Source organism: Evansella sp. AB-P1 (assembly GCF_029688925.1).
In the GTDB taxonomy this organism is placed as follows: Bacteria; Bacillota; Bacilli; order Bacillales; family Salisediminibacteriaceae; genus Evansella.
On the sequence record NZ_JARUKY010000023.1, the window covers coordinates 1 to 57,671 of the forward strand.

A 57,671-nucleotide genomic window follows, 5' to 3' on the forward strand; every position below is an offset into this window, starting at 1 on the left:
ACAAAAAAATAGTCCCATAATGAATGGAACTATTATAACTTGTATTATTAAACGTCATCTTTCCACTTAATATCGTCTAAAATTTCCTTATTTCAAACTGATCAGCTAGGAGCTGCCAATTTTGGGAGAATGGTAATCCTAATTTCCAGTAGCTGATGCCTCGTAAACCTAGCTCTTTTATTAAATCAAACTTCGCTTGAATACTTCTTGCATCTTCAAACCAAACCACATGCTCAGCACCATCATCATCCACATATTCAAAAAAAGGTGCTTGAGCTTCCATATCATATTGAATAGGAACATTTTCTGTAAAAGCAAGCTGTACAGCACGATTAGGACTTAAAGCGGCAGCATAGTCTCCACCAGGCTCATACGGTAATGTCCAGTCATAACCATATAAATTTTGACCCATCATAATTTTATTGGCAGGCATTTCTGATAACGCATATTCAATCACTTCGCGTACAGGTCCAATAGGTGAAACAGCCATTGGAGGACCTCCACTATAGCCCCATTCATACGTCATCAAAACAACAAAATCAACAATTTCACCGTGGGCACCATAATCATGTGCTTCATACCATTGCCCAGGCTGATCTGCACGAGTTTTTGGTGCTAAAGCTGTAGAAACTAAAAGATCTTCCTGATGTAGACGATTAACAGCCTTTTGTAAAAATTGATTATATCTTTCCCTATCTTCCACACGTAAATATTCAAAATCAAAATGGATGTCACGATAACCGATATTTTTTGCTGCTTCAACAACTTCATTTAACAATCTGTCTTGTGCGCCCTCATTAGTCAGGACTGCTGCTCCAACCTCGTCGCTAAATGCACCTTCTTCTAAGTTAGTAACCACCATCATTAGTCCAGCATTTACTTCTGTAGCTATAGTTGCAAAGTTATCTAATGGTGGTGCAGTCAAGGAGCCGTCTCGATTAAGTTGATAGCTAAATGGGGCGAGATAAGTTAAATAGGGTGCTCTTGATCGTGCAGAATTTATAAGCTGCTCTGTTACTTGACCTCCAATAGGTTCAACATAAGCATTTACTTCTGCTTCCGTTTTCGGTCGAGGAGGTATATATAAACGTAATCCAATATCAAGTGGTGCATCTAATGGTATTCGATTTGTCTCTGCTAGCTGCTGTGGAGGTATTCCAAACCGCTGTCCAATACTAAATAAGCTATCCCCCGGCTGGATCCAATAAAAGGATCCTACAATTGGAATAACAAGACTTTGACCAATAACAAGATTATTTGGATCAGGTATTTCATTTGCTTGAACTAAATCATCTATTGATACAGAATAAGCTTGTGAAATACCATAAGCTGTTTGTCCTGACTGAACAACATGAATTTGCATACATTCACTCCCTCACGATTCACATTTATCATTTAAGCTTACGCTGGTAAAACATGTCCCATGAGCATTTTTTTATAAAAAATCAATAAAGTGGCATGTATTGTCCATCATTGTTCTTTTTTCATTGAGTCTTCTATTGTAAAATAATAAAGTACGCATTGTGAGAAAAGGAGTAAACACCTATGTATCGAAAACTGATTGTTGTTATAACCGCAATTACCATTATTTTGTTATTATATTTTTATCATGAACCTCTCCTTCATTGGATACAGAATAATGAGCAAGATTATGTGGTTTTAACTTCTATAATTGCTACATTCATGTCATTATTTCCAGTAATTCCATATCCAATTGTAGGAGGCGTAATAGGGGCAGCCTATGGACCATGGTTAGGCGCATTCGTTATTTGGATAGGTTCAACGTTAGCATCAATTATTTTCTTTTCTATGATTCGCTACGGGGGGTTTCACAAATGGGGGACAAAAATACTTTTACGCTACACAGTAACAAAAAAAATTACCCTACTTTTTGAACGTAATGCTTTTATGAGTATTACCATCTTACGAATGATACCTGTCATTCCCTCTATTCTTATTAATGCTTATGCAGCGTTAAGTAGAGTATCATTTATTTCCTATTCCATTGCTTCAGGTTTAGGAAAGATCCCTGCCATGATATTATTTGCCCTGGTAGGTCATACAATTGTGACAGATCCATTGGAAATTATATACATGGTTCTAATCTACGTTGTATTTTTATCAATTGTATATAGTATTTATCGTATTTGGACGAGGAGAATTGACCATCAATTAATGCAAAAAAAACATCCTTCAAAAGCATAGAAGGATGTTTTTTTATATTATTCTTATTTTTCTGGATACGCGATACGTAAGGACTCCTATGAAAGCACCAGTTGTATTTAAAATAACATCATCAATATTTGCAACACGATACGTAAAAACAAACTGATTCACTTCTATTATTATGGAAAGACACATAGCTGCTACAGTAACAGGAATAATCTTAACAGGTTTCCGAATAAAATTAAATCTTTCTAAAAACAACGGAAAGAGTAAACCAAATGGAATAAATAAAAGTATGTTTCCAATTAAAATAGTAAAAATCATATACCAATCTCTAAATATAGATATTCTATATATTGTTAAAAATGGATCTAAGTTATAATTTCTTCCACCTGGACCGAGTGGCCCTAAAGAGGCCCCATGATTCCACGCAAAAAATGTAATATATATTAATACAATCATGTAAATAAAAAATAGCATAGATGAAACTGGAAAAGGTGATTTATGTTTTACTTTTTTCCCTTTTACATTCAAGATTGTTTACACCTCAAATCATGTATTAAATTTATCCTTTGTCCAATTTCTATTATCATATGATTACTATAAGAAAACAAGTCTAGATACTTTACATATTTTTATTTTATTGAATCACAGTGTTAGTGTTTAATGTTGATATTTACAATCACCCGAACTTTCGTTCTATAATGGTGGCAAAACACGGAAAAAGAAGGTGTAATCAGTGAAAGTTATAGATATTATTAAAGCCATTCAAGTAAGGGCATGGTTATTTATCAATTCAAATCAGATGGAAAAATCCGTACTAAGGGCATTTAATATTGACTTAGGGTACAACGCAGCTTTATTACATGATATTGGTAGGTACAAAGGTTTTACTAAGTCTGTTATCCATTCATATGATGGTTATGTTTACATGAATGAACAAGGCTTTACTGGTAATGGGATAATATGTGTCACACATTCATTTCCGTGTAAAAACGAGAATATTGAAAATGCTGCTGAGTGGAACCTTGTTTCAAAATATATGTAGGAAAAATTGGTTGCAATCCTTAATGAAAATAAAGATTACGATATTTACAATAAAGTAATTACTCTATGTGATGCTCTTGCTGATGCTGAAGGCTTTACCACACTTGAAAAAAGACTGGTTTCTGTTGGGTTACGTCACGGTACAAATTCACATACCTCGTTACATTGGAAAGGCTTTTACTCCATTAAAAATGAATTGGAAAAGCAATTAAATAAAAGTATTTATAAATTACTTCCAAATGTAGAAGACTCAATTTATACAAATATAGAAGATTAACATTTTATAAATTCAGTAGTTAGTAATTTTTCTTTCGAAGGATATTTTATTGATAAAGGATGAGTTGGTTATTAAAGCGATACTTTTTGATTTTGATGGTACTCTTGCTGATACTTTGCCTGTTTGTTTTTACGCCTTTCAAGCCGTTTTTAAGGAGTACGATAATAGAGAGGTTACATCAGATGAAATAAAAGCTATGTTCGGACCATCTGAAACAGGAATCATCAAAGAAAATTTAAGGAACGAAAATATTGAAGAAGCAATCGAATTATACTATCAAAAATATAGTGAAAAACATACGGAACTAGTTATTGATAACAAGGAAATAAATAACTTACTTTCCTTACTAAAAAGAGAAGGATATAAGTTAGGAATAGTAAATGGTAAAGCAAAACGAAGCTTACTTATATCATTAAAAAGCCTGAATATGAATGATATATTTGATGTTATTATTACTGGTGATGACGTAGAAAATCCTAAACCCCACGCAGAAGGTGTAATCCAGGCATTAGAGAAGTTAGAAATAAAAAATAGTGAGGCAATTTTTCTTGGGGATAGTGATGCTGACATTACAGCAGGTAAGCAGGCAAAAGTCCATACAATAGGAGTACAGTGGTTGCCAAATTATCAAACCATTGAGTTTAGTGTTCAACCAAACCAAATGATAAATAACATAGAAGACTTTATTAAATCAATTTCTTATTGAACTATCGGGATCGATATTGGAACAAGCTGTTGCTGCTGTTGTATCAAACAGGGAGAATAGTTGTAGAAGTTATTGTTACTCTTATTGTAACTTAATTTATCTAGAATACGATGGAGTCCAATATAAAGGTTAAAACCAAGAAACATTCAATTATACAATGTTTCTTGGTTTTATAGTGTAAATTTAAGGTTGAATGTATCTATTTAATCTACTTCTTTTAGTCGATTTTCTATATATTTTAGCCTAGTATTTAACTCTTCCATAGTATTAATTTGTTGTTGTTGGAATGCTCGATTGTCTTTATCTAATTCCAAACGTCGTTCTGAACGTTTTTCCATTCTACGAACAATAAAAATTATATACATAGAAACCACAATTAATATAAAGATAGGTACTATGAGAAAGCCAAATACCATAAGTTGATTTACCATAGGTCCAGTATTTGTAAACATAGAATCTCCTTTCAAATAATTTTAGTCATTAGTCACCTTTTCTTTTTTTGGTTAAGCTACTCGATAACTGAGCGATAATTTGTTCGGTTAATTTAATTTCGAACGAATTTAATTCAAAAAATTTCATAGCTTTACCGTTCTTGGATATTTCATGATGTCCTATTAGCAAATTCGCCTCCTCTAACTTTTGTAAATGTAAGTAAAGTAAAGGTCTGCTAATGCCTAAATGTCTTGCCAGTTGACTTACATACTGTCTTTCTTGATACAAAATCGAAATAATTTGTAGACGGTATGGATTTGATAATGCTTCTAAAACCTTTAACAGTTCGTCACCAGTCATATTATCTTTCATATGTAATAATTTTATTACACGTGTATTAAAAAGTCAAATTAATATAAAAATTGTATTTAAATTGTATGACTAAGTAAAATTTAAATGTGATGTATTACACTTAAACAAGCGGAAGCGTTAGTAAAATTACGAGTTGCAATGTTGCAGCTCTTTTTTTGCCTACTAATTGGAAAATGATGTTAAACTAAGGGGAGAATAGTTTTACAAATTTTCACACTAAATGTAGAAAAGGGGATACGGAAATGGAGCAACTATGGAGAGCCTTTAGTGGTGTGATACCATTATTTCTGCTTATCATTCCTATCGTAATAATAATTGGTTGGTTTTTTTATCGAAGAGCTTTAAAAAAGGGAACTGAGCAGAAAGCTGCATTATTATTTTCAGTATTATATATTCTTTTTGCCCTTTCAATAATTGGAGTAATGATGGTAACTCTCATGCCTAGACCATTTATGGAGGGTAGAGCTCTTCAAATGGTTCCGTTTGGAAGTATTTTAGATGTTTTATTTAACTCTGTTCATTACACAGTGCCCATTAGATTGTTAGGTTTTAATATTATTTTATTCATCCCATTTGGCATACTTTTGGCTTTGATATTAAAATCGACATCCAAGGTAATTTTAAAAACAACCTTGCTAGGAATGGCGTTCTCGATAACGATTGAAATTTTACAGTTCCTACTTAACAGTGGAAGAACATCAAATATAGATGATGTAATTTTAAACACTTCAGGAGCATTCATAGGAGCTGTAATTGGATGTATTATAAGAAATAAAAGCAAAAACTTTTTATAGATTTCTTTTATACATAGGCAATATTAAAGGTTTGTGAAAATATATAGTTAAGCTAACGGGTGCTTAAACTGAATAAGAGGAAAGTTTAGTAATTGATAACTAATGAAAACAACCTCTTTATCAATTATAATTAAAGGAAAAGGAGGAATGCGAAGATGAAGTGGCAAGAAGTCAGAGAGTTATTCCCAAATCAATTTCTTCTAGTTTCAATTTTGGACTATCACGAAGAAGGAGATAAGAAAATTGTTGATGAAGTAGCACCAATACGTCCAATCGAAGACGAAGATGCTAATCAAGAGTTTTTTAAAGCCAAAGAAGGTACAGTTGTGTACCATACATCAAATGAAGAGTTTGTTATTCATATTCGCCGTGACCCCCTGATGAAAGTGAGACGAATTTAATGAAACTTTCATATGATGGACAACTTATAACAACTTCGTTAATTGTCACTTATCGTGGGAAATCTCTTAGAATTGATGATGTCATCGTTGATACTGGCTCATCGCATACTGTTATTTGTCCTGATATTTTAGAAATGATTGGGGTTACTTACGAGAATGGCGATGAAATCTACGAAGCATATGGAATTGGTGGGAGTGTACCATTCTATACAAAGGTAATGGATGAAATCAAAATTGATACGTTTTCTATAAAAGACTTTGAGTTAGATGTAGGAATGTTGCCTAAAGGACATAATGGTTTACTTGGCTTAGATGTATTAAAACAATATAAATTTATTGTAGATATGGATAAGTTAGAGTTATACTCTTCACCTTTGTAGATTAGATTTTTTCTAATCTTTTTTATGGGGAATTTGATTATCCAAAACTGTTCTTTGGAATTTGTGAACACTTTCACTTAAACTATCGGTGCGTTAGTGCAATAAGGAGAAACTACATTTTATCAAAAATCAACAACAACCACTAACTGAGCCTATTGAACATTTAAAAGCGCTTGGAATAATCATCCAAGCGCTTTAAGCTTTATCACCCTTATTTCCCTTTTGTCGGTACGTAATCTGGATGATCATTTCCTTTTGTATTCATCTTTTTACCTTTGTTTGAATCACTTTTACGTGGTTGCGTTCCTAACTTGTTTGGACGAAATTGCTGGAACTTTGTAAAATTTGAAGCCATAAATATCCCCTCCATACCTTTAATATTGCCAGGGGACTTGTAAGTATGACTAGTAAAAACTAGTCGTTCCTAACTTAAGATGGGAGACGATCCATATGTTTTTGATCTAGTCGTTGTTCAATTTTTTCTAGCTCTTTCGGGTTCTTCAATAATTCCTGTTTGTTTTCTTTTATCAATTCTTCAAAGCGCAATTTTCTCTTTGTCATTATTATTCACCTCTAAGCATTTACTTCCATTATTACCCTAGAGTGAACATATCCATACATAACAAGAAAATTTTTAGACTTTTACAAATTTAATCGTTTCTCATTTTTTTCACTTCATAATCAGCAAATGTCTCTAGTTCTGATGCATGATTCTTCTTTCCTTGTTCTTTTTTATTATTATTTCTTTGTGCATTTGCATTACCTTTTTTCTGACGTCCCATCGTTACACCTAGCTCCTTTCAAAAGTAATTTTAAACTATACTTATACCGTTATTATGTGTGTCGTTACTTTATCTATGTATCCTCTTTAATGAACGATATGATCATTTAACGTTTTATTTTTAATTTAAATACATACCCTATATAAAAATGAGAGAACGATGATAAGGAGAGTAAAAAGATGGGTATTATTAAACAAGTTAAAAACATATTTAATAAAGACTCTGAAAAAATGCACAAGCTCCATATTCGTGATTTAGTCATGTATATAACGGAGTATCAACAGAATAAGAAGAAAACGAAAACATTATTAGGTCTCACCTTTAACTTTTATGAAATAAACATTGGTTCAATCACACTCGAACTTGAAACAAAGGGAAGAAATGACGATTACGTGTTAGAATTATTAGTTCTTGAAAATGAAGAAGAAATTTTTTCTTATCGTTCCTATGAGGAAGGACAGTCACTTAAGGACAAATATGCAATACCTTATACGGTATACAATCAATTAATACAATAGGATCTGATAAGTGATAAGCTTCATTATTAATGTTTTGTTCCTCGATGGTTCAATTACTGTTGCTTTTCCGCAGGCAAATTTTATACTTTATCTTTTAAAAAAAGACCATCAAAAGCGATTCTTTTGATGGTCTTTTTGTTATATTATGCTTTAGCTTTGTTAAGGGCGTTACGAAGTACCATTTGAAGGATACCACCATGACGGTAGTAATCAATTTCAACTTCACTATCAAAACGTGCTAATACTTCAAATGTTGTTTCTTTTCCTGATTCTAAGTCTTTTGCAACTACTGTTACGTGATCTCGTGGCTGAATATCATTTGTTACTTTTACTTCAAATGACTCTTTACCAGTTAGACCTAGTGAATCAGCACTATCTCCATCTTTAAACTGAAGTGGAAGAACACCCATTAGCACAAGGTTACTTCTGTGAATTCTTTCGAAGCTTTGTGCAATAACTGTTTTAATACCAAGTAAGTTTGTTCCTTTTGCTGCCCAGTCACGGGAACTTCCCATACCGTAGTCATTACCAGCAAGAACCACTAGACCTGTTCCTTCTTCTTTATACTTCATACATGCATCATAAATTGCCATTGTTTCACCAGTTGGCCAGTAAGTAGTGTAGCCACCTTCTGTTCCTGGTGCTAATTGGTTTTTAATACGGATGTTAGCGAAAGTACCACGCATCATTACTTCATGGTTACCACGACGGGATCCGTAAGAGTTGAATTGAGCTGGCTTTAAGCCTTTCTCTATTAAATACTTACCTGCAGGACTGTCTTTTGCAATAGAACCTGCTGGAGAAATGTGGTCCGTCGTAACGGAATCACCGAATTTACCAACGGCACGTAATCCTGTTAGTTCTTTAACCTCTTCTGGTTGAGGAGAAAGGTTTTCAAAGAACGGTGGATTTTGAATATATGTGGAGTCTTCATCAAAATTATAAAGATCTCCATCAGGACTTTCTAAGTTGTTCCACTCTTCATTGTCATCAAATACTTTTTCATACTGCTTTTTAAATAATTCAGGAGCAACAGCTTTTTCCATTGATGCTTGAATTTCAGCATGTGATGGCCAGATATCCTTAAAGAATACATCGTTTCCATCTTTATCTTTCGCAATTGGATCATTGTTGAAATCAACATCCACAGATCCTGCTAATGCGTAAGCTACAACTAGTGGTGGTGAAGCTAAGTAGTTCGCCTTTACTAGTGGATGAATACGTCCTTCAAAGTTACGGTTACCACTTAATACAGATGTAACAGTTAAATCGTTTTCAGCAATTCCAGCTTCAATTTCTTCTGGAAGAGGCCCACTGTTACCAATACATGTTGTACATCCGTATCCTACTAGGTTAAATCCTAATTGATCTAAATATGGCATAAGTCCAGCAGCTTCTAAATACCCTGTAACAACCTTAGATCCTGGCGCTAAACTAGTTTTCACATATCCAGGAACCTCTAATCCCTTCTCAACAGCTTTCTTCGCTAATAGACCGGCACCGATCATAACGTAAGGGTTAGATGTATTTGTACAGCTCGTAATTGCAGCAATAACAACAGAGCCTGTTTCTAGTTTGGATTCTTTACCATTTGGATGTTTAACAGTCGCTTCCTTATCTACTTCTTCAGGAGATAAACCAAAACCTTGGTTTCCAACTGGCGCAGTTAATGCCTTTCTCCACTCATCCTTCATGTTAGAAAGAGGAATTAAATCTTGTGGACGCTTTGGACCAGAAAGGTTCGGTTCAATTATAGAAAGGTCAATTTCTACAACATCTGTAAATGTAGGATCTTCTTGTCCCGGTGTGTAGAACATACCGTTTGCTTTACTATATTCTTCAACTAAGTTTACAAGCTCTTCACTACGTCCTGTGAAGCGTAAGTAGTTTAACGTTTCATCATCGACTGGGAAGAAACCACAAGTTGCACCATATTCAGGAGCCATGTTTGATAGTGTTGCACGATCAGCTAATGTCATATCAGCAAGACCTGGCCCGAAGTACTCTACAAATTTCCCGACAACTTTCTTTTCACGCAAAATTTGCGTTACTTTTAAAGCTAAGTCAGTTGCTGTTGCACCTTCAGGTAAAGAACCTTTAAGTTTTACACCAATAACTTCTGGTACTGGGAAATAAGAAGGTTGTTGAAGCATTCCAGCTTCCGCTTCGATACCACCAACACCCCATCCAAGAACACCAAGACCGTTGATCATAGTAGTGTGAGAATCTGTACCTACTAATGAATCTGGGAAAGCGACAATTTCACCATCTTGTTCATTTTGTTGGACAACGTTTGCTAAGTATTCTAAGTTTACTTGGTGAACGATACCAGTTGCAGGTGGTACAGCTCTATAATTATCAAAAGATTTTTGTGCCCAGCTTAAAAATTTATAACGTTCTTCATTTCTTTCGAATTCTAATTCCATGTTTCGAAGAAGAGAGTCAGCTCCACCGAACTCATCTACTTGTACGGAGTGGTCAATAACTAAATCAACAGGAATCGCTGGGTTAACCTCATTAGCATCCCCACCTAAATCGGCCATTGCCTTTCTTAGAGAGGCAAGGTCTACTACAGCAGGAACACCTGTAAAGTCTTGTAAGATAACACGGGATGGTTTAAATGGAACATCAATATTTTTAACGTCTTTCGTGCCCCATTTAGCTAAATTCTCAACATGTTCTTCTTTAATTACTTTTCCGTCATATTGACGTAGGACTGATTCTAAAAGCACCTTAATAGAGAAAGGTAATTTGGCTACGTTACCAACACCCTTCTCCTCAATTGCTTTTAAATCATAGTAGCTGTAAGTTTTTCCATTTGCATTAAACGTACGTTTTGAATTATACAAAGATTCTTTTGACATATATGTATTCCCTCCTTCAATTACTATCATATACTAGATATTCGAAATTGTCTAAAACCTTTATTCGGAAATTTGTCACATTTCCTCACTTTTGTTAGACCACATTTATGTTAAAACAATTTCAAAAAAATATCTACTAATTTTACTCGATTTTTTAAATTGAATATTAAGTTTATTTTCGGTTATTTTGTTTTTCTCCTTCGCTTATAAAATCAATTTGACTGAACACACTAGTTACTGGAGGTGTTAGTATGACTAAAAAAAGAGCCAATCATATTCGACCAGGAATGAATGATGCTAAAGCCCAAGGACGAGGTGTAGGCTACGAAGAAGGTCAAGAAAATGATCCTTTAACTGCTGAAGAAAGACAATTCAATAAAAAAACGAAAAAACGTCAGTAAAATGCTTTAATTATGCGATAAATGTTAAAGAAGAAGAAAACCAAAATCAACAACTGATTTTGGTTTTTTCAATAAAAGCTAATTTTTGTGAAGATAGATAGACTTATTCCAAAAGCTGTTGTCTATACTTCGTTATTTCTTGAGAATATAAATCCAGCTGTCTTTTTTGATGTTCAGATGCAGTTACTTGTGCTTTTTGAATAACCTGTATTGCCTCATCTAATTCTTGTTCTGCTACTTTATGTTGATGGCCATAATCAGCATCTTCTTCATGAAGATTTTCAATTGCTTCCTGAAGCTGTACATATGCTTGTTGGGCTGCTTCAAATGATTGACGTTTATTCTTATGGTATGGCATTTTTCTCCCCCTAAAAATTTTATTCTCATAAATATCATTTATAGTTTTCATTTTTATATGAGGTTTATACATACCATTGTTTAAAATATTTAAATCATTTTATTAAAGAATGATTTCATCTGTGGTTGTAAAAAGTAAAGGAGAACGGTTTTTGTAAAGAAAAATATAATTTGGAAGGTGAAATAGAATATGACTGAAAAAAATACGTATAAAGATCAACGAAGAAATGCTCCTAAAGGGAAAAAGAGTGGACAACCTGAACCATTATCCGGATCCCACAAAGTTAAAAAGCGTAATCACGTCCCACAAACGGACGGAGAAGGATAAATTTTAAGGATGCTTAGAGTTAGTAAGTCGTAGTTGACCTGCTTTTGTTTAAACCAGGTCAACTACCCAGAACTTCTATCTTCCCGGAAAGCAGCTTCTATCCTATTTACGGGACAATAGGACCCTACTAGACGACTGCAAAGTTACAAAATCATAAGATGTTATTGCTGTGAAAGAGTATTTTCATTCCTCATAGTACAAATATCTACTGGCATGGGAAGTCTACCCTGAAAATAAGAACGGTTCAGTAGTGAAGGGTGACGACTCCAGTGGGATCAGCGCGAGTCGAAAATCCCCTAAAAGCTTACTGTGTAAGTTTTAGGAAGTTGAGGCCGTGCCCCACGGAAAGCTGTCGCCAGCAACGAATGAATACCCTTGTAATAATATTTTCATCCTCCATGGTGCAAGTATTCACTTGCATAGGCGGTCTCCCCTGAAAATAGAAACGGTTCAGTAGAGCAGGGCGACGACTCCAGTGGGAAAGCTCCACACTTCAGCACGTTAGTGCGAAGTATGGAGCTTTTTTGCCTGTTCATCTACTTCCAGAAAACTTGTGTGCAATAACGGTATTTCGTCAATAGCAATTGTGCGGAAATCAATAAAGACACTGTCCTCCACGACCCTTGTGATTACCGGTATAGATATCTTTCTGAACATTTTTTCTAGTTTCGATGTAGAAATCCCTTCATAGGTTATTTTTACACCAACAGAATCTTGTTCCACCGTTGGCATTGTTCCTCCCCCTACTTGAGAAGTTGCTTCTGTTACTTCTACCTTCCACAATGATGACAAATCAGGTAGCTTATCTAAAAATACATGCACCTTATTTTTTATTTCATCTTTTGTTTGTAATATATCCCTTATGGTTGGAATGTCACGGACATTTTCACCGTAAACATAAGATTGTAAAGTAGCTTCTAATGCTGCTAGTGTCATTTTATCCACACGGAGAACTCTTGCAAGAGGATGCTTTTTAAGCTTATCAATAATGGATTTTTTTCCAGCAATGATTCCTGCTTGAGGGCCCCCAAGAAGCTTATCCCCACTGAAGGATACAATATCTGCTCCATGCTTCAAAGCTTCTTTTACGACAGGTTCATCTCCTATTCCATCATGTTTAAATGGATAAAGAGAGCCACTACCTAAATCTTCATAAATAATGATAGAATTGGTACTAGTTTCATTTGACTCCATTACAGAGGATGCAATTTCTTTTAATTCTGCTGTGGAAACATCTTTTGTAAAACCAACAGTTTTAAAATTACTCGTATGCACTTTCATTAACATCCCTGTCTCAGGAGTAATAGCTTGTTCATAGTCATATGGATGTGTTTTATTAGTCGTCCCTACTTCAACAAGTGTTGCACCACTTTCTTCCATAATGGTAGACACTCGAAAAGAACCTCCAATTTCTACAAGTTCTCCTCTAGATACAATGACTTCTTTCCCTTTCCCTAAACATTTCAGTACAAGATATACTGCAGCTGCATTATTATTTACTACCATAGCAGCTTCACTGTTTGTTGCTTTCGCTAATAAATCTTGAATAATATCATGACGTGAACCACGTTTCCCTTCCGCTACATTGTACTCTAACGTACTGTAGTAACTAGAAGTTTCTACTACTCGCTTAATGGCCGCTTCGCTTAATCTAGCCCTGCCTAAATTAGTATGAAGGATCGTCCCTGTGCCATTTAAAACAGTTCGTAAGTTATATTCATAATAAGAATCTGATTTTTTTAGTAAATGATCGCAAACAAGTAAAATAAAATCATTTCGAGAATAATCGTTATATTTTTCGTTATCGTCAAGAATGTCTTTTCTTAATGTTGATAAACATTCCTTTATCCATCCCTTTACGATCAAATCAGGAATGTGTTTATTATGTAAAAGCTCTACATACACTTCTGTCTGCTGTATTTCATGTACTGCAGGTATATTTCGAATAAGTACCATCATCACTTCACTCCAAATCCATAAAATTCCATGCATGTTTTATCATTTTCTGTCCATCATAATAAGTGAAGAGGGGGTCAAGAGACTTCTTCTTCAAAAGAGAAGATACAGGATTTTGAAGGGTTTTCGTAAGTATCAACCTTGAGGGGTGGTTCGCTTGTACTCGTAACAGGCAACAAACACAGTCAAGGAAATGAAACAATACGAAATAATAAATGAGGTGTTTACAAAAGACAAACATCGACTTTACCCCATAGAAGGCCAGTATCTACTCTAAAGGGAAAGGTGGTCATTGCGACCACCTTTTTCTTTATATAGGCAATCAATTACTTCTAATAATTATATATTACACATAAATCAAATAGGAATAAACATCCAAAAAGAAAAGACTTTAGCATTTGCTAAAGTCTTATGTTAACGATTCCATTTTTTTAATAAACATATCTGGGTCTGGAAATTCACCAGTTTCCTTTTTGGAGTAAAGTTTTTCTCCATTCACAGTTACTTCAAAAACTCCACCTGAGCTCGGAATAAGATCCATGTTTGTTATTTCTCCACGGAAATGACTGAATAATTGTTCTGCGAAACTCGCAGCCTTTGGAGCATAGTTTCACTTCATGCAAAATTCTACTGTCATTTTATAGCTCATTTACAAAACCCCTTTATAGTGTAGTTAAAAAAGAAAATTGCTAATTTTATTCTAAGATAGGATTTGTTTTTTTTCAAAAAAAATGCTTATACTTAAAGGCAGAAGGTTTTTTACTTAGGCTGTTTTTGAATTAAGGTTAGTTTATTAAACAACGACGCCCCGCAGGAGTCTCGCCACCTTCAACTATCAACATTCTATTCAAGAAGCAGCACTTTGTTTATTAAGCCAAGCCTAAATAAAAAAGTTCCATTTACTTATCAGTTTGAACTATAAAAGATTCTAAAAATTAATTTTATTAATTGTTCTCAATCTTTATAATCTATTTTTTAGACAAATATAATTTCATTTTGTAATGTATTACTATAAGGAGGTATGTAGGATGGAAAATAACATGGAAAAGATTAAACTTACAGCCCTTTCAACAAAAGCTGGTTGAGGCTGCAAAATTGGTCCAAGTGACCTAGCGCAGGTACTGCGTTATTTACCTAAATCTAATAAAGACGAACGGCTTCTCGTTGGTCACGACACATCTGATGATGGTGGCGTTTATAAATTAACAGAAGACATTGCTCTCATTCAAACAGTCGATTACTTTACACCAATCGTTGATGACCCTTATATGTTTGGACAAATTGCTGCAGCAAATGCTCTTAGTGATGTTTACGCCATGGGCGGTGTTCCAAAAACAGTATTAAATATTGTGGGATTCCCTATTAAAAAGCTTCCACACGAAGTTTTAGCACAAATATTAAAGGGAGCTTCTGATAAGGTTGCAGAATCTGGTGCTGTCATTGCAGGGGGGCATTCCATTGATGACCAAGAACCAAAATTTGGATTAAGCGTAACAGGAATTGTACATCCTGATCGTATTTTAAAAAATGTAGGGGCACAGCCTGGTGATGTTCTTGTTCTAACGAAGCCAATTGGTGTCGGCATATTAACGACAGGAATAAAGAGAGACAAAACGTCAGCTGAGCAAGAGGAAGCTGTAACAAAAACAATGGCGGAATTAAATAATCTTGCTGGTGAAGCACTGGATGCTTTTCATCCGAATGCTGTAACAGATGTTACAGGCTTTGGATTAATGGGACATGCTCATGAAATGGCAAGTGGAAGCAATGTGACATTTGAAATTCAATATAATCACGTACCCCTTCTTGAAGGAACGAGGGAATTAGCCGTACAAGGTATAGTTCCAGGTGGAAGTAAAGCAAACCACCAATGGTTAATGGATAATGTAGAATATAGCGAAGCATTAGAGGAAGTAGATGAGCTAATTTTATGTGATGCCATTACATCTGGAGGATTACTCATAAGCTTACCAGAAGAAGAAGCACATGAATACGTGAATGAATTCAATAAAAAAGGGGAATTCAAAGCGTCTATTATCGGAAAAGTAACGGATAAAAAAGAAAAATCTATTTACGTATATTAATATCCATACCCTATCTAATTCGTTTAGGAAAAAATGAGCCAGAGACAATACTCTGAGCTCATTTTTTCTTATTCAACTATCTATTCAACAGGATTCTTTAACCATATTCGATCGTTCCCATCCCTCTTTGTTAACCCTATTACATCTAACCGTTCCATGAATGGAACTAAATATTTTCGTGTTAGATTTAACACGCCTTTTGCATCTTGAAGATTAAACCGTTCATCCGTTTTTTCATAGAGCCTTTTTACCCCATTATCAAATGCTTTTTTGGGCATGAGGTGCTTTTCATCAAGTTCAATCATTTCCCCATTCCGAATTAAAAAATGCCGAAGCTCATCTTGTAGGTCCTTAGGAATTCCAGCTTGATTAACACAATCTCCATATGGACTTACTTCTAATCCCTCTTTCTCAAGGGTAGAAACAGCTTGCTTCATCCGTTTTTCCCATTGCTGTGGAAAGCTAGGTAAAAAAGAGGCTAAAGCTATAAATTGACCACTTTTTTTAAACACCTCTCTTTTTACTCCTTCTTCTATTACATTTTCAGCTAGTGAAAGACCATATGTTAACACATCTTGTTTTAATTCTGCTTTATTTTTTCCTTCCCTCAGTGGGAATCTATCATGATATTCCCTTAACTCCTTTTGTAAAACTTGAACCATTTCTTCGAAGACGGAGGTTAATAGATAGCTTGAACCCAGTTTCATGAGCTCCTCTTTCGAAAGTAGATCGTCTACCACTCTATTTATTTCCTCCTCATTCATGCTTGTTTCTTGTTCTAGGTGCTCTATTGGTAAACCTTTATGTTTTTTTAATATGTCAACGACTCGTTCTGATGGTGTCCCTTCTTTTTTAAGTGAAAGCTTTTCAATCGTTTTTTCACCAAATTTATATTTTTCCCCATTTGGATCTATAACCACTCCACCACCGATCGTTTCCATGGGAGTTGGTCGACGTAAAATAAACCTATCGCCCCTCTTTGTCACAACCGGACTATCTAAACGGAGCTGACACAAAACACTTTTATCTTCCGTTAATTCATTACGATCAAAAAATACAATTTTACCGTACACTTCAGCTGTTCCAATATGTAGTTTAATATACCCCCGCTGCTTAAGTGGATAATTTAAACTATCCACCGTATCTAAAGAAACATCTATCGTTTCCGTCGTAGAATAGTATTGTGTTGAAACTAAAACGTCCCCCCGTTTCACCTCTTGTTTCGAAATGCCCCCTAAATTAATAGCAACTCGTTGACCAGCTCTCCCTGTAGTTTGAGGCTGATGATGAACCTGAAGCTGACGAGCTCTAACCTTTTTTTGCTGGGGAAGAAGCTCAAGAATTTCTCCTTCCTGTACTACTCCTTCATAAACGGTTCCCCTTACAACGGTCCCCTGTCCATGGACCGTAAACACTTGATCAATAGGTAACCGAAATGCCCCCTTCGCATCTCTCATAGGAACATCTGATAAATAGCTTCGAATCCGATCCTTTAATTCAGGAATACCTTTTTTTGACAAACTATCAACAAAGAGTAGATCTGCTCCCTCAAAAAAGGTTCCTTCCACTTGATCAGAAATATCTGCTTCTATTAACTCCTTCATATCCTCATCCACTTGATCCATTTTCGTTACGACAATCAAGCCTTTTTGTATACCTAATAGCCGTAAAATATCTAAATGCTCCACAGTTTGAGGCATGACCCCTTCATCTGCAGCAACTACTAAAAGAACGAGGTCGATACCAGCAACGCCTGCAATCATTTGTCTTATAAATTTCTCATGCCCAGGTACATCAATAATGGATACTTGAGACTCTTCATCTAAAATTAATGGAGCATACCCTAATTCTATAGATATAGCCCTTTCCCTCTCCTCTTTCAGTCTATCTGTATCTATATTCGTTAATGCTTTCGTTAAGGTTGTTTTCCCATGGTCAATGTGACCAGCCATCCCAATTGTATAAAAGCGTTCAACCAAAATAATCCCCCACAATCCAAATAGTTCTACACTTTATGATTTTATTTTATCATATTAAGAAGCAAATTCCCTCCATGTGAGCTATGGCTTTTGGAATGCATACTTCAATAAAGAAATTATAATAATTTTTCGAAAAATAAGAAATATTTCTCGTGCAAATGATGTGTTTTTGTTGTATAATTCTCGTAATTTACCATAATATATCTTTATTAATTCAGTTTAAATATATTAGTGGAAGAACTAGTTATCACGGTGCTTGAAAGATAATACATTTGATTTCTTAGGGGGAAATGTCATGGAGAACCGTAGTGGGGTAAGAGAAGCGTTACATGCTGTTGATATTGTGTTAAGAAGTATAGATCACGCGAAACAGTTTTTAACAGATGGACATAAAATCATTACAGATCCAACGAAAGAGGAAATTTTACTCGTTCCTGAAAATAAGGTTGAACAGTCTATCGGTATGGGGTATATCGTTATTGAAGATTAATGGATTTTCCTTTATACATTTATTGATTACGAATATGATAAATTAGTACCATAAGAAAAAACACCTTCAAGTAATTTCTACTTGAAGGTGTTTTTCTTAAAAGATAATAATTTATAAATTTTTAGACTCTACGAAAGTTGTCTAGCTCCAGGTGCCTTAAGCTTTTCTTATTTTGTTGACCAACTAGCAATCAACTCTTCAGCATTTTGGATTAGAATGTCTTTTGCTTCAGGAGTTACGTTTGCATTTTTATTATTTAAATGTTTAATAAAGTCTTCTAGTTGCTTTATTCCTTGTGCAACTCTTCCATTACTATAATGATGCTCCGCTTGCTGTAATCGATTCGTAAGCTGCTTCTCTACTGCATGGCCTATGTCTCCAAGGGAAACATAAGTTTCTATTAAAGCTTCAATAGAGGCAATACTTGTTGGTACGATGATCGTGATGATAGATTCATTAGAAGTCATCGTTTGCCCTTCGTACGTTACTTCCACCCATATGGCAATGTCACGTACATCCCCAAGCTCACCAACAATCCCTACTGTACCAGCTTCACCTAGTTCGATAAGTTCTGGATGACTTGATTTAAATACGACTTGCGCTTTTGTTACATCTACTTCGTTTCCATCACTTAGTGATACAGTCGTTATGAATGTTAATGTATCACCTAGCTCTGCAGATAATTTATCAGGGGTTAATTGAACAGATGCTAGAGTAATAATGTCTAAAACGATGTTGTTCGATCTAACAACTTGACCATCGTAAGAAACTTCCACCCATACTTCTACTTCTCTCACATCTCCTACTTTACCAACGATAGTAACATTACCATCGCTATCAATTTGTACTAGAGTTGGTTGCGTTGATTCATACACTTTTTCTGATCCAGTTAAGTCTACTTCGCTTCCATCTGACAACAGACCGTTCACTTGAAGATTTACAGATTCACCAATCTTCAACGAAGTATTTGTTGCAGAAAGTTGAACTGTTTCAAAGATCGCATTCGTTCCATATAAACGAATATTATCTACATAATGGTCTGCAGTTTTTGAATTAGCAGTAAAAGAATCAAAACCATCAATTTTTGATACAGTTGTGTGGAAAGGTGCATCACTAATCACAAGCTCTCCGTTAATATAAACATCCGCTGTTTGTGTCTTTATATTGGCGTCCACTGTAATGGAATACCAAATGTTACTACTGTAATCTCTAACTAGCGGCGTAAAGGAGTCATCACTATTACGATAATTAATATGACCATCCACCGTTTCTAAAATAACTGCTGCACCTACACCAGAAGTGATTTCTGATGAAGTGAGACGTAAAATCTTTGTCGCATTATCCTTCTCAGGTTGCATAAATTCCATTTGGAAAACAACTCGATCACGCTGAGCAACGAAATCTTTTCCGAGAAGTACATGCTTCGAAGTGCTCGTATCAGCTAATAGCACACTCTTATTACTGCTATTAGGTACATTGACGACATTAACTGTTCCACCTTCTTCAGAAATGATGTAACCATCAGGTAATGAAGTAGAATCATTAAAATGATTATCAATCAGTAAATCTAGACCATCTACGTCTACTTCAACACTATAATCACTACCATCTCCGCTTGAAAGTCCCCATGGTGTTTTCGCACTAGCTACAAGTGAAAGTTCACTCTCACCAGCATCATTTACAGCTAATACTTTGTAGTAATACGTCGTATCTTGTGCTAGCCCAATGTCCAAATAATTCGTTAAAATAACATTGTCAGCAATGATGACAAAATCTTGTAAATCTGTAGATCGGTAAACTCGGTAACTATTAGCTCCATTTACTGAACTCCAGCTCACTGTAATTTGTCTATCCCCAGCATTTGCTTGAACGTCTTCAGGTGTTGATGGTGGAGCTAGTAACGGCAACGCAGACACGATGTCTGATGCTAAGCTATTGCCAACATCATTCATTGCAAGAACAATATAATAATACTTTGTACCATTTGTGGCACTTGCATCTGTATAGGATGGAATAGAAACTGTTGCGACTTCTTCATAATCACCGTCTATTTCAGTTGCCCTCTTAACAATATAACCGTTTGCATCAGAAACCGCATCCCAAGTAAGGGTAACTTTCCCATCACCTGCAACAGCTTGAACGTTTTCCGGTGCCTCTGGTACAGTCGGTTCGATTGGATCTACTGGATCAATCGGATCTTCACCTCCTGGTGGTGTACCCGTATCTCCACCATTAGACGTGTCAATGATGCCAACCCCAGCTCCATTCATGACAATATCTCTCACACTTAATGTGTCATCTAACACGTAAGAATAGTATTGATCTGGGGACCAATTGATACCTGCAGTTTTCATATTTAGAACATGACTTAACCCACTAAAAATACTATTTGTATCTTTAAAATACCCTGGCTGTGAGGAAGAATCATAGTATTTCGCTGCGTGATTCGCATCTTCTATAAAGTTGTTTTCTGATATAAGGGATGCTTCCACCCCTACACCAAAGGCGTATTCACTAACATTGTTGTAATAGTTATTAAACAAGTGAACCGATCCATAACGGACTCGTGGATTTCGTTGCCCTAAATCCTGAAACCAATTGTGATGATACGTCACCTTCAGAAGCCCACGGTCTGCTGTATGACTATTGTCATGGCCAACTAAAGATACTTTGTCGTGATTATAAAACTTGTTCCAAGACACTGTTACGTAGTTGGATTCCCGTTTAATATCTACTAAACCATCATAACCATTGGTAAAGTTATTATGATCAATCCATACGTGTGTTGTACCGTGCTCTAAATTAATTGAGTCATCCTTTGCTTCGGAGAATGTAATATTACGAATGATAATATTACTTACATTTCGTAAATTTAATCCTCCGTAACGAATATGGGCATCATCGCCTAATCCAATGATCGTTTTGTTTGATTCTACAAAATGCATTCGATCAGCTGGTCTTGTAATATTCGGATTTTCTGGAAGATCTATCGTACCGGAAACTTGAATAATATAGTTTTCCGGTCTTCCGATATAATGGATAAAGTCTTCCGCATTTGTGACGGTCACCACTTCTCCACCTGCACCACCAGTTGTACCAGGACCATATGTGGAGAATCCTACTTGACTAAAATCAGACTGTTGAGCTAAACCTTCCGCAACCGCAATTCGCCAAAGCTGATGATCCTCTCCAGTGAATGGATTTTGAACGACATTTCCACCATCTGCTAGGGAAGCATTGTCTACTTCTAGCGCCTTACTGTTATTTACGTTTATTAGTTTAAAGTCACCATCTCCTAGATGAACAATTTCCCATCTATGGGAGGCAGAACTACCATTTTTCACTTGGACAATATCTGTTCCATCATTTCTAGACCGTCCAAGCGGCTGTGGTAGCTTATCACTAAATCTATTAAATAAATGGAATTCTCCTGAATTAATTACTTCGATTTTCCATAGCTGTGTTGTTAAACCATTTTGTGAGTTTTGTACGATGCTTGCATTGTCAGCATAGTTAAAGTTAGGAACATCTAATACTTTTCCACTATGCTTATTGATTAAAATATAGCTTTGCGATCGATCAAAATTTGTATCTGTCATCTCTTCACCAGGAAGGGTTCCACCGCCAATTGGGTCAGAACCATCATCGCCCGGATCTGAGCCGTCTCCAGGATCACTTCCATCATCTCCCGGATCGGAACCGTCACCATCTCCAGGTGCTTCTCCTTCTCCAGGTACATACACTTTTAAATTATCAACATATTGAGATCTTACACTACTTCCTGGAGTAACCGATTTCACTTGGGCAATTTCTGATGTCTCTCTAAAGAAAGGAGCACCTTCAATTGCTAGATGATCATCGATATATAGATCAAGTGTTTGTGTCGTTACATCGGCTACAACTTTAATATTTCGCCATGTGTTATTTAGATTTTCAATAGAACTATCCTCGAATGAATTACCAGGAAGCCTTGATCTAAAGGTGTGGTCTCTTGTTTCGATACGAATTACATCGTCACCGCTTGCATCTGCTAAAGCAAGAGCATAGGCAGCATTTGCTCTCGTTGGCTGCATAAAATCAAGCTCCGCAACAACAACAGCCTCTTGCGGTGTAAATGCTTTCGTAAAGCTATTTGCATTACTTGATGCTGGAAGTTCTAGCACTCTGCCATCACGTCCGGATAACACCACAACTTCCCCTACATCCCCATCAAAAGTGAAGCCAGGTGGTTGAGAGCCAATTGGGATATCGTTAAAGTTCTCATCTACTAAAACGAGATCACCGTTTGTTCCTTCCCCAGGGTCACTTCCATCATCTCCTGGGTCAGAACCATCACCAGGATCACTTCCTCCATCACCTGGATCAGATCCATCCCCGTCACCCGGATCTGTTCCGCCTCCTGGAGGTCCAGGTACAAGATTATCCATATCAATGATACCGACACCAGTATACTGCTTGACTAAAGAATAGATATCTTCCACTGGGTCTACTCTGTACTCATATGGAACAGTAAAGTCTGTCGTTGACTGAAGGTGCGCATGTGGCGTCTCTTCATAAATATTATTAATTAAATTCCAATAGCCTGTTTGGGAGCTTCCATAGAACCAACCTACTGGCCCTTTAATTTGACCTGTCGTAGGATCAGGCGTCCCTGTTCCAACCCGAAGGAAATGGTTATTTTCAACGAGAACTCTCGCACCCATTCGTGCATTAATCGCTGTATCATGTACATTTTCAAATAAATTGTTAAACATATGCACATCTGCATAGCGAATTAATGGAAGCCTTGAATTCACATCATAATACCAGTTATGGTGATATGTTACTTTATCTGGTGCTAAGTTCCCGTTATCCGTATGTCCTAATAAATTCGTTTTCCAGCTATGGTGGAAACGATTCCAAGACACTGTAACAAACTCTGAATTACGCTTTATATCCACTAATCCATCATAAAAATCTTTATCATCATTCTCATCTAATGGATCATTATAGAAGGTATTGTGATCAATCCAAATATTTTTACTGTTATTTGTTACTTCGATCCCTGTACCTTCTCCTTTCGATACGTGATGAATCTCTAGGTTACGGAAAATAATATTTTCCGATCTTGAAACGGTAAATCCAACGCCTTCAAACTCACCCTGAGTACCTACTCCGAGAATCGACACGTTATACACATCAACAACGTTCATTTTACTTCTACCAAAGTTGTTGTCTGTAATGGCTACGTCAACGTAAATAACTAAACCTTCATCAGGCTTAAATTTATGATTACGTAAAAGCTGATACATGGCTTCTCCAGGGCTGTTATACCCACTCGTTGGCCAGTATTCACTTAACACATATTCGTTATACGTTGGAGCACCGTGCCCTCCTGTCGTACCGCCATTCATAGACGCATATCCCATCGGTGTATCAGTCCAGATTGGAGAATCGCTTGGAATAGCAAAAGCTTGATTGGATATGACACTCTCACCGTACTGATTTACAGCAGTAATAACAAAATAATACGTTGTGCCATTCGTTAAGCCTGTATCAACATAGCTTGTTCCTGTAACAACAGTAGCTACTTCGTCATAAGGACCACCGTCAACGATGCTTCGATAAATATTATAGCTATCTGCATATACATGGTCATCCCATGCTAGAGTTACCAATTGATCTCCTCTACTAGCTCCTAAACCAGTTGGAGCAGCGGGTGGGAAATCTAAGGTTGCACTTACTTGAATGGACATGTCACTCTCTCCATCACTATTCGATGCAGAAACAACATAATAGTACGTTCCATTTGCTAACCCTGTATCAACATACTCTGTTCCTGTAACATTTTCGACTACTTTAGCATATGCACCACCATCTGTCGTACTGCGATAGATCGTATAACTTTCTGCATAGTTAGGGACTGGAGCATCCCAAGATAAACTCACCTGCCCTGCATCTGGTATAGCATTAAGGTTCGCAGGTGCATTAGGAGGAACTGGTAATCTTGGTACGACAGTTGCCTGAATGGAATACCCACTTTCTCCTACTGCATTTTCTGCAACGACGACGTAGTAGTAAGGGATATCGTTACTGACCGTTGTGTCTGTATAAGTAGTACTTGTAACACCTTCAGCGACAGTCGTATATGGACCGCCATCGATTTCACTACGCTTAATCGTATAACTTGTTGCATTCACTGTACCATTCCACTGTAAAAGTACTTGCTCATTGCCTGCGGCTGCCGTTAATCCAGTTGGTATGATTGGAGCTTCATCAAATCCAGGAGGAAAAGCACCTACTGTTAGCTTTACATCATCAATATAGTGACCAATCGTATTACTGTTTGGTCCGAACGTATCAAAGGAATTGATAGAGGAGACAGGTGCATAAAAATCAGCATTACTGATCATTAAATCTCCATCAATATACACGTCTGCTTTTTGATTGACGATATCTGCTACGATTCTAAAGTCATACCAAGTACCTGTGTTATAACTCATTAAATTGGTATACGAATTATCGGCATGACGATATGCTAAGTTACCACTGTTTGTTTCAAGAAAAACAGCTGTCTTAACTTCTTCTCCTACTTCTAACAGTCTGACAATTTTTGTAGCGCTAGTCATCGCTTCTTGCATGAACTTTATATCGAACGTCATAGCACTGGTTTGTGAATCAAATGATTTACTTAACGTAACATTTGACGATGTGCTTGTGTTGTTTAGATAAACACTCTTATTCGTTTCACTTGGTTCTTCAACGATCGTCGCTGTTCCACCAGAATTATCGATCGTATATCCTTGTGGAGTAGATCCCGTTACATGATCATTAAAATGATCGTAAAAAATAACGTCTAGTGGACCGCTTGGATCGATAGGGTCAGTAGGGTCACTTGGATCTTCCTCTGAGGCAGTCGGTGTAGCATGAACCTCAATCGAAGGTACACTTTGGATACCATTTGTAGAAGAAAGGACGACATAATAGTAAGTATGGTCGTTCATTACATCTGTATCGGTATGATTAGTGGTGCTTAACGCCGCAGCAATTGTTGTATATGGCCCACCAGACGTATCTGATCTTTTCACGATATATTCATCAGCACCAGGAACACCATTCCACGCTAATGATATTTCCCCATCACCAGCATTAGCGGATACCCCTACTGGAGCTTGAGGTTGTGATACAGGTGTATATACTTTCAAATTATCAATATAATAGCTAGTTGTACCCGAACCTTGAGAAAAACTCGTAAGCTGAGAAACTTCATTTGTACTGATAGATTGGTGATACCCCCACTGTCCAGCAGATGAGTAGTTACTTTGACCCTCTGTTCGGACAAAAACTTCAGCCCTTTGCGTATTCGTATTAAGCTCTACTTTAAAGTAATACCATGTATCTTTCTGAAAATTACTTACTAGTCTTTTGTTAGATCCAGAAACATTTTGAGAAATATGCGCCCCTCCATCGCTTAGTCGAATTTCAACAAGACCCTGTCCAGAGCTGTTTTCGAGTCTCATTACGCGATAGTTTGCTGCATTGGATCCATGATCATCGGAACGCCAATCAAATTCCACAGTTACTATTCCACTGACAGGCATTGGAAGAGAACGAGTAAACCTAGTAGTCGAACTACTTTTATCTTTGAGATAAAGAACATTCCCAGTATTAGGATTGTTCACATGTGAATTTGCAATATCACTAGCAGGTATGACTGTAACATCATTATCTGCAGTAGCTTCTGGTGTAATGGTATAGCCAGATGATTCTAAATCTGCACGAGATGACATATCTTCGTAATCATCATGTAAAACAAGATACTGTATTAAATCATTGTTTGCTTGAGCTTTTGGCGCATATAAGGCAGCATTTGTAAAAAATATGTTCAAAACTAAAACAACACACATAAACGCGCTTAATTTTTTAGTTTTTTTCAAATCCTCATCCTTCTTTCACCTATGAAATTTTATACTGCATTTTTGTACTGCTTAGTTTACACGTATACCACATCTCAAAGACTACCATTTTTCAATTTTCGCCCTATTCTCCATCACCCCATTGAAAACGTTTTCAAAACAAAGTGGATGATAACCGTGATTTTCTTTGCCGCCCCCCTTCTAGTCATTTATACCGGAACACTCCGGATCTATCTCCTCAAAATAAAAATACTTTGAGGAGTTTTCAACCTCCACGATCATACGAAATACGTACGAAAGTGCAGGTGTGAAAACCAATATAGATTACAAAATAAGACTAGAGTTTTTGTCGATATATACATTAGAGTAAATATTTATAATTAGAATACGTTTATAATTGTAAAATAAAGTCGAATTATGGTATAATTATTCATAGTGTGTTATGTGATGTATGAGTCGATATTATTAATTACATTAAAATCCAATCAAAATAAATTGTCTATGGTTATAAAGTCCTAAGTTAGATTTTAATTGTTAAAGCAAGGGAAATTTTTGTTTATTAGCGTAGTTAATTGGATATTATGAGGGTATTCTACTAGTCTAGATTTGATTTTAGAATAATTTCTCTAAAAGAATAACAATAGAAAAAAGAACCCCTCCGGAGTATAGGAGTGAATAAAAGTAATTACTTTTCATTTAAACTTTTATAGCTACTTCCTTTCATTATCTCCGTTGAATAAAGGTTTATTATAAGAAGTAAACACTTTTTATCGAAGCTAAACAAAATTTTCACAACATAATTTTCTCACTCTGAATTCTAATAATGAATATTATTGTTGAACCCTTTAATTTTATTACAACTGATTCATCTTGATTTTATTTTATTGAGAAAGTAAAATAGTATTTATACTCTTGGGGCCGGCTGTGTAACTGGTGTTTACCGAGGTCTTCAAAACCTTTTGGGGCTATCGTGAATAGCTCGCTGGGTTCGATTCCCAGACGGTCCCGCCAAACATATACATACCAAGGGGTTTGGCGTTCCCCCTCCTCATAAGAGAAAGGGAACAAAGGACCTCATTTTAGAATTCGGTGCCGTATCGGTGCCGATTTTGTTTATGCATCGAATGCTTCATCAAAAACGTCCACGGCATTATCCTGCAACGATGGAACCACATGGCTGTATTGATCCACTGTAAAGGAAGATTTCGAATGTCCTAAACGTTCACTCACAATTTTCGGATGCACGTTTTGTTTAAGCAAAATGGTCGCATGGGAATGACGTTGATCATGAAACCGGCTGTCTGGCAAGTTAGCTTTTTTTATGGCGTTTTTAAATGCTCTTGATATTTCACTTGTGTGCATGTAGTTTCCATTGGAGTTAGGAAAAACAAGATCCAAAGGATTAAATGTATTTCCCAACATCTTTTTTGTCTTTTGGAAATTTTCTTTATGTTTCTTTAAAAACTCCATTAGCCGTTTCCCCATGACCACATATCGATCTTTTCCATTTTTCGTGAGGTCTTTTATTTTGACCCCCTCGTTTTTCTGGTCATACGCTGTCTTCGTGATATACAACTTCCGATTCAGAAAATCAATATCCTTCCACTACAAGGCACGAAGTTCTCCCAAGCGTGCACCGGTATGGCTAGCACTGAAGATGATAGGATAATAAATTAAATTTTCCTTTGCTGCTTCAAAGAGGCGTTTTAATTCAGATTCCGTATACGTGGTTGGTTTATATCTCTCCGGCTTTGGAGACTTTGCCTTTTTCGCAACGTTCCTCTCCACAAACTCCCAATCGACAGAATAATTCAACGCTTTACATAACAAACGGTGATGATGTTTCACCGTTTGAGCCGATAAAACCTCAACCTTCCTATTGTAATAATCTTGAACATCTCGCGGCGTTAATGTCCCTAGCTTCTTCGGACCGAGCTCAGGCGCAATATGGACCCGTATCATTCTTTCATATCCTTTATAGGTGTTAGGTGCAGTCGATGATTTAGCATAGGAAGATAGCCAGTAATCCAAATATTCACTAACAGTATAATCATTGCTATCTAAAATGCTACTCTCTTCTTTTTGGAGGTCAGCCATTGCTAAATTCATTGCCTTTTTTGCTTCTCTTTGATTTTTGAAGCCTCTTTTCACCTTCCGCTTCCTATTTCCTTTCGGTCCAACTTCAATCACATAAAGGTAGTTCTTTGTCTTTTTGTCATATCGAACGTGACCGGTCATTTTTTTATAATCCTCCTTTTCAATAACCGGGCACTCAAACTCACACCATTAATAACAGTATTTCAAAATGAGACATACATTAAACAATGTTAAGTAAGGGAGTGCCCCAAAAAGATTATTTGTTTCCTTCAATCCAATGTTGAAAAACTCTTTTTGGGACCAATATCCGGTTTCCGACTCTGACAACATGGAATTCTCCTTCATGCACTAAATCATAAGCCTTCCCTCTTGAAATCCCTAAAAATTCTTTTATGTCTTTAACTGTTAAAACATCATTTAAATCGCTAAACCTTTTCATTACTTCCTTCAGCGTTCTTTTCGAGCATCTGTTTCCTCTATTTTTCTGGATCCTTCTAGCTGCACTTTTCTGTCCTCTCTAACTTGTTCATCCAATTCTCCAAGAGTTTTAACGCTTTTTCTCTTTCTGCTTGAAAATTCAATATCGCTTCTTTTTTTTTGGAACCCATAAAAAAATCCTCCTATTAAAAAATTTAATAGAAGGATTGGATTAAAATACTGATTAGTTACCTTTATTGCTTAAAAGGGATAAATCTTAATATAACGCTCTCTTTTACTAAGTTCAGATGCATATACATCTAAGTTTCTTACTTCTAATTCTGCGTCACTTTACTTACTTAGAAAAGTAATTTTGTAACAGTTTCTTAATAGAGCATCTGAAAGATAAATATACTTCAAGTGTTCTTTAAAAAAGGAATCATCTTCCCTATCCAGGTAGCATTAACATCTGTAATAGAATTTGTAAATATTTCAATACAAACAAAATCATCTCTTTTATCTAGTCTAATGATTGAACATTCATTTAGAATTTTTGGTAAAACAGAATTATTTTTATTACAAAAAAACGCTCCTGTAAGGAACGTTTACACAAAAACTTCATTTATTTTTTCTTTGAGAATATTTCTATCCCATAGGATAATATCACTTGATTGTGCTAATGTAATTGCAGATTCAGTAAAATAATTATTAGTTACTACTATACCTTTATCTAATTTATAATACTTCATTCCCGCAATAACTTCTTGAATCGCTTTATTCCCTACCTTGCTAGAATAACATTTCACTTGTATACCTATTTTTAAACTTTCAATAGTTCTCATTGGGTTGCCAAATCTTGTCCAAAAGTTGAAACTCTAGCATATCAAATTTTTATTCTAGCACCCCCATAGTCTAAAAGTTTGTAATCTTTTATGGGGTACCACCAACATTTCGGAAATTTTGTACGCTAAGTAAGTTTCAACCTTTAAAAGTCAATTAACAATACATCCACGTTCCCTTTTCAATTTTTTCTCAGTTATACAGACCTCTTGAAACTTGATATTTTTTTTTGGTTTGCTATTAAATTCTCCTTGGGGTCATACTTTTTAATTGTACGGAGTTATGTATTAAACAAGGGCTGTCCATATCTAGACAGCCCCTTGAGTTTTGATGATATTTCATTGTTATAATTATCTAAATTTATCATTAATTTTTTTTATCCTTTGATATTCAAACATATCTTGTTGTCCTATCGAATCTTGTAGAAAGTCAAAATACTCTTTAGCAGAGCAAAGTATTTTTTGGATAAAAAACTTTTCATCAATTAATACGCTATTACCATTTACAGAAAAATTTACCTTACTCCTTTGTCTAGATAACGATATTGGGATAGGTTGACTAGGAAAGTCATATATAGCTTCTTCATTCTCTATGTAGTCTTCAATTAAGTTTATTAAATATGGCCAAAGTGTACTAATTTCATCCCAAAACGTAAAAGGAATAATCTTCTTCCCATTATATTCGATATATATGACTCCTTCAATTCGGAGCAATTCTCCATCCGCCGTATTATTTTTAATGTTTCCTAATAGTTTGCTGGCGTCTTCCCTTTGATTTTTAATTGAAAGAAGATATTCATAAGGATTTGTCTTTAAATCATCAAGGTTAGTTACTTGCCTTTTTAAGACGAAAGTTTCAATTATAAAATTATCTGTCACTTTGGTGCCTCCTATCTTGGATACAGTTGATGTATTTGCCCATTTCTTATTCCCATTGTATATCTAACTCCGTTAACTGAGCCAGAAACTTGGAATGTTCCAGTTGTGCCTCTTGAGGCAAGAGTAGTTCTATTCTGCTTTGCTATCTCAATAGCAATGTTTCTAATTATGTTTTAAAAAAGATTCATTTGTTAAAATAAAATAGTTTCACATGATATGATGACACTTCTTATGTTAACATAAAATTTCCAATTGTTTTTTTGAGGTCTGCCAATTTTCCAATTACAATACACCTTTAGTTCAACACTTTTAATAAACGAGTGACATATAGAATTAATTTACATAAAAATGCAACTTTTTATAGTTTCAAACGTTGATAGTGTGTTCAATATTTTATGAAGGGAGTGAATTCTTGAATAATGAATGAAAATGCACAAAATCAAGTGACTGAATGGTACCAAAAATATAGTAATGATATTTATCAATATATCTTATTCATGACAGGTGACCACGAACGTTCAAAGGATATGATGCAAGAAACCTTTCTTCGCGCCTATGACCACTTATCCTCTTTTCAAGGGAACAATGCCAAAGGTTGGTTATTTCGAATTGCGAGAAATATTACGATAGATTCCTTACGAAAAGAAAAACCGATCGCTTACTTGTTTGACCAAAACACATATGTAGTTTCTAACAACGTGTCACCGGAAAAGATTACAATACTTAACGAAGTTGAGAGGGAATTATATCACGCCTTAGGACAACTAAAAATGTCATACCGTGACGTTATTGTTCTGCGAAAAATTAAAGGGTTTTCCATACAGGAATCCTCCAATATACTCGGGTGGAAGGAAAGTAAGGTAAAGAGTACGTTGCTACGTGCTTTAAAGGCTTTGAAACGTCAATTAGAAAAGGAGGGGTATAATCATGAAACGATTTAACGAATGGGATAATGAGTTTGATGGGCTTCAGCAGAAAATAACGATTTCAGATAACGAAAAGACAGAAACTTTACACCAATTAAATAATAAGATAAATGAAAAACAGAGAAAACAAACGAAAATGAAACCTTCAATACCATACAAATATTACCTTTCGATTGTAGTAGCAGGATTTATTCTTATGATCCTTTTTTCGCCTACTATAATGCAATATTTTCAAAATGAAACTGGTAGTGGTCTCCCCAAAGAAAGTTCATTTCCATTAGGAGATAGAAACGATTTTGAAGATGTAGAATTCCTCTTTTTCAATTGGTATGATGAACCAAATCTATCTACCGGTAGCTTTAATTTATATCCTGAAGATGAACGATTTAGTGAATTGATAGCTACTTTACAGAAAATGCAAGTAACAGAAACAAACTTTGAAGATAATCCAGTTAATATTACAGAACCAGGGTACTATATGATTGGAATCATTCATGATAATGACAGAGGCATTCATACAACTGTAGGAGTAGAAGATAATGGAACTGTTTACATTTGGAACCGGTATACTAACGAGACGACACCTGAGTTTTATATTAGTGAAGCAAATCATACATTTTTCGATTTAGTATATGCTCTCATTTTGGAGGAAAAAGACACCGACTCAAGTCGTACTCTTAATAGTGAAGATCGTGATATAGTATTTGAATATAAAGATGAGGCCCCAATAGGATCATCAGTATTTGAACTCCGTAGTCAGGATGGGCAACTTATTGCAGATCAGCAGGATGTGATACCTGGATCTGCCGAAGTGGTCACAACTGACTTTGATCAAATTTCCATTAATCTAAGGTTTTCAGATGAAGCATTCGTCTATGCCTTTTCCTCCGCACATATTGGCGAAGCGATCCATTTCTATGTTGATGGCGATTTAATCGTCTCACCACAAATGAATCAATCTCTTGAAACTGATTCGGTGAGCATACATGGTGATTTTGATAAGGAACAAGCAGAGGAAATAGTGACTAAAATAAATGATAATTTATAAATGTTGATGATTGTGGTAATTTCTAAAATGAATGTTGAGGCTTTACCTGGAAATATCCGTGCTCCAGTATATGCTGGTCGGACTGTAAAAGGTGGTCCTAATGGAGACGAAGGCGGTACAGAAGTAAATAAAGTTATTATTAAGAAGCAGTAACTACGTATATTTATAAAAAATGGTGTCAGACCCCCAGTTTAGTAAAGTTTTACCGTACCGGGGGTCTGGCACCAAACCCCTGGTGCCTCCCGGAGCTTTAATACCTCCTACATAAATAATGGCACACCAGAGGTGTGCTCAATAATTTTACAGAAGGTGAAGTGGTAAATACCTTGGCACTTACTGGTACATTCTTTGTCATTCAGTGGTAAGAACTCTGTCACTGATGGTACATTCTATTGGCCGTAATCATATGTATTAGTATTTACTGATCAGTTCGTTTAATAAGTCTTCTAATTTAGGATTTCCGAGCATATTGGCTTTAGTACCTTTCCATTCGATTTCAAAAAATTTTATCTCTTTTTCTTGCTCGTATACAATTAATGTAGTTATTAAAGTATTTTCCTTAATATAAAAGTACCATTTATTTTCTATAATTTTTTTACCACATAACGTTTGAGTATGATCATTAATCATTAAAATATAAGTATTTATAGCACCAATTGCTTCTTTCAAATAAATATCATCCATTATCCCCTCAACTCCCACCATAATAATATATATTAAAATGGATATTCATCATTAGTGTTAAAAAACACACAAAAAAAACCTCTTTTATATTGAAAGAGGTTTTTTTGTTTAAAATTATCTATATAATTTATCTTTAATATTAAGTTTTTGCGTTTGATAACCATATTTTGAAAATTTATATCTAAAATATAGAGAAATTTGATTTTCATGAGTGGACAGTATTATTTGTTGCTTTCCAAAATCATTTCGTAATAATTCAACAAAAGATGCCATGTTCATTTCATCCATAGTTTGAATCGGATCGTCAATTAGAATAGTATTCAGTCCACTTTTATTATATACCTTGTGTAGAGCTAACGTGAAAGCTAATACTGTTGCAGAGAGTTGTCCTGAACTAAAAGTATGCATTATATCATGGTCGGTTTTTTCTGGAGGAACAAAACGAATTGTCTTAATCTCATCATTTCCTCCGTTATCTTCCTTAATGAAGATGCCGATTCCTCTTTGATAATTTTGAATAATTTTACCTGAGTAAATATAAAAAGGAATTTCGATTTCCTTTATCATTTTGGTACGGTAGCTTTGAATGTTTTTATTATATATTTCAAGAACATTTGAAATAGAGTTATATGCACTTTCGATTATATCGTATTTTGCTTTTAAATCCTGATACTTTCGATATTGGATACTTGATTGCAAATAAAATACATAATTAATGTAATCTTTTTTTAATTTAATATTATTTTGCTCTATTTCATTTACTAAATTATCATCTTTAGCCAGTATATTCTCATAAATATCTTTTAAATCCTTATATTTTTCATAATCAAAGTCACCTGTATCTTGAATTAATTCTTTCAATTTGTCTATTACCATGTCAGCTCGATTAGATACATCATGTATATTATCAAGGTTTGTGTATACAAATTGTTCGATATCGATGTTTAGTTTGTTAAAAAATCCTTTTACTTTTGTAGGAACAACTTTCTTATCAAAGTAAGGCTTTATTTCTTCATATAAATCATCACTAATTAATTTATTTATATTATCTTTTATATCACTTATAAGATTTTTTATATAATTTGTATATATTTCATCTAGTAGCTGAGTATAACTAAATGATGTTTGATCAAGTTGAGTTTTAAAATATTCCGTTTGACTATTTATTTGTTTAATTAATGTTTTATTATTCTCCCAATTTGCACCACAGAAAGGACAATGTTCATTATTATTTTCATCTTTACTTAAATATTCTTCAAACTGTTCTTTTAATCTTTCTTTTGTTTTTAACAAATTTGAAATCATAGTTGATAAATTACTAGAGTTCTGTTTTAAATTTCTAATTATTGTTAATTTATCTTTTAAATTTTGATAATCAATATATAGATCGAAATGCTCATAAATTAAATCCCAATCGATATTTTTATTTAATATATCCTTTTCTTCTAGAAGCCTTAGATTATTTTTTAATTTTTGTTTTCTATTATACTCTTCTTTAAATTCTTCTATTTTTTCCTGGAAATTGTATAATATTAATGCTTCTTCAATCCTATATTTATTGTGAATAGATTTATTAATTTCTTCGTTTTTAAGAGCTGCTTTAAAAAAATCTAATTGTTCTTTTAGAGTCCCAAATAAATCAATTTGTTTAAAATAATTATTTTTTTCATCTAAAGTAAAATTATTTAAGGCTTTTTTGTCCCAAATTACTTTCCCACTTATTTTTTGAGGTAAAAGTTGAATATACTCCACTTCTTCTCTCTTTTCATTTACAGTATCTATATTTAAATTTATTTCTAAGCCATTTATTTTATTTAATAATTTATTTTTATTAACTAATATTTTGCTTTTAACTTTTGAAAGTTTTTGTCGTTCAGTTTCTTCTTTTTCAATATTAAAAAGTTTACTCAAAGCATTCATTCGGTCACTTTCTGACCTTTTTAATAAATGAGTGCATTCTTCTTGTTCAACATAGTGATAAAGTCTATATTTTTCTTCAAAATCTCCTGTTTCGTATAAGTTAATTTGTGTAGGAGAAATTATATTTTCTATTGTTAAAGGATCGTCAATATTAGTTAACTTATGTAATGTCGAAGGAAAATTCCCTGGTTTCTTTTTGTTCCTTGCTAAGGAACTATGATCAATTTCCCTACCAAGAATCAATTGATTCTGGTGCTGTTCTGTATTTATTAATTTGATTTTAATAATAATGGGTCGTTCCTGATCTTTTGCAAATAAGTAATCATCATAGCCCTTATTTCCATCTACAATTTTTATATTTACTATTCTTCTTATGCATCCAGTTAAAACTAACTCTATTGCATCAAATATAGTAGTCTTACCAAAACCGTTAGGTCCGTCCAATACAATCAAATCATTATTTTCAAATGATAACCTGAGACTATCTATTGATTTAAAATTTTCGATATGTATTTCACTAATATTATATTTCATTCAATTCAACCCCTAATACAGATAAAATATCATCCCATTTTGGATCAGGATTATCCATTTGAAGAAATTTATCAACAATTCCTTTATCTTCAATTTTTATATCTTCTCGAATATCTTTGGCTATATTAGGTAATTCCTTTTTATTAATTTTGAATTTTAAAAAAGAAAGTTTTATATAAATTTTAGAAACTAAGTCGTATAATTTTACTGAATCATTTTCATTAATATTTTCTTTTTCTTTAAATAATGAAAACCATTCTTTTTCTGAAATTATTTCATTTAGTTGTATTAGATATGTATCATTACCTTTAGAAGTTACATCTAATGAATTAAATCGGAGTGAAAGATGTTCCAATAATAATTGAAGTTGTTCATCGGTATAGGGGAGAATATATTTTTTACAGTCATATGGATTTTCTTCGAATTCATATATAAACTTATTAAATGTTTCTGAAATATCTATTTGTTTTCTTCCTACCAGTATCACTAGTGACATATTTTTATCTATTCCAGGATAATGTAGTGATTGGAGAATTTGTGACAATAGATTTTTGATAATATTATTAAGTTCCTCTTGCTCAATGTCTTCTTCTCTCACTTGTAACACAGAATAAAAGTCAAATCTCCCACCGTCCACCTTTTTGGCAAAAAAGTGAGAATAATTTTGACTAATTACTTTAAAATCTTCCAATATTTCAAAATTAGATTCCGTGAATACTCTTTTAATTAATTCAATCATTCTTTTAACTCCTCTCTTACACTATCAATTTTTACAAACTTAATTTTTTTATGTGTAGTTATTTTTTCTTTAATGTCTTCCTCACTTACGGCTTCAGAACTCTTGTCAGCTTCAACCCTAATTATATTTCCAGTATATTCTCCCTCGACATTGCAGCTAATGTAAGCATTAATATCAAAAAGCATATTAAACATCTCATCATCTTCACTAAGGTTTTTGTATATATCTTCTCCTAATACATGACTGGCAAACTGAGAATTATCAAAAAGTGTAGATAAAATATATCTCATCCCACTCTCATGTAAAACATACGCAGATTCCAGTTTACTTGGTTCTTTAACTTTTTCCTTTAATTGAATAACACCATGAATAAAACTATTACGAACATTAGTCGATGACATAAGCTTTTTATATTCAGTAATATCTACTTTATGTTTATCTTTAACTACAACGTTTGGTGTTAATTTACGACATAGAAGGAAAAATTCATCGGAATTTAATCTTTTCAAACTGGTTAAATGCTTTTCCCAAACACCATATGTCATCTCATCATCATCTTTAATCCTATAATATCTACAATATTGAAGAAATTCATCAGCTACGTCATGTAACAGCAAAGTAGAAATGGTTTTATTAGTATATGAAAAAATACTTACATTTTCTAATATATATATAAAATCTATCAAATCTATTAATATTCTGCCATCCTGAGTTTTCTTCAGGTGGTCTTTATGGACCAAATCTTCAATCATATTTATAAAATTAGAATATATATGACCTACATTATCACAAGTAGACTGTTTTTCCTTTATCTCCTTTTCGGTACATTTGGAGTAAAAAGTAATTATTTCGTCTAAAATTAATTTTCTTATATCATTTAAATCAATGACTCTTTCCATTGGTACATGTCCGTCATTGCAGGAGATTTTTAGTTGTTCATATTTTTCATTAAATTTATCCCCAGCAAATATTTTTTCTTTATATGTTTTTAGGCGTTCCTTTTTACCCTCCACATTGAAGCTATGTAAGTTATTAAAAAGATCTTCTTTAGAAAATGATTTGATCTCGGTAGCTGTGTGTAAACTAGCTTCTTGAATTGATTCGTATATTGAAATCTTTCCAAGCAAATTAAGGTTAGCTTCGTTATAAGAGCCAATAGTATCTGTTTTTGGCTTTGCTTTTACTTGATGAATTGAATATGGTTTGTTATTTTTTAAAATTGTAAAGTCTTCTAAATATTCAATTTCCAATTTATATTTTTTAATTTCATCTATATCAGGGTAATAATGATTGATATACTTTAATACAGTGTATATAGCTACCTTTCCTTGATATAGGAAACCACTCCATGTTGATGAGGCTTTATCTGTATCTTTGTCATTGACTACTACTTTAATTTGTTCGTTTAATTCCATATATTAACCTCCATACCATCAGCTAATATTTTCCAACTTCTCACCGATAATTCTAACAGAAAATTACAAATTCTGATATGTTTTTTATTACTTAATAAAGAAAAGAATGCTCCAAAGAAAAATTATGGAACATCCTTTTTAATAATATAACCTCTATTCAACATCTAAAAGTAACATTTTTTTCATTTAAATATTAAAATCTGGTGCCGAGTTTGGTGCCCGTTTTAAAAAATTTAATGGTACTACAAAATATCAGCTATCAGCGAAACCCTAATGTAGAGCATGTTTTGACACTACAAGGTACTAGGGATAACAACCTCCATAGAACTTCAAAACCTTTTGGGAGGCGCGTGCCGTCTCCGCTGGGTTCGATTCCCAGACGGTCCCGCCAATTAAGAAGTTTTCGAAATCACGGGTTTTATTGGTGACGAGGTCTCAAGGTAATTTTAGACGAAACCTCGGTAGACCTTTTAGGTAAGACCTCTTGGGTTCGTCTACATATTTATCCAGTCAGTAACCTTCTATATTCAATATAGAAGGTTTTTTATTATGCCTAAAGAGAGCCCAAAAGAAACGGAAAAATTATAGAAGTAAAACAAGTAGCAGAAGAATGTCAAAACAGGACTCTGGGACATTACACTTTGCGGCATGTTCGATAAGTTCATGATTTATAAGGAGACAGAAAGCTTAACTGATATAACCTTAAATGATTATCACAAGCACATAAGGTATTTATTGGAATACACCGGTGGAGACTTGCCCAGTGACGAATTGGATTTAGAGCTGTTTCGTGTTTATTTTGTTTATCTGTAAGGGAGTTAAATTCAAATCCTTTTTTAGATTCAGAAAGAGAAAGTTCAAATGTCGTCTTTTCTGTACTAAAAGTAAACGTATTTTTATCTGTTTGGAAAGCTTCGTAAACTCTACCGTCATCGTTTTTAATATATATCTTCAATTAATAACACCTCTTTCCAGTTATATAAATTTATAATATATAAAAAAAAAAGCGTCAGACCCCCAGTGTAGTAAAATTTTACCGTACCGCATGTTCACGAAACCTGGAGTGGTTGATGCAAACTGCAATAACGGAAAAATGGGGAATTTTGGCCAGACTTTTATCGGATAAAAAATTTTCAGAAACCTATAATAATCTGGTCTACCTTTGAATGATTTAAAGGTAGCTTAAATTGGAGGTGCATTACCATAGACGGAATGTTCTTCCTCATATTATTTATTTTGTTGGTGAGTGTTCCTATATTATTTTGGATAATATCAAGGATCAATCAACCAAAACCTGAACCAATTAAAATAAGTAAAGAGGAACGGAGTCACTTAATGAATTACAAGGAGGAATTTGCTATGGACAGAGACCTAGAAGAACTTTATGAAGAGGGAAAACTAGATGCTGAAGAAACTCAAATGGAGAAAATAGCTGCTAAAGTAGATGAAGAAATTGGTGAGGAAATTTCCCCGTTAAAAAATCAGCTTCAATCCATGCAAGAAGCTTTAAACCAGTTACAAACCTCTAGTCAACAAGCTTCAAACATGAGTAGTTCAATGGGACAAACAGGTCAAAACCAACAACAATCCCAAGAACTATTACAACAAATGCAACAATTTAGCTCTCAAGCACAGCACCAGCAACAAAAGACTTTCCAGCAACTCCAGCAATCGATTCATCAGGCTGCACAAATGCTTGGAAGTGTTGAACAATCTTTACAGCAAGTAAACATGCTAAACCAAATTGCTCAACAGATTGATCAGACACAGCAACAGTTACAACAACAGCAACAAATGCAAGGACAAGGGCAGAGCCAATACCAGCAAGGACAACAATACGGTCAAGGTTCAGGAATAAGCCAACAAGAACATTAGTTTTCGTGTTAGTATACGGGTGTCACCATGAGTGGCACTCGTTATCCTATTAAGGAACCATTCATGCAACAATGGTGTCAGACCCCCAGTGTGCGTGTTATCACGCAAGGTGCGACTGCCCGTCGCATAAAAAAATCCCCATCGTTCATTATGGGGAGTCTGAATATTGTTATGGTCCACTTACGATATTCCAAATCAAAGTAGTTTCATTATATTTATTAGTGGTCATGCCTTGAGGGAGTTGAAACTTTAATGAATCGACTCCAAAATCAATATAATATGTACCCATCCCTTCCCCTCGATTGGCAGAAAGAACTTTCGTCGGGAAATTTTCATCAATTTGATATGTCCGATTACCTACCCAGTCAGGAACGTTTGAGGACCCTTCTCCCTCTTGGATATTCGCTTCTTGAGTCTGTAATAATAAATACCCCTTAACATCTTCGTCTATGCTACTTTCGTTTTGCTTTAGTTTTTTAATCGGGGTCGACTTAAGGGTTAAATTCCATCCCGAACCCGATCCTGTAGCATCAACAATCGTCAATGCACCTGCATCTCCATATGCTATATTTTTTTCTTCATCCATTCTCAAAATAACATTTTTTTTTGAAGAGTGAACATTCAGCGTACCACTTGAAACAGAAAAGTTAACAGATGTCTCTGACGATTTTACAGTTGTTATGTTCATTAGCAGAATGATCAATAGAAAAGTTGATAAAACTGGAACAAGGTATTTTCTAGTTAAGTTTCTATATAATGCTAACAGTGGTAGCACCTCCATCCAATGTTACCATTATATAGGATAAAAGTTGCCAAATTAAGTGTTTTTTTGTGATAATATAAGGAAATAAATCGTTCTATTTTCGCCTTGCCCCAAGCCAGTAAAAGATACCCGCCACTACTACTCCCCCTATGACCCATACCCACACTGGAATCGTTTTAGACTGTTCAAGAGGAACGTCTTCTCTTATTTCCTCATACTCTCTCACTTGTTCACCTTCTATTTCAAAAGTCCGTTCTGCTGTTACCTCCTCATCGAGAACATTCGCTGATATAGACACATTATACACACCAGGCTCTAATGATTCATGCTGCCAAGGAACAGGAAATCGAATTTCCGATTGAGGCACCATTGTAAAAGGTTCAAAGTCACCTTCAAACAGTTCTTCTCCATTTTCATTTTCAACGTTGTAATGACCATGTGTCCCTCGTAATATCATTTGAGCATCGTTAATAAACTCCATGTACATTTCCGGTCCAGACGGATGAATGTTTATCCCTACATCTCCCATTGCAAAGTTTGGATCTGGTGTTTCAGGTAAATCAAGTTGCACTGCCAAGGTAAATGTGATTTCATTTCTTATAATAAAACCGATATCACCTTCTTCATCTTCTTGATTCTCAATTTCTTCCAATACATCTTCTCCAACAGAAGCAAATAACAGACCACCTAAGTATGTTCCTTCGTCTGTATCAGGAACTAAAATATGTATAGGAACCTCCACCGTCTCATTTGCACTTAGTTCGACAAAAGGGTCGACATTCAGTAATTCAGACATAAGCGTGGCATTCCCCAAGAGTTTCGTATTTTCCGATTCAATACTCTCCTCATAAAAAATACCTCCAGCGGGAGCAGTATAAGAGTTTAAGGGAAGTACATGAACAGTAATATCATGATCCCTTTTATTTTGAATACGTGCATGTATCGTTTGCTCGTCTCCCGGATTTACTTGTAAATGATAATAGCCACTAGCACCTTCGATTTGCGTATCCGGTAGTATGGCTTCCACAGAAAATGGGGCATCCATTTCTTGGGCACTGGTTTTCTCTATACATACAATATTTACGATCATAAAAACAGTAAGAAAACATGAGAAAAAGACCTTAAAGCGATGAACCATGATAATCACTCACTCCTTTTACCCTGTTAGTGTAACCAAATAGAAGGTCATCTTATAAGCTAACGTACACCCCTTAGTATAGTAACTTTTAAAGTAACTATTACTTATTGCTTGATTAAGCCTTAGTTGCTATCCACATTTCTTATAATTCCTATAACTTCCCTTGTTGCTAAAGATTTAATGGTTACACTTATGAAAGTGTGATACCACGATTATCCAAACTTTTATTGGTGGTTTTCTATTTATCAGCACCATTAAACCAACAATTGTTATAAAAGTCATAATTCTAAAAAATATTTTATCGAATTTATTCCCTTTCACAAAGCAACCCCCTTCCTTCTTTTAGGAAGCTCCTTAGTTAGAGGGATTATTACAGTGTTTTTCCTAACCTACCCAATAGTTAAAATACCGCACTTCACAAAGTCTGTATATTCCTTTCACCTATCTTAACAATAAAAAACGCATTTGATTTTCTATGTGAAAATCAAATGCGTTTTCCGATATGTTTTAATAGTTTGAACCTCTGAAGTAAACCCTTAGCACAAAATCATTGTTGTTTCGTATGAAACATATATATTACTCTTTAGGACCTTGAGTAAGGTTCCAAGTAATAGTAGTTTCATATTGCCCTGCAAATGCAGTATCTGGACTTAAAGTTAATGTTAAAGCATTTGCCCCAAAAGTAGTGTTGAATGTACCAAGACCTTGACCTACTTTCGCATCCAAAACAGATACTCCAAATTCACTATCAAGGTTTCCACTATCTGGAGTTAAAATAGTAGCATCGGAAGATCCTGCCTCTGCTGTTACTTCAACTGGTGCAGATAGCACTAGGGAATTTGCCGGTAAAGAATGACCATCAGTTGTTCTTGTTAATGGTAATGCAGTTGCACTTACATTCCACCCATTACCAGTACCAGTAGGATCAACCACTTTAAGAGCTCCTAAATCAGCAAATGTTGTTTGGATTGTACCATCTAATTCGATACCATCAAATGTTACGGATGCAGGGACTTCTAGGTTTAAAGTTCCTCCAGTAACTTCAGCAGTTCCAGTTGTATCTGAAGCAAAAGAAGCATTTGCGAAAACACCAAAAGATAATGCGAATACGGATAAAGCAGTTACTACTTTTTTCATGTATATATTCCTCCCGAAAGATAATTTTTTGAGATAATCTATACCCCACTCACCTTTATCCTTTTTTAGGCATTAAAAAAACCTACCATATCCTAAAAACTTGAAGTCTATCAAGAAATCTAACAAATGGTAAGAATGGAAAGGAAGTAAGTAACTACTTCTTCTCATTCTTTAGCAACCTGTCGACCTTAGCAATAACAACCTTAGGCACATGGCTTTGCGTCATCGTCTTTCAACGATTTTGCCTTTTATAAAGGAATGAACTCTATGAAATTGTTCGTTTCAGATTGTGTGTGATATATCTTACAAGGATTATATTATCGTGAAACACAAAACTTATCTAGCTATCAAATGTTTCCATTGTTACCAAAGGAAAATATGGTAACTTAGAAATAGAGCATTATTTGACAACAAAAGGCTCCTTGTTACAGAGGCCTCCCGTTTTTCCGATAAGTTAGGGTTTAAAGAGAAAACGCATACTTCCCAAAAAGAATCCTACTAACACTAATCCTAAACCAAAAAAATATCCAAACATTCCATGCTGATCAATGTAAAAAACAAAGCCAGTAAAGACCATGAGAATTGAAAAAGCAATGATTTCTGTTCCCGATTTCACTTCATTATAAATATAAAATAAGAGAAAGCTAATAAACAGAGATAATATTAATAAAATCAATATAAAAATACCCATTTGATTACCTAAACCTCACTTATAATTCCAAATCTGTCTTTGAAGCAAGAACAATGACACCCTCTTTCGCTAAATCCCCTTAAATTTACCATAATTTTCTATTATTTTAACAAAAAAAAGAGCTGCAATTACAACTCGAAATTTTTACAAAGATTGTGCGCAATCTATTTCGCATAATACTAGAATCATCTACACTCATTATCATAGCCATTTTTATATCCCAAATTCAATTCCTATAGACAGGTAGACCCCTCTCTAGATGTGTATTTATAATTTCCAGGGCATTTTGAAGTCCATTCTCCGATTTCATCCGTTTGCCTATTTCAGCTGCTTTCTCTATGACACTATTATTATGTAGTTCCAATATTGCATCTGTAAGATTTTGTTTCGTTAATTTTGGGAAGGGAATGTGCCGGCCAATATTGATTTCTGTAATCCTCTCCCCCCAAAAAGGCTGGTCCGCATACGTCGAGCAAATAATGGAAGGAACACCAGATTCCAATGTGGTATGAGTCGTCCCTGCGCCACCGTGATGAATGATGATGCTACAATGTGGGAATAGTAGCTCATGGTTTGCTGATTTAAGCATGAATATAGAATCCGAATCTGTATAAGGTAAGTCCTTTGCAATCATGTCAGACCAGCCTGAAGCAATAATGGCTCTCGTTTGAAGATTGTTCGCGATCTCTATGGCCATATTTATCATTTTTTGTGGTTCTAAGATGGGCAGGCTACCAAAACCAAAATAAATGGGAGCTTTTCCAGCTTCTAGCCAGGCTAAGAGCTCCTCGGGCAAATGATCTTCCGTATGTTCAATAGATTTTTCAGGTATTTTCCAGTTACCTGTTATGAAGTTGTGTTCACTCCAATCTTTAGGAAATGGAACCAATTCATTACTGTATGCATGAAGAATGGGAATATGTTGTTTTACTATATTAGCAAAAACAGATCCTCGTAAGGGGGAAAGACCTAATTTTATACGCCACTCATTCAAATCCCTTCTTTTCGATTTTTCATATACCTTCGCAAAGAGAAAATATGTAAGCAAATTCAAAAATCCGAAAGGTAATTTCTTGCTTCTAACAAGAAATTGAGGAAATTCTTTCGTTTTTGGAGAATCTGGAAAAGGAGTTGCTAGCATCAATGGGATATGAAATTTCTCTGAAAGAGTTGCGGCATGAAATAATAACAAAGGGTGAGTAATAATGAGATCATTATCCTGACAAGCAGCTAAGATATCCCTTTCTAGAATGTATCTTCTTTCATGAAACATCTTTTGAAGTTCTTCCATAAATTTATTAACATTACCAGCAGCCATCCACCTTTTTCCTTCTTCAGATTCTAATAGTTGTTTTGTATCAACTTCTAATGAATGATAAGGTACTTGATAGGGCTCAACATAGGAAATAAAATTTTCAGGTCCAGCTAGATTGACTTGATGCCCTAATTTTTGTAAACCGAGAGCAAGTGCAAGAAATGGCCTTACATCTCCCAGTGTACCTATAGTTAATAAAGTTATTCTCATCGGATTTTTTCCTCCATATAGACACATATTTCAAAATACTACCATTCATTATTAGTATAGCATCAATTCTAAATTATTAGAATATTAAAACTACTTAAAAACTACCAAATAACAAAGCGGTTAAAGATTATTATCAACAAGGGCCATTATTTTATTTTGCTGCATATTGTCAAAACCGAATTAAATAACTTTATTTGCTGCTTCAGGAATTACTTCTAGGAGGCGCTGCCTGTCTCCAGTGGATTCGATTCCCAGATGGTTCCGCCAAAATGAAGCTAAAAATGACTCAAACAATGAAACGGTGCTGAAGTGGTAGTGTTTCTTATTTATAGTCTGCGTGAGTACGGGAAAAACCACGGCGCAATCATCTTAGGTTACGGAATGCTTTTAAACATTCGTATGAACCCACGCTACTTATGAAATTAATTTCACCAATCATACATTTGACTACTATTCTTATACAGATATAAAAGCAGGAGAATTTCTCCATGTTGTTCAAAAATAATTTTTCTTACAAAGGGCGTGATAAAGCAACCACTTTTAGACTAATATTACCTCAAAATGAGTGAAGTAATTTTTACCATATGAAATAGAGGCCTAAATGTTTGGCCAATTAAAACTAGAAGTATAACATTGATTAGAGTAGAAGGGATGAGATCTTTTCTACTCTTTTTTGTTCATTTTTATAAATAATAATAGTTTCAAAGTGTTCCACAAACGAGTCTTGTTCACAATATCCATAATACTTCTCTCGTTCATTCTCCTTCATTCTTATACCCAATTATTGGCGCATGTATTTTCTGTCCCCTTCCACTATCCCCACTTATATCCATTTTTCCCATCATTAAATCCCTCAATCTATGAAACTTCCAATTTTTCACTACTAGGCAAACTCTATTAAATGGTTACAATTAATCTTAGCGCTTCTTTTTAGCGCCATCCCCTTGTTTGTCCAACAGACAACAAACATTTATTACATCTTGGAAGGAGTTTTTATATGTTCATTAATAAAGTAACAATTACTGTTATCATAGCTTCTTTTCTTAGTTTAGGAGTTTTTCAGCCTTCTTTCATTGTGCATGGACAAACAACTGAGGTAGCGGCTTCGAACCTGTTCCGTCCTCTTCCATTTGAAGATGCAGAATTAGGAAGAAACTCTCATGCGTATTTAGGTAGAATTCAAGCCCCTACGGAACAAGAAAAAGAAGACTTTGTTAATCAAATTACTGAATACGGAATTCAGGCTAGCAAACAATACGGCATGCCTGCAAGTGCGATTATTGGTATGTCTATTATTGAAAGTGGTTATGGAACAACAAGAACTGCACACTTTGCAAACAACCTTTTCGGCATTAAAGTATGGGGATATAACCCACAAAATGCATGGCAATTAAAAGGGCAGCCTGATGAAGATTTAGATAGAAAAATACCTGTAATTGCTAATTATGGACCCGATCGAATCGTTTTTGATGAAACACAAAGAAGAGATAATTGGTACCGTAAATTTAATTCTTATGAGCACTCTGTTAACTTCTTAACTGGTACTCTTTTAGTCAATCAACGCTATGGCTTTGCTATTAAAAACTATCAAGATAGAATTGCAAACGGTTGGGATATAAAGGATGCTTCAAAGGAATATCTTTATGAGATTGCTAACGCTGGGTACAATCACTTAGGCGGGGAATATTATAGAGAAGTAGTCGGTAAACTCATGAATCAATGGGATTTATACCGTCACGATGTAATTGAGGATGTTAAAGAAGATGAAGGAACACCGATCACGAGTGGGTATCACACAGTAGTTTCAGGTGATACGTTGTGGAGACTATCTGTTCAATATGGAACGACTGTCGATGCAATTAAGACAGCAAACAATTTAACATCTGACATGTTATTTATCGGACAAGTTTTATTCATACCTGTAAATCAATCTGTTTCAGAACCTGTCGCACCAACAGAACCTGAACAAATTAAAGAAGATCCCGTTGATGAACCTGAACCTGTTATTGAAGAAGAGCCGGTTGTTGAATCTCAACCTGTCGTTGAAGAAGATCAAGTCGTCGAAAAAACAAGAGGAAACGGCAATAACAATGGCGGAGGTAATAACGGCGGCGGTAATGGAGGCGGACCTAAAAGAAAGTAGTTTAGTTTATATTTACTCTAGTAGTCCCCAAATGGTACTGTTCCTATTTGGGGACTACCTCTATTTCCTAAGTCTAGCACCGAACTTACTCTTCAATCGAATAATCGATTACATTCCGATTATCAGCTCCGATTGGGGGGGAACTGAACTCGTTTCGTTGCTAACAGGTAGCTGTTTTTGCAATTTTGTGAAGGCAATGAATGTTCGATCCATATTTATACATCCCATCATAATCACATTTCAAGTCTGTGAATGTCATATATGCGATGGGCTTGTTTTTTAATGATTCTCTTAGGGATGGACGGAGAAGTTGCGCTTTTATTTCTCTTTCTCGTCTTTTAGGTGCTACTAAAAATAATTCACAAGAATCCCCCTTCATAGATAGTGAAAGATCGTGAAGTCGTAAAATACCTGAATAGATAGAAGTACTTTTTTCTACCTCAAATGCACCTACATAACGTCCATCCACATCTAACCAAATAACATCGATTAAAGAAATAGTTTTATAATTATCTTCAGATACATTATTTTTTGGTAGTTCATCCATTGAAAGACCGCCTAATTCTTTTCCATTCCACTGTCTAGTATGATCATTTTTAGCTATCCACACCTTATATCCTAATTCACGTCCTAAAGACCCCAATAAAAATTGCATTTCACTGTGCTCATTTTCTTCTTGTACATCCTCGATAACTTGTTCGTGTCGCTTCTTAAATGTCTTCATTCTTTTTGTGTGATCAATTTTAAGAATCTCATCAGCATTTTCTGTAATAACCATTCTTCCAATACCAATTTCAAATAATAACCCAGCGATGGCACCTAAATCCTTTGAAAATAGATTTTTGAATAATTCATTTGTTTCAATGATAGTCTCTCTCATTTGAAGATAGGAGGTCCATGAGCCTAATTTTGCTTTTTCATTAAAAAGGGCGTTATACCCTTTGACGATGGCAGTGTTAGATGGTGGAAATAAGGTAGGATGGAGAAAATACAATATATTTGCCACAGCAGGCCCTAACCCTTTAATATGTAATTGATCAAGTTTGATAATCTCTTCAATTATCTTTTTTTCGTCCTTTGCATGTAAACAAGCTTTTAAAAATTTAGCAAAGGCTAGCTTATTTTCTTCATTTTCATATATATCAGGTATTCTTAATTTTGGCTTCCAATAGAATGCGTGGGCTGCCCCTTCAAAGACTTGCTTTTGTTCAGAAATCGCAGTAACAACAAATTCTAAACTTGATCCTTTGAAATCATTACCAAATGTCTGATTTTGAATATCAGCTACCACATCTCTAATACCCGTTTTAATTGTTCGAAATGCTTTCATTCTATTTTCTCCCAATAAAAACCATGTATGATAAACAGATTCTTGATCTTTCTTATACTCCCCGATAAGCTTTTTCACGAAAGAAATTTCCAATTATACCCCGCCTTTCCAAAGTTTGCATATACGTTTATTTATACCATATAAAGCAGAGTAATTTGTGAATTTTGTATGAAGTTAGCCATAATAACGTGTAGTTTAATTGAAGTCAATAGATGCTGATATTGATACGATTGGCTTTTGGTTTACTTCTGACTTTCAATCTGCGAAACCTTTTGCAATTGGAACTGAGACTGTTTTTGAAAAATCGACAACAGAATTTTGGGAAGATGGAGAACCAAAGGTAATACAAGTGAAAAAGTCAGTGAGTCGTTTTATCTACAAGGTATTTATTGATGTACCAAATCTTAAGTTTTATGATTCTGCTACCGTTGATTCCTAAAAAAATGGTGTCAGAACCCCAGTGTAATAAAGTTTTACCGTACCGAGTGTATGGTACCAAACCCATGGCACCAAAATCAAAGGTCAACCTTCCCCCTCCTCATACGAGAAAGGAAAAGGTTGAAATGGTGCTGATTTTTTATATTCATTATTTTATTTCTTCAGTAAGCTATTTAACTAAAAAAAATGGTGTCAGAACCCCAGTGTAGAAAAGTTTTACCGTACCGGGGGTCTGGCACCAAACCTTGGAAAAGCACTTCTATAATAGAAGTGCTTAATTTTCTATAACGGGTCAGTATCGTGTTCACCAAAAAAAGTTTGTAATGAAAAACCTGTTAAAGCAGAATAGCAGGCATCGACTAATACCTTCTTTTCTAAATCTAGAACATCATAAATAATTATAACATTATTAATATACGTCCAATAATAACCATTAAATTCAAATCCAGGATAATCTACAATGTCGTACGCATGCTTACGTGGGTTAACAGAAAGGATGTTCTTGGAATTTCGAAAGACCCTTTTGGGATCTATTTTGTAAGGTTTCATTTCGGCAAGCTTTACTCTAGCTTTTTGCCCCCATAATACTTCATATTGAATTTCAGTACTTGTCATTGTTGACTTCATCAACTAACTTGGTAAATTCTGTTTCGTCCCCACTATAATAAGAAAATTCCTTATCTCTATTTTTTCTTGCCTCTCTTAATTGATCGACAACTTCTTCATTAGTGAAAATTGCCTTTGTCATCCTCTTTTTTTGTTTATCTGTAAGGGAGTTAAATTCAAATTCATTTTTGGATTTTGAAAGAGAAAGTTCAAATGTCGTATTTTCCGTACTAAAAGTAAACGTATTTTTATCTGTTTGGAAAGCCTCGTAAACTCTACCGTCATCGTTTTTAATAAATATCTTCAATTAATGACACCTCTTTCCAATTACTTTAATTTATAATAACCAAAAATATTACACTCTACTTTTTAAGTAGCACTTATTGGTATTATATCACAGAGCACACAGTTTTCTAATTACGAAATATTGTTAACATATCTTATGTTCCAAAATAAAGAACCCTTATGATAAAAAATTCTTCTTGTAAAAGTGGTGCCGAGTTTGGTGCCCAATTTTAAGAATTTAATGGTATTACAAAGTATCAGCTATCATCGAAACCCTAATGTAGAGCATGTTCCAGCACTATGAGCCACTGTGAAAACAATCTGGATAGAACTTCAAAACCTTCTGGGAGGCGCGTGACGTCTCCGCTGGGTTCGATTCCCACACGTTCCCGCCAACCCTACATATAAAAGGTCAACCTTCCCCCTCCTCATACGAGAAAGGAAAAGGTTGATCTTTTTAGTAAATGTTCCATTTTTATATTCCATTATTTTATTTCTTCAGTAAGCTATTTAACTAAAACCCTACTCACTGACTGTTGCCACCCCTGATAGTTTTTTATTCTAACCTTCTCTGAAACTAGTGGTCGATAAATTTCATTATCCCGATTAAGTTTACTAATTTCGTCAGTGGAACTCCACATCCCTATCCCTAGTCCTGCTAAATAGCCAGACCCCATTGCAGATAGTTCTGATATATTAGAGGCTACTACGTTTGTGTCTAGCATATCTGCTTGAAATTGCATAAGGAAACTATTTTTTGTTGCTCCTCCGTCGACTTTTAGCTCTTTAATATTTATGTGTGATTCTTTTTCCATTAGTTCAACAACATTTTTTACCTGGTAAGCAATACTTTCTAATCCCGCACGAACGATATGCGCTTTAGTCGTGTTTCGGCTCATTCCCATAATTGCAGCTCGTGCATAAGGGTCCCAATAAGGTGCTCCTAAACCTACAAATGCAGGGATCAAGTACACTCCTTGATTATCAGTTAGTGATGATGCTAATTTTTCTACTTCATTGTAATCAGAAAATAAGCCAAGGTCCTCTTTGATCCACTTCATTACATCTCCAGACGTATGGATTATCCCTTCAAGAGCATACTCAATTTTACTGTCAATCCCCCATGCTATCGATGTAACTAATCCATTGTGTGCATCAACCAAGTTACCTGTGTGGAGCAAAACGGAAGTACCAGTACCGTAAGTTGCTTTAGCCATTCCTATTTCAAAGCATTTTTGCCCAAATAATGCACCTTGAGAATCACCGATTACTCCTGATATAGGGAGTTGCAGCAAATCATCATCTTCCACCATACCAAAATTAGCATTAGAATCCTTTACTTGAGGAAGCATCGATTTATTTATGGAAAATACAGCTAACAATTCTTCATCCCAATCAAGTGTATGAATATTAAATAGAAGCGTTCTACTTGCATTTGTATAATCAGTAGCATGGACTTTCCCGTCAGTTAGTTTCCAAATTAACCAACTATCAATGGTACCTAACAAGAGTTTTCCATTAGCTGCTTTTTCCTTTACACCGTCAACATTTTCTAATATCCATTTCACCTTTGTTGCGGAAAAATAAGGATCTAATGTTAAACCAGTTTTACTTTTTACGGTACTTTCATAACCTAACTCTTTTAAGTCTTTACAAATATCAGACGTCCTTCTGCATTGCCATACGATGGCATTATATACTGGAATACCTGATTCTTTATCCCATACGACTATTGTTTCCCGTTGGTTTGTTACAGCTAAAACTTTCAACACATCTTTAGCATTAGGAACTGTGTTTATTGTTTCCTTTAACAACCGCTTAACATTTTCATAGATTTCTATAGGATCATGCTCAACCCAACCTGGATTAGGATAATATTGTTCATGACTTGCACCTTTTTTATGAATAACCTCACCTTGCGAATTAATAAGTAGCACTTTCGTCCCAGATGTGCTTTGGTCAACAGAAAGAATATATTCTCTTTTCATCATGCTCCTCCTGCTATTTCCTTACCATTTGTAAGGCTAGTTTACTGACATTTTCTTTATTTATACCATAGTGATTAAATACTTCCGCAGTTTTTCCTGTAATTGCAGGTTCATCTGGAATTCCGAGGATTTTCATTAACACAGGATGGTTTTGTGATACAACCTCTGCCACCGCAGCACCTAGCCCACCAAAAATACTATGCTCCTCCAATGTAATGATCCTTTTTGTTTCTTTAGCTGCTCTTATAATTACTTCTTGATCTAAAGGCTTGATGGTGTGCATATTTATTACTCTACAATAAACCCCTTCCTCCTCTAATCTTTCCGCTGCATCTAACGCCACTCGAACTGTTTCCCCAGCTGCAATGATAGTTACATCATCCCCATCTTTCATCGTTACAGCTTTTCCGATTTCAAATGGATAATCATCAGATAGATAAGAATCCTCCACTGGATTTCTTCCTATTCTCATATAAACAGGTCTTTCGTAACCTATTAATGCTTCAATCATTTTTTTCGCTTCATGACGATCAGCTGGTATCATTACATCTAAACCTGGAATTGCTCTAGTCACTGCTATATCTTGTAACGAATGATGTGACATACCGAGTGCTCCATAACTGACACCACCACTTATACCGATTAACTTCACATTTGTTTGGGAATAGGCTACATCCACTTTTATTTGTTCTATCGATCTCATACTTAAGAAGCAAGCCGGTGAAGCAACGAAAGGTTTTTTTCCTGAGTGAGCTAAGCCTGAAGCCATTCCTACAATATTTTGTTCAGCAATACCAACCTCAACAATTTGTTGCGGCAATTCTTGTCCGAACTTCACCATGGAAGCAGATCCTCTCGAATCACTTGTTAGTACTAAGATATCTTTATCTTTTTTACCTAATTCCAGTAAGGTCTCACTAATCACTTGACGATTGGCAATTTTATTACCACCTAAAGGTTTTAAGGCAACATTTTTCATACTAGTACCTCCAGTTGTTTTGACAGTTCCTCCATCGCTAATTTATATTCCTCTTCTGTAGGAACCCGATGATGCCACACGGTTTGATTTTCAGCAAATGAGATTCCCTTTCCCTTTACTGTATTAGCAATTAGCATTGTAGGCTTATCTACAGCTTTCGGTATATTATCAAATACTTGAACTAACTGTTCAATATCATTTCCATCAACTTCTATCACTTCCCAGCCAAAACTTCTCCACTTATCTCCTAAAGGTTCAATTCCCATCAGATCTTCTGTATTCCCAGTAATTTGTAATCTGTTTCTGTCAATAATCCCTACTAAATTATCTAACTTATATTGTGCTGCTGCCATAGCACCTTCCCATACAGAGCCTTCTGCTTGTTCACCATCTCCCATAAGCGTATAGACCTTATATTCCTTTTGATCTAGCTTAGCTGCTAATGCCATTCCAACTGCAATTGCTAGTCCATGACCTAAAGCACCTGTATTCATTTCCACACCGGGTACTTTATTGTTTGGATGACCGATTAACCGAGAGTTAAATTGTGAAAACGTCTTCAATTCTTCTTTCGGAAAAAAGCCCTTATCTGCTAAAATTGCCCAGTACGACTCCACAGAATGTCCTTTACTTTGTACATACCTGTCCCTTTCTTCCCATTTGGGATTATTCGGATCAACATTCATTTTATGATAGTAAAGAACAGTCAAAATATCAGTGTTTGATAAAGATCCACCAGTATGACCAGTACGTGCTTCATAAATCATGGTTAATAGAGTCATTCTTATCTCTGTTGCTTTTCGTTTTAAAAACGTCACATCTGTCATTTCATTTAGCCTCCTTATTATCACATAATTAATCTAACTAAATATGTGTATCTAACCTGAGAGTTGTTGCCATAAAGAACCGATAACACCTGACAGAGCAACAATTTTCTTATTTATTTATGTCGCTTCCTCTTAACCAAGCTCGTATTTCATGTTCCGTTGGATCTACTGGATCAGGAGTCAAACCTGGAATATATTCACAGGCTTCAAATAAAACAGGAATGACGTTAGCATGAATGCCAACTGAATGATGAATGTATGGACCTTTAACTAATTTTTCCTCCCACAATGGCCAATCATTCACTTCTACCCAAACATATGACCCTCTAGAAAATGGCCCTTCAATCCCTTTCGCTTTCCCTAAGAATATGGAATACTCTCCATGGTCCCCATCAAAGCGGGCAAGCGTCATCTCCCCACCTTTAATTTCTCCTTCATGAGTTCCTGGAGAATGATCTTCAAATAAAAAGTGTTTATTTAGTTTCGGTTTATCCTCAACACTTAAAGATACTGGAAAGTTTCCACAATGGAATAATAATTCCCCGTTAGGATTTTCCGGATGTCTAATTGTTATATCTGCAAAAAATGTTGGTTCTGTGTTTAACGTTGCTGCTTGAACCATAATAGAAGTAATGGCTCCATGGATATCCGTTTCACACGTCACTGGGATTTGCTCATCAGTAAGAATTGCATTGGCCAAACATGGCATAATTCCAATAATATCCTGCAATGTTGACCAGCATTGAATTGCAATCGCTGTACTTCTCGTATCTTCCGCCAACTGTTTCATTGCCACTTTCAATGATGCAATGCGACGAACATCTTCTTCTGAAACCGTGCTCCAATCCATTTTCTCTTTAATATATTTTACGGCTTTATCTAAGTTTGGACTCCCTTCTTTTTCTATTTTTAATGTAGCTTTCTTTATCTCATCAAGGGTGATTGGATGTATTTGTATACCAAAGGTCTCAAGTAATTCTCCTTCATTACAAATTACGGACCAGAAATCAGAAGGTCTTGTAGAAATTTGCAAGATTCGTAGATTATTAAAATGCTTCACTACATTAGCAGCACCAATAAAATTTTTAAAACCACGTTCAAAAATCGGATCATCAACACGACAATTAGTAATATAAGTGAACTTTACATTAAACCTTCGCAATACTTTACCTGTTGCAAATAAACCACATTGTGAATCACGTAGACGCATGCCACTGTCTAGTGGGGCTTCATCCCGCGGTCCCCAGAGTAAAACAGGTTTCCCAACCGCCTTCGCCACACGGGCAACAATATCTTCCGTACCAAAATTACAGTGGGGGAAAAACATTGCATCAACTTCTGCATCTCTAAATCTTTTAATAATTTTCGGCTCTTCTGATCGTTCGTAAAGCAATCCTTCTTCGTTAATTCCTTCCAAATCTACAATTTCAATGTCAAGACCAAAACTCTCCATTTTCTCTCTAATTAAATCTTTATACTTAAGTGCATCTTCCTTACTAAAAACAAATCTTCTCGTTGGTGCATATCCTAATACTAATTTAGACATATTAAAACCTCCTCAAATTTTTTAAATCTATGAAACTAGGTGATATCTTTTCAAGACGTAATGATTATATTTTCTACTACTTCATTGGAAGCAGTATCGGTGATTATATTCATAGTGGTTCGCAAACACACACATACGAACCTTATTAAAAGAATCGGAAAAATGAGTTTCATCAGTCACTTTATCTGGACAGTATTTACCCATTGAAATTTCTTTACATGTTAATGTTACTGTTTTATTATGTATTGATGTTTTGTTACTAATAGTCTTAAAGCTTTAATTACCTACTTTAACTTACAAAAGCGAAAGATACATTCATCGTTTCCATTATAAAAAAACATTGACTATTATGACGAACCTATCCCACAAATGCCGGGATCCCATTAATAACCTCCCCCTATCTAAAGATTAAAATTTACATATTAGAATCTTGCTTATTTACTAATAGATTAATAAGTAAAAAATTAATATCCTGGCTTCTCATACCATACAAATTAACATAATAATAAACACAACAATAAAAACACTAAATTTATTTAGTTAAACTACATTATTTCTTTATTACCTTTTAATTCCTTAATATAATATTATCAACAACAATATGACCAGTCAATTAATCTTCTAAATTTTTTTAGTTATTTTTTAGTTGTCTATATAGTGGAATTCCGTTATCTTTATTGTTCTCCCTTGTTTCACATACAAATAAATGATATATAATGTCCTCCTTTAACTAAACTTATAATAAACATTTTTAAAATATGATATAATTAAATAAACTTAGTTTATATTTTTTTATAAAGTTTTTGTCACAATTGTTGGGTGGAGTTTATAAATAGATGGTATTGCTAAATTAGCTAATGTTTATAATTTTGCTATGTTAATTGTTATTAGATTTTTGGTTAAAATGTACCTGGTGGTATCTCTTATATTCACTTCGATGAGTTATTAAAATTTACAATATTCCAATATAGACACTATAATTAAACCAAAAATTTATTTATAGACATTACACCCCTTTCTATAACTTCAAAACCTCTTGGGATGTATAGACGAAGCAGTATCATTTCGTTTTTTATCGTCTACATGATAAAATAGTTCTACCATAGAAGTTTATATATTCGATAATAATTAATTGTAAAAACAAATTAAAAAGACAGATAGGAGATTAATATGATTGAGATAAAGCATTCTCCCCTTAGTGATGGGGAATTCAATAGAGGCGTTTTTGCCACTTGCCATATTGCAAAAGGAGAACTTATACATGAAGCCCCCGTTCTCCCTTATCCAAATGTAGAGCATCAATTAATTGAGCATACCGTACTTGCAGATTACGTATATGAATATGGGAAAAACCACGGTGCGATCATCTTAGGGTATGGAATGCTTTTTAACCATTCATACGAACCTAACGCTACATATGAAATAAATTTTGATAACCATACATTTGACTACTATGCATATACAGACATCAAAGCAGGAGATGAGATACTTATCAACTATAATGGTGATGTTGATGACAAAGAACTACTTTGGTTCCATAAGAAGTAAAGAAGGGATTGCTGGGGCTATGCTAGCAGACTGTAGAGTCTTTTCATTTTTATTTCCACTATATTGATGAAAATTTGGTTAACAAAACATAATAAAAAAAGCACTTCTAAACAGAAGTGCTTTTTCTATAACTGGTCAGTATCGTGTTCACCAAAAAGTTTGAAGTAGAATACCTGTTTGTTTTTCAATTTCCTTAATTATAATCTACACAACCAGATTGAATTGATAATCGTCTTCCTAAATCAATTATCTCAGCTATAGCTCTTTCCTTTTTTTCCTTCCAGCTATGTTCAAGCATGGCAAAACTAACTCCTGCAATGAGCTCATTTTCATGATTGTATATAGGGGCTGCCACGCAATAAAATTCATCTGTCCCCTCTTGTTCTTCGCAGATATATCCTGTTTTTTTCGCACTCTCTAGCTCTTTCCACAATTCCTCAACATTTTTCAACGTCCGTGGTGTTAATTGAAACAAATGATCATCAGGATAAAGATTATTTAATTCATCATAATCGTATTGTATTAATTGAATTTTACCAATGGCGCTAGCATGTGCTGGAAACTGCATGCCAGGGTCAGTCACTAAGCGTACTCGAGACTTGCTTTCTTCTTTTGCCAAATAGACCACATTTGTCCCTTGTAAAATGCCTAATTGAATAGTTTCATGAATTTTATCTACCGATTTAGCCGCTTCTAAATAAAAGGATTGTAAAATATTAAATTGGCGAAAGTATGCTGCACTATATGACCCTAAGGTAGGTCCTAGTTTATACGTGTCTCCATTTCCTTTTACAACCCACCCAAGGACTTCCAACGTATTTAGTAGAGAAAACATGGTGCTTTTATTAATATTGAGTGCCTTGGAAAGATCAATTAATTTATGTTTACCAGGTTCTTTTGCGATTAAATTAATGACTAAGTTCGTACGTTCAATGGCTGGAACCCAATATTTTTCTGCCATACGATCACCCTCTTTATCCTTTAACATGATAAATAACTTTTTATATAGTGGTATACAAATATTCTACTAATGAAAGGATAGCCATGGATTGTCCATATGGCATGCATGTTACAGGAATTTTTTTATAGAAGTCAAGTGTTTCACCCATAGCTGTTCCAGCAGAT

Annotated in this window: 54 protein-coding genes, 2 tRNA genes, 2 pseudogenes and 1 riboswitch (1 of these 59 running past the window's edge); of the genes and pseudogenes, 21 read left to right on the forward strand and 37 right to left on the reverse strand. The window is 34.8% G+C overall.

Features of this window, described 5'->3' with window-relative positions; all coding sequences use genetic code 11:
* Positions 1–76: 76 nt before the first annotated feature.
* Entirely contained in the window at positions 77–1,363 is a 1,287-nt protein-coding gene (locus QA612_RS19170; RefSeq protein ID WP_278285443.1) for a glycoside hydrolase family 18 protein, read from the reverse strand.
* Positions 1,364–1,545: 182 nt separating this feature from the next.
* Here QA612_RS19170 and QA612_RS19175 point away from each other — a divergent pair, with 182 nt between their 5' ends.
* Positions 1,546–2,205 carry a TVP38/TMEM64 family protein gene (locus QA612_RS19175; protein ID WP_278285444.1) on the forward strand — a complete coding sequence of 220 codons (660 nt, stop codon included), beginning with the start codon at positions 1,546–1,548 and terminating at the stop codon, positions 2,203–2,205.
* A 12-nt stretch (positions 2,206–2,217) separates the two neighbouring features.
* Here the strand turns inward: QA612_RS19175 and QA612_RS19180 are convergent, their stop codons facing one another.
* The gene (locus tag QA612_RS19180) at positions 2,218–2,700 is read right to left on the reverse strand and encodes a VanZ family protein (protein WP_278285445.1); all 483 of its coding nucleotides are present in this window, start codon (positions 2,698–2,700) and stop codon (positions 2,218–2,220) included.
* A gap of 304 nt (positions 2,701–3,004) precedes the next feature.
* Here QA612_RS19180 and QA612_RS19185 point away from each other — a divergent pair.
* A pseudogene (locus QA612_RS19185) lies at positions 3,005–3,490 on the forward strand (HD domain-containing protein); the annotation flags it as partial.
* 70 nt (positions 3,491–3,560) lie between these two features.
* Positions 3,561–4,196 (forward strand): HAD family hydrolase, encoded by a 636-nt coding sequence (locus QA612_RS19190; RefSeq protein ID WP_278285501.1) that lies wholly within the window; start codon positions 3,561–3,563, stop codon positions 4,194–4,196.
* 203 nt (positions 4,197–4,399) lie between these two features.
* Here the strand turns inward: QA612_RS19190 and QA612_RS19195 are convergent, their stop codons facing one another.
* A complete protein-coding gene (locus tag QA612_RS19195; protein ID WP_278285446.1) occupies positions 4,400–4,648 on the reverse strand; it encodes a hypothetical protein in 249 nt (82 codons plus the stop codon).
* A 28-nt stretch (positions 4,649–4,676) separates the two neighbouring features.
* Positions 4,677–5,000, reverse strand: coding sequence for an ArsR/SmtB family transcription factor (locus QA612_RS19200; RefSeq protein WP_278285447.1), 324 nt, complete (start codon positions 4,998–5,000; stop codon positions 4,677–4,679).
* Positions 5,001–5,242: 242 nt separating this feature from the next.
* Between QA612_RS19200 and QA612_RS19205 the strand changes: the two genes are divergently transcribed.
* From QA612_RS19205 to QA612_RS19215, 3 genes are all read left to right on the forward strand, one after another.
* On the forward strand, positions 5,243–5,794 hold the full coding sequence (locus tag QA612_RS19205) for a VanZ family protein (RefSeq protein WP_278285448.1): 552 nt from the start codon (positions 5,243–5,245) through the stop codon (positions 5,792–5,794).
* Between the two features lie 155 nt (positions 5,795–5,949).
* Complete coding sequence (locus QA612_RS19210; RefSeq protein ID WP_278285449.1) at positions 5,950–6,195, forward strand: hypothetical protein; 246 nt, start codon at positions 5,950–5,952, stop codon at positions 6,193–6,195.
* Entirely contained in the window at positions 6,195–6,575 is a 381-nt protein-coding gene (locus QA612_RS19215; RefSeq protein WP_278285450.1) for a retropepsin-like aspartic protease, read from the forward strand. Before QA612_RS19210 ends, QA612_RS19215 begins: the two co-directional genes overlap by 1 nt.
* 211 nt (positions 6,576–6,786) lie before the next feature.
* Here the strand turns inward: QA612_RS19215 and QA612_RS19220 are convergent, their stop codons facing one another.
* The 3 genes from QA612_RS19220 to QA612_RS19230 form a co-directional block, all read right to left on the reverse strand.
* Positions 6,787–6,930: an acid-soluble spore protein N gene (locus tag QA612_RS19220; RefSeq protein WP_278285451.1), complete on the reverse strand. Its 144-nt coding sequence runs from the start codon at positions 6,928–6,930 to the stop codon at positions 6,787–6,789.
* A gap of 74 nt (positions 6,931–7,004) precedes the next feature.
* Entirely contained in the window at positions 7,005–7,136 is a 132-nt protein-coding gene (locus tag QA612_RS19225; RefSeq protein WP_278285452.1) for an FbpB family small basic protein, read from the reverse strand.
* An 89-nt stretch (positions 7,137–7,225) separates the two neighbouring features.
* A complete protein-coding gene (locus QA612_RS19230) occupies positions 7,226–7,357 on the reverse strand; it encodes a hypothetical protein (protein WP_278285453.1) in 132 nt (43 codons plus the stop codon).
* Between the two features lie 179 nt (positions 7,358–7,536).
* Here QA612_RS19230 and QA612_RS19235 point away from each other — a divergent pair, with 179 nt between their 5' ends.
* Positions 7,537–7,875 carry a hypothetical protein gene (locus QA612_RS19235; protein ID WP_278285454.1) on the forward strand — a complete coding sequence of 113 codons (339 nt, stop codon included), beginning with the start codon at positions 7,537–7,539 and terminating at the stop codon, positions 7,873–7,875.
* 143 nt (positions 7,876–8,018) lie between these two features.
* Here QA612_RS19235 and acnA read toward each other — a convergent pair whose 3' ends face one another.
* Positions 8,019–10,739, reverse strand: coding sequence for an aconitate hydratase AcnA (gene acnA / locus QA612_RS19240; RefSeq protein WP_278285455.1), 2,721 nt, complete (start codon positions 10,737–10,739; stop codon positions 8,019–8,021).
* A 251-nt stretch (positions 10,740–10,990) separates the two neighbouring features.
* On the opposite strand from acnA, the gene sspO reads away from it, so the two are divergent.
* Positions 10,991–11,140 (forward strand): small acid-soluble spore protein O, encoded by a 150-nt coding sequence (gene sspO / locus QA612_RS19245; RefSeq protein ID WP_278285456.1) that lies wholly within the window; start codon positions 10,991–10,993, stop codon positions 11,138–11,140.
* Positions 11,141–11,243: 103 nt separating this feature from the next.
* On the opposite strand, the gene QA612_RS19250 is transcribed toward sspO, so the two are convergent.
* Complete coding sequence (locus QA612_RS19250) at positions 11,244–11,498, reverse strand: hypothetical protein (protein WP_278285457.1); 255 nt, start codon at positions 11,496–11,498, stop codon at positions 11,244–11,246.
* Positions 11,499–11,687: 189 nt separating this feature from the next.
* On the opposite strand from QA612_RS19250, the gene QA612_RS19255 reads away from it, so the two are divergent.
* Positions 11,688–11,825, forward strand: a complete 138-nt coding sequence (locus QA612_RS19255; protein ID WP_278285458.1) for a small acid-soluble spore protein P — start codon at positions 11,688–11,690, stop codon at positions 11,823–11,825.
* A gap of 501 nt (positions 11,826–12,326) precedes the next feature.
* On the opposite strand, the gene selA is transcribed toward QA612_RS19255, so the two are convergent.
* Entirely contained in the window at positions 12,327–13,784 is a 1,458-nt protein-coding gene (gene selA / locus QA612_RS19260) for an L-seryl-tRNA(Sec) selenium transferase (RefSeq protein ID WP_278285459.1), read from the reverse strand.
* 406 nt (positions 13,785–14,190) lie between these two features.
* The gene (locus QA612_RS19265; protein ID WP_347568884.1) at positions 14,191–14,430 is read right to left on the reverse strand and encodes an Rdx family protein; all 240 of its coding nucleotides are present in this window, start codon (positions 14,428–14,430) and stop codon (positions 14,191–14,193) included.
* 391 nt (positions 14,431–14,821) lie between these two features.
* On the opposite strand from QA612_RS19265, the gene selD reads away from it, so the two are divergent.
* On the forward strand, positions 14,822–15,865 hold the full coding sequence (gene selD / locus QA612_RS19270) for a selenide, water dikinase SelD (RefSeq protein WP_481804456.1): 1,044 nt from the start codon (positions 14,822–14,824) through the stop codon (positions 15,863–15,865).
* Positions 15,866–15,945: 80 nt separating this feature from the next.
* On the opposite strand, the gene selB is transcribed toward selD, so the two are convergent.
* Positions 15,946–17,844, reverse strand: a complete 1,899-nt coding sequence (gene selB, locus QA612_RS19275; RefSeq protein WP_278285461.1) for a selenocysteine-specific translation elongation factor — start codon at positions 17,842–17,844, stop codon at positions 15,946–15,948.
* Between the two features lie 295 nt (positions 17,845–18,139).
* On the opposite strand from selB, the gene QA612_RS19280 reads away from it, so the two are divergent.
* Positions 18,140–18,334 carry a hypothetical protein gene (locus QA612_RS19280; protein WP_278285462.1) on the forward strand — a complete coding sequence of 65 codons (195 nt, stop codon included), beginning with the start codon at positions 18,140–18,142 and terminating at the stop codon, positions 18,332–18,334.
* A gap of 167 nt (positions 18,335–18,501) precedes the next feature.
* On the opposite strand, the gene QA612_RS19285 is transcribed toward QA612_RS19280, so the two are convergent.
* A complete protein-coding gene (locus tag QA612_RS19285; protein WP_278285463.1) occupies positions 18,502–26,250 on the reverse strand; it encodes a pectate lyase family protein in 7,749 nt (2,582 codons plus the stop codon).
* 893 nt (positions 26,251–27,143) lie between these two features.
* On the opposite strand from QA612_RS19285, the gene QA612_RS19290 reads away from it, so the two are divergent.
* Positions 27,144–27,240: transfer RNA gene (locus tag QA612_RS19290), tRNA-Sec, on the forward strand.
* 102 nt (positions 27,241–27,342) lie between these two features.
* On the opposite strand, the gene QA612_RS19295 is transcribed toward QA612_RS19290, so the two are convergent.
* The 5 genes from QA612_RS19295 to QA612_RS19315 form a co-directional block, all read right to left on the reverse strand.
* Positions 27,343–27,825: a tyrosine-type recombinase/integrase gene (locus tag QA612_RS19295; RefSeq protein ID WP_278285502.1), complete on the reverse strand. Its 483-nt coding sequence runs from the start codon at positions 27,823–27,825 to the stop codon at positions 27,343–27,345.
* A 9-nt stretch (positions 27,826–27,834) separates the two neighbouring features.
* On the reverse strand, positions 27,835–28,467 hold the full coding sequence (locus tag QA612_RS19300; protein WP_278285464.1) for a tyrosine-type recombinase/integrase: 633 nt from the start codon (positions 28,465–28,467) through the stop codon (positions 27,835–27,837).
* Between the two features lie 115 nt (positions 28,468–28,582).
* Positions 28,583–28,765, reverse strand: coding sequence for a helix-turn-helix domain-containing protein (locus QA612_RS19305; RefSeq protein WP_278285465.1), 183 nt, complete (start codon positions 28,763–28,765; stop codon positions 28,583–28,585).
* A 583-nt stretch (positions 28,766–29,348) separates the two neighbouring features.
* On the reverse strand, positions 29,349–29,585 hold the full coding sequence (locus QA612_RS19310; RefSeq protein WP_278285466.1) for a restriction endonuclease: 237 nt from the start codon (positions 29,583–29,585) through the stop codon (positions 29,349–29,351).
* Positions 29,586–29,933: 348 nt separating this feature from the next.
* The gene (locus QA612_RS19315; RefSeq protein ID WP_278285467.1) at positions 29,934–30,461 is read right to left on the reverse strand and encodes a hypothetical protein; all 528 of its coding nucleotides are present in this window, start codon (positions 30,459–30,461) and stop codon (positions 29,934–29,936) included.
* Positions 30,462–30,880: 419 nt separating this feature from the next.
* On the opposite strand from QA612_RS19315, the gene QA612_RS19320 reads away from it, so the two are divergent.
* The 3 genes from QA612_RS19320 to QA612_RS19330 are packed head-to-tail and all read left to right on the forward strand — an operon-like array spanning position 30,881 to position 32,588.
* Complete coding sequence (locus tag QA612_RS19320) at positions 30,881–31,402, forward strand: RNA polymerase sigma factor (protein WP_278285468.1); 522 nt, start codon at positions 30,881–30,883, stop codon at positions 31,400–31,402.
* The gene (locus tag QA612_RS19325; protein ID WP_278285469.1) at positions 31,389–32,435 is read left to right on the forward strand and encodes a hypothetical protein; all 1,047 of its coding nucleotides are present in this window, start codon (positions 31,389–31,391) and stop codon (positions 32,433–32,435) included. Before QA612_RS19320 ends, QA612_RS19325 begins: the two co-directional genes overlap by 14 nt.
* Complete coding sequence (locus tag QA612_RS19330; RefSeq protein WP_278285470.1) at positions 32,436–32,588, forward strand: hypothetical protein; 153 nt, start codon at positions 32,436–32,438, stop codon at positions 32,586–32,588.
* Positions 32,589–32,846: 258 nt separating this feature from the next.
* Here QA612_RS19330 and QA612_RS19335 read toward each other — a convergent pair whose 3' ends face one another.
* The 4 genes from QA612_RS19335 to QA612_RS19350 all read right to left on the reverse strand — a co-directional run bounded on the left by QA612_RS19335 (position 32,847) and on the right by QA612_RS19350 (position 37,727).
* Entirely contained in the window at positions 32,847–33,119 is a 273-nt protein-coding gene (locus QA612_RS19335; protein ID WP_278285471.1) for a hypothetical protein, read from the reverse strand.
* A 114-nt stretch (positions 33,120–33,233) separates the two neighbouring features.
* The gene (locus tag QA612_RS19340; RefSeq protein WP_278285472.1) at positions 33,234–35,573 is read right to left on the reverse strand and encodes an AAA family ATPase; all 2,340 of its coding nucleotides are present in this window, start codon (positions 35,571–35,573) and stop codon (positions 33,234–33,236) included.
* Positions 35,563–36,312, reverse strand: a complete 750-nt coding sequence (locus tag QA612_RS19345; RefSeq protein WP_278285473.1) for an ABC-three component system middle component 1 — start codon at positions 36,310–36,312, stop codon at positions 35,563–35,565. The genes QA612_RS19340 and QA612_RS19345 overlap by 11 nt, the downstream gene beginning before the upstream one ends.
* Positions 36,309–37,727, reverse strand: a complete 1,419-nt coding sequence (locus QA612_RS19350) for an ABC-three component system protein (RefSeq protein WP_278285474.1) — start codon at positions 37,725–37,727, stop codon at positions 36,309–36,311. Before QA612_RS19350 ends, QA612_RS19345 begins: the two co-directional genes overlap by 4 nt.
* A gap of 306 nt (positions 37,728–38,033) precedes the next feature.
* Between QA612_RS19350 and QA612_RS19355 the strand changes: the two genes are divergently transcribed.
* Positions 38,034–38,118 (forward strand) — tRNA-OTHER (locus QA612_RS19355).
* A gap of 270 nt (positions 38,119–38,388) precedes the next feature.
* Here QA612_RS19355 and QA612_RS19360 read toward each other — a convergent pair.
* Positions 38,389–38,682 (reverse strand): hypothetical protein, encoded by a 294-nt coding sequence (locus QA612_RS19360; protein ID WP_278285475.1) that lies wholly within the window; start codon positions 38,680–38,682, stop codon positions 38,389–38,391.
* A gap of 404 nt (positions 38,683–39,086) precedes the next feature.
* Here QA612_RS19360 and QA612_RS19365 point away from each other — a divergent pair, with 404 nt between their 5' ends.
* On the forward strand, positions 39,087–39,602 hold the full coding sequence (locus QA612_RS19365; protein WP_278285476.1) for a hypothetical protein: 516 nt from the start codon (positions 39,087–39,089) through the stop codon (positions 39,600–39,602).
* A 169-nt stretch (positions 39,603–39,771) separates the two neighbouring features.
* On the opposite strand, the gene QA612_RS19370 is transcribed toward QA612_RS19365, so the two are convergent.
* The 5 genes from QA612_RS19370 to QA612_RS19390 form a co-directional block, all read right to left on the reverse strand.
* A complete protein-coding gene (locus QA612_RS19370) occupies positions 39,772–40,383 on the reverse strand; it encodes a WxL domain-containing protein (RefSeq protein ID WP_278285477.1) in 612 nt (203 codons plus the stop codon).
* A 76-nt stretch (positions 40,384–40,459) separates the two neighbouring features.
* Positions 40,460–41,503, reverse strand: a complete 1,044-nt coding sequence (locus QA612_RS19375; RefSeq protein WP_278285478.1) for a DUF916 domain-containing protein — start codon at positions 41,501–41,503, stop codon at positions 40,460–40,462.
* Between the two features lie 576 nt (positions 41,504–42,079).
* The gene (locus QA612_RS19380) at positions 42,080–42,640 is read right to left on the reverse strand and encodes a WxL domain-containing protein (RefSeq protein WP_278285479.1); all 561 of its coding nucleotides are present in this window, start codon (positions 42,638–42,640) and stop codon (positions 42,080–42,082) included.
* Positions 42,641–42,810: 170 nt separating this feature from the next.
* Positions 42,811–42,896, reverse strand: a riboswitch (cyclic di-GMP riboswitch).
* A gap of 198 nt (positions 42,897–43,094) precedes the next feature.
* On the reverse strand, positions 43,095–43,316 hold the full coding sequence (locus QA612_RS19385) for a hypothetical protein (RefSeq protein ID WP_278285480.1): 222 nt from the start codon (positions 43,314–43,316) through the stop codon (positions 43,095–43,097).
* 241 nt (positions 43,317–43,557) lie between these two features.
* The gene (locus tag QA612_RS19390) at positions 43,558–44,856 is read right to left on the reverse strand and encodes a glycosyltransferase (protein WP_278285481.1); all 1,299 of its coding nucleotides are present in this window, start codon (positions 44,854–44,856) and stop codon (positions 43,558–43,560) included.
* 339 nt (positions 44,857–45,195) lie between these two features.
* Here QA612_RS19390 and QA612_RS22530 point away from each other — a divergent pair.
* Both QA612_RS22530 and QA612_RS19395 read left to right on the forward strand, forming a co-directional pair.
* Positions 45,196–45,361, forward strand: a pseudogene (locus tag QA612_RS22530) (SET domain-containing protein); the annotation flags it as partial.
* A gap of 492 nt (positions 45,362–45,853) precedes the next feature.
* Positions 45,854–46,999, forward strand: a complete 1,146-nt coding sequence (locus QA612_RS19395; RefSeq protein ID WP_278285482.1) for a glucosaminidase domain and LysM peptidoglycan-binding domain-containing protein — start codon at positions 45,854–45,856, stop codon at positions 46,997–46,999.
* Positions 47,000–47,159: 160 nt separating this feature from the next.
* Here the strand turns inward: QA612_RS19395 and QA612_RS19400 are convergent, their stop codons facing one another.
* Positions 47,160–48,422, reverse strand: coding sequence for a hypothetical protein (locus QA612_RS19400; protein ID WP_278285483.1), 1,263 nt, complete (start codon positions 48,420–48,422; stop codon positions 47,160–47,162).
* A gap of 106 nt (positions 48,423–48,528) precedes the next feature.
* Here QA612_RS19400 and QA612_RS19405 point away from each other — a divergent pair, with 106 nt between their 5' ends.
* Complete coding sequence (locus QA612_RS19405) at positions 48,529–48,768, forward strand: hypothetical protein (protein WP_278285484.1); 240 nt, start codon at positions 48,529–48,531, stop codon at positions 48,766–48,768.
* Between the two features lie 281 nt (positions 48,769–49,049).
* On the opposite strand, the gene QA612_RS19410 is transcribed toward QA612_RS19405, so the two are convergent.
* From QA612_RS19410 to QA612_RS19435, 6 genes are all read right to left on the reverse strand, one after another.
* Positions 49,050–49,382 (reverse strand): hypothetical protein, encoded by a 333-nt coding sequence (locus QA612_RS19410; protein WP_278285485.1) that lies wholly within the window; start codon positions 49,380–49,382, stop codon positions 49,050–49,052.
* The gene (locus QA612_RS19415; protein WP_278285486.1) at positions 49,369–49,680 is read right to left on the reverse strand and encodes a hypothetical protein; all 312 of its coding nucleotides are present in this window, start codon (positions 49,678–49,680) and stop codon (positions 49,369–49,371) included. The genes QA612_RS19410 and QA612_RS19415 overlap by 14 nt, the downstream gene beginning before the upstream one ends.
* A gap of 484 nt (positions 49,681–50,164) precedes the next feature.
* Positions 50,165–51,646 (reverse strand): glycerol kinase GlpK, encoded by a 1,482-nt coding sequence (gene glpK / locus QA612_RS19420; RefSeq protein ID WP_278285487.1) that lies wholly within the window; start codon positions 51,644–51,646, stop codon positions 50,165–50,167.
* Between the two features lie 13 nt (positions 51,647–51,659).
* Complete coding sequence (locus QA612_RS19425) at positions 51,660–52,625, reverse strand: transketolase family protein (protein WP_278285488.1); 966 nt, start codon at positions 52,623–52,625, stop codon at positions 51,660–51,662.
* Positions 52,622–53,452, reverse strand: coding sequence for a transketolase (locus QA612_RS19430; RefSeq protein ID WP_278285489.1), 831 nt, complete (start codon positions 53,450–53,452; stop codon positions 52,622–52,624). Before QA612_RS19430 ends, QA612_RS19425 begins: the two co-directional genes overlap by 4 nt.
* Before the next feature lie 109 nt (positions 53,453–53,561).
* Positions 53,562–54,998, reverse strand: coding sequence for an L-fucose/L-arabinose isomerase family protein (locus tag QA612_RS19435; protein WP_278285490.1), 1,437 nt, complete (start codon positions 54,996–54,998; stop codon positions 53,562–53,564).
* Positions 54,999–56,168: 1,170 nt separating this feature from the next.
* Here QA612_RS19435 and QA612_RS19440 point away from each other — a divergent pair.
* Positions 56,169–56,546: an SET domain-containing protein gene (locus QA612_RS19440; protein ID WP_278285491.1), complete on the forward strand. Its 378-nt coding sequence runs from the start codon at positions 56,169–56,171 to the stop codon at positions 56,544–56,546.
* A gap of 193 nt (positions 56,547–56,739) precedes the next feature.
* On the opposite strand, the gene QA612_RS19445 is transcribed toward QA612_RS19440, so the two are convergent.
* Together QA612_RS19445 and QA612_RS19450 are read right to left on the reverse strand one after the other, a co-directional pair.
* Positions 56,740–57,507: an IclR family transcriptional regulator gene (locus QA612_RS19445; RefSeq protein WP_278285492.1), complete on the reverse strand. Its 768-nt coding sequence runs from the start codon at positions 57,505–57,507 to the stop codon at positions 56,740–56,742.
* A gap of 40 nt (positions 57,508–57,547) precedes the next feature.
* A protein-coding gene (locus QA612_RS19450; RefSeq protein ID WP_278285493.1) for a glycoside hydrolase family 88 protein crosses the window boundary here: on the reverse strand, positions 57,548–57,671 show its 3' portion. Its footprint extends 65 nt past the window's final position; the window shows 124 of its 189 coding nt (coding positions 66–189); its start codon lies beyond the right edge, outside the window; it ends in the stop codon at positions 57,548–57,550.

Excerpts from the sequence above, each read along its gene's own strand:
- QA612_RS19210 (WP_278285449.1), top strand. The coding sequence starts at position 5,950 with ATGAAGTGGCAAGAAGTCAGAGAGTTATTCCCAAATCAATTTCTTCTA.
- sspO (WP_278285456.1), top strand. The coding sequence starts at position 10,991 with ATGACTAAAAAAAGAGCCAATCATATTCGACCAGGAATGAATGATGCT.
- QA612_RS19375 (WP_278285478.1), bottom strand. The coding sequence starts at position 41,503 with ATGGTTCATCGCTTTAAGGTCTTTTTCTCATGTTTTCTTACTGTTTTT.
- QA612_RS19175 (WP_278285444.1), top strand. The coding sequence starts at position 1,546 with ATGTATCGAAAACTGATTGTTGTTATAACCGCAATTACCATTATTTTG.
- QA612_RS19305 (WP_278285465.1), bottom strand. The coding sequence starts at position 28,765 with ATGAAAAGGTTTAGCGATTTAAATGATGTTTTAACAGTTAAAGACATA.
- QA612_RS19205 (WP_278285448.1), top strand. The coding sequence starts at position 5,243 with ATGGAGCAACTATGGAGAGCCTTTAGTGGTGTGATACCATTATTTCTG.
- QA612_RS19200 (WP_278285447.1), bottom strand. The coding sequence starts at position 5,000 with ATGAAAGATAATATGACTGGTGACGAACTGTTAAAGGTTTTAGAAGCA.
- QA612_RS19370 (WP_278285477.1), bottom strand. The coding sequence starts at position 40,383 with ATGGAGGTGCTACCACTGTTAGCATTATATAGAAACTTAACTAGAAAA.
- QA612_RS19345 (WP_278285473.1), bottom strand. The coding sequence starts at position 36,312 with ATGATTGAATTAATTAAAAGAGTATTCACGGAATCTAATTTTGAAATA.
- QA612_RS19335 (WP_278285471.1), bottom strand. The coding sequence starts at position 33,119 with ATGGATGATATTTATTTGAAAGAAGCAATTGGTGCTATAAATACTTAT.
- QA612_RS19195 (WP_278285446.1), bottom strand. The coding sequence starts at position 4,648 with ATGTTTACAAATACTGGACCTATGGTAAATCAACTTATGGTATTTGGC.
- QA612_RS19330 (WP_278285470.1), top strand. The coding sequence starts at position 32,436 with ATGTTGATGATTGTGGTAATTTCTAAAATGAATGTTGAGGCTTTACCT.
- QA612_RS19430 (WP_278285489.1), bottom strand. The coding sequence starts at position 53,452 with ATGACAGATGTGACGTTTTTAAAACGAAAAGCAACAGAGATAAGAATG.
- QA612_RS19340 (WP_278285472.1), bottom strand. The coding sequence starts at position 35,573 with ATGAAATATAATATTAGTGAAATACATATCGAAAATTTTAAATCAATA.
- selA (WP_278285459.1), bottom strand. The coding sequence starts at position 13,784 with ATGATGGTACTTATTCGAAATATACCTGCAGTACATGAAATACAGCAG.
- QA612_RS19390 (WP_278285481.1), bottom strand. The coding sequence starts at position 44,856 with ATGAGAATAACTTTATTAACTATAGGTACACTGGGAGATGTAAGGCCA.
- QA612_RS19255 (WP_278285458.1), top strand. The coding sequence starts at position 11,688 with ATGACTGAAAAAAATACGTATAAAGATCAACGAAGAAATGCTCCTAAA.
- QA612_RS19350 (WP_278285474.1), bottom strand. The coding sequence starts at position 37,727 with ATGGAATTAAACGAACAAATTAAAGTAGTAGTCAATGACAAAGATACA.
- acnA (WP_278285455.1), bottom strand. The coding sequence starts at position 10,739 with ATGTCAAAAGAATCTTTGTATAATTCAAAACGTACGTTTAATGCAAAT.
- QA612_RS19380 (WP_278285479.1), bottom strand. The coding sequence starts at position 42,640 with ATGAAAAAAGTAGTAACTGCTTTATCCGTATTCGCATTATCTTTTGGT.
- QA612_RS19395 (WP_278285482.1), top strand. The coding sequence starts at position 45,854 with ATGTTCATTAATAAAGTAACAATTACTGTTATCATAGCTTCTTTTCTT.
- QA612_RS19215 (WP_278285450.1), top strand. The coding sequence starts at position 6,195 with ATGAAACTTTCATATGATGGACAACTTATAACAACTTCGTTAATTGTC.
- QA612_RS19170 (WP_278285443.1), bottom strand. The coding sequence starts at position 1,363 with ATGCAAATTCATGTTGTTCAGTCAGGACAAACAGCTTATGGTATTTCA.
- QA612_RS19280 (WP_278285462.1), top strand. The coding sequence starts at position 18,140 with ATGGAGAACCGTAGTGGGGTAAGAGAAGCGTTACATGCTGTTGATATT.
- QA612_RS19310 (WP_278285466.1), bottom strand. The coding sequence starts at position 29,585 with ATGAGAACTATTGAAAGTTTAAAAATAGGTATACAAGTGAAATGTTAT.
- QA612_RS19235 (WP_278285454.1), top strand. The coding sequence starts at position 7,537 with ATGGGTATTATTAAACAAGTTAAAAACATATTTAATAAAGACTCTGAA.
- QA612_RS19230 (WP_278285453.1), bottom strand. The coding sequence starts at position 7,357 with ATGGGACGTCAGAAAAAAGGTAATGCAAATGCACAAAGAAATAATAAT.
- QA612_RS19440 (WP_278285491.1), top strand. The coding sequence starts at position 56,169 with ATGATTGAGATAAAGCATTCTCCCCTTAGTGATGGGGAATTCAATAGA.
- QA612_RS19425 (WP_278285488.1), bottom strand. The coding sequence starts at position 52,625 with ATGAAAAATGTTGCCTTAAAACCTTTAGGTGGTAATAAAATTGCCAAT.
- QA612_RS19365 (WP_278285476.1), top strand. The coding sequence starts at position 39,087 with ATGGACAGAGACCTAGAAGAACTTTATGAAGAGGGAAAACTAGATGCT.
- glpK (WP_278285487.1), bottom strand. The coding sequence starts at position 51,646 with ATGAAAAGAGAATATATTCTTTCTGTTGACCAAAGCACATCTGGGACG.
- QA612_RS19220 (WP_278285451.1), bottom strand. The coding sequence starts at position 6,930 with ATGGCTTCAAATTTTACAAAGTTCCAGCAATTTCGTCCAAACAAGTTA.
- QA612_RS19300 (WP_278285464.1), bottom strand. The coding sequence starts at position 28,467 with ATGACCGGTCACGTTCGATATGACAAAAAGACAAAGAACTACCTTTAT.
- QA612_RS19320 (WP_278285468.1), top strand. The coding sequence starts at position 30,881 with ATGAATGAAAATGCACAAAATCAAGTGACTGAATGGTACCAAAAATAT.
- QA612_RS19435 (WP_278285490.1), bottom strand. The coding sequence starts at position 54,998 with ATGTCTAAATTAGTATTAGGATATGCACCAACGAGAAGATTTGTTTTT.
- QA612_RS19325 (WP_278285469.1), top strand. The coding sequence starts at position 31,389 with ATGAAACGATTTAACGAATGGGATAATGAGTTTGATGGGCTTCAGCAG.
- QA612_RS19410 (WP_278285485.1), bottom strand. The coding sequence starts at position 49,382 with ATGACAAGTACTGAAATTCAATATGAAGTATTATGGGGGCAAAAAGCT.
- QA612_RS19225 (WP_278285452.1), bottom strand. The coding sequence starts at position 7,136 with ATGACAAAGAGAAAATTGCGCTTTGAAGAATTGATAAAAGAAAACAAA.
- QA612_RS19250 (WP_278285457.1), bottom strand. The coding sequence starts at position 11,498 with ATGCCATACCATAAGAATAAACGTCAATCATTTGAAGCAGCCCAACAA.
- QA612_RS19445 (WP_278285492.1), bottom strand. The coding sequence starts at position 57,507 with ATGGCAGAAAAATATTGGGTTCCAGCCATTGAACGTACGAACTTAGTC.